Source organism: Amycolatopsis sp. WAC 04197 (genome assembly GCF_003947475.1).
In the GTDB taxonomy this organism is placed as follows: Bacteria; Actinomycetota; Actinomycetes; order Mycobacteriales; family Pseudonocardiaceae; genus Amycolatopsis; species Amycolatopsis japonica.
Genome location: NZ_QHJK01000005.1, coordinates 56,593 through 113,428, shown reverse-complemented (window position 1 = coordinate 113,428; position 56,836 = coordinate 56,593). Strand labels below are relative to the sequence as shown.

The following is a 56,836-nucleotide window of genomic DNA, read 5'->3' as shown; positions in this document are numbered from 1 at the left end:
AGGGTGACGACGTTGTAGACGTAGCCCCAGCGGCCGTGGGGGAGCAGTTCGGCCTCGGCCGAGCCGGGCGAGGAGGTGATCCACGCGCCGTGCGCGAACGCCGCGATGCGGGCGTCGCGTTCGGCCAGCCACAGCAGCGGGAGATCCTTGTCGAGCGCGCGTTCCAGCGCCGGGGCGAGCAGTTGCGCGGCGTTCGGGCGGTGCCGGGTGGCGACCTGGCCGATGTAGTCGTGGGTCGACACGGCCATCGCGAGCACGGTGTCGAAGTCGTCGCGCCGGGCCCGGCGGACGGCGACACCCTCGGCGGCCGGGGCGTCCCGATGGCCGCCGGTACGCACCGCGAGCGCGGACATCGGCACCAGCCCGTGGTCGAGGAAGGCGCGGATCGCCTCGGCGTCGCGGCTCGGCCAGTTGACCACGCATGACGAGTCCTCGCCGGGGGATTCGGCGTCCATCCACGTCCGCCACGCGCGCAGGAGCACGTCCATGCCCTCGGTGCCGGTGTCCCCGATGAACGGGAACAGCTGGCGCACGTCGGCGGCCGACCACAGCAGGGGGACGTCGTCCGGCCCGTGCAGCTGACGTTGCACCACCCCGGTGACCTGGACGCCGGCCGCGGTGGCCGCGTCCACGCGTTCGCCGACGACCGGGGCCGGTGCCGCCTCGGGCAGGAACCCGTCGATCGACGCGAACCGGGCGCGGTGCGCGTCGAACAAGGTCTTCTCGATTTCCATCCCGTCCCCAGGGTCGGCCGCGCCGGGATCCGCTACCGAAGGGCCGCGGCCGGGGCGGCCGCCCACGTCGTCCACAGAGGACGATAACCCTGCCGGTGCCAGAACACCGGGGACAGCGGATTCGCCGGATTGTACGAGACGAAGGTACCGCGCAGCGACGGCGAGAACAGCTCGTCGTGCACGACGGCGGTCAGCGCGCGCCCGATCCCGCGTCCCCGCGCGGCCGCGGTGACCGCGAGCGTTCCGACGTAGCCCCATTCGCCCGGCGGCAGGCGTCCGGCGAGCGCGTCTCCGGGGATCGGGGAGCGCTTTCCGCCGGTCACCATCCCGACCGTGAGACCTTCCTCCTCGGCGATCCAGACCCGGCCGCCGAACTGCAGGCCGCGCCGGACCTCTTCGGCGAGCAGGGCTTGGGCGCCGGGCCGGACGACACCGTGGCCGACGAGCGAGGTGTAGCGAAGTTCTTCGAACCGAAGCCCGACGATCTCCTCCAGATCGCCCCGCGTCGACGCGCGGATGGTCACGCCGGGTACGGAATGAGCTTCCCCTGCCGCGGGCGCGCGGACGGCCAGCGCCAGTTGCGGCGCGAGCCCGTGGTCGAGCAGGGCCCGTGAGACCGCGACGTCACGGCTGGGCCAGGTGACCGTGCACGACGAATCCGGTTCGGCGTCGGCGAGCGCGATTCGCTCGCGCCAGGCGGAAAGCAACGCGCTCATGCCCGCGACGGCGTCGAGGGGAAGGACGGCGGAGAGGATCTGCAGATGCGCGGGGCTCCAGAGCCGTTGCCAGGAACCCGCCGCGAACCGCACGTGCGTGATCGTCCCGCTGGCGCCGCCTGCTTCGAGGGGTTCGCCCGGAGGGAGCGGGGGAGGCGGCGGAAGCAACGGGTCGAGCGCGGCGAACCGCGCCCGCTGCCGTTCCGCCGCCGGGGTCATCCCCGCTGGGTGCAGAAGATCGCGGTGCCGGGGAAGAGCTTGCCGCGCAACGGGCTCCACTGTCCCCAGGTGCGGGTGTGCCCTTCCGGCCAAGCGGGCTCGATGAGATCAGTGAGCGCGAAGCCGGCGTCGGAGAGCGCGCGGACGTAGTCGCCGAGGGTGCGGTGGTACTCGACGTACGTCGCGACGCCCTCTTCGTCGACCTCGACGTAAGGCGTGCGGTCGAAATACGGCTGGGTGACCGTGAGGCCCTGCGGGCCGGGGTCGTCGGGGAAGATCCAGCGCATCGGATGGGTCACCGAGAACACCCAGCGGGCACCCGGCCGGAGCACTCGGTGGACTTCGGCGAAGACGACGTCCACCGACGCCACGAACGGCACCGCGCCGAAGGCCGAGCACGCCGCGTCGAAACTCGCGTCGGCGAACGGGAGCGACTCGGCCGTCGCCTGCACGAGCGGGACGGGCGTGCCGGTCCGCTCATTGCCTTCCCGCGCGTGCCGCAGCATGCCCGCCGACAGATCGGTCGCCACCGCCTCGGCGCCCTGCGCGGCGAGCCAGCGCGAGCAGGCCGCCTGCCCGCAGCCGACTTCGAGAATCCGCTTGCCGTCGACTTCACCCAGAAGCGCGACGTCGGCCTCGCGGACGCCTTCCGGGCACCAGACGAAGTCCGCGTCGCCGAGGAACCCGCCGTGGGTCGCCTGATAGTCGTCGGCGTCGGCGTCCCACCACGCCAGGTTCGCGGCGGTCGCTTCCGGCGCCGAGACCGCCCGGTAGGCGACCCCCGCGGTGCCGAGCCGCTCCTCGGCCTGTGCGTGCCGATCGGGCTCGGTGACGGACTGCTGGCTCAAACCGATATCCTTTCCCCAGGTCAGGGCTTCGCGGCACAGCCTATCCGCCCGCCGTGATCGTGGGGGCGACCCTGATTGTGCCGTGTACAGGGGGCCGCGTAGGATATCTGTTAGCGCAGTGGGTTCGCGCTACTCTTTCCCCCGGTTCGCTCAGCGTCCGGGTCAGGGGGTCGCGTACCGGATGCGGTGATGCTCGCGGTCGTTCCCTGTGGACGTTTGCTTATGCGGTCGCCTCATGTCGGAAGCCCATGGTGCCCTAACTGCAAACCCACTACTTCCCATCCACCGGAGCAACCCGCCTAATGACGACCGACACCGCCACCGCCCCGACCGCCCCCACCGGGCCCCAGCAAGTCGCTATCAACGACATCGGGTCGGAGGAAGACTTCCTCGCTGCGATCGACAAGACGATCAAGTACTTCAACGATGGCGACATCGTCGAAGGAACCATCGTCAAGGTCGACCGTGACGAGGTCCTGCTCGACATCGGCTACAAGACCGAGGGTGTCATCCCCTCGCGCGAGCTCTCCATCAAGCACGATGTCGACCCGGCTGAGGTTGTCACCGTCGGCGATGAGGTCGAAGCCCTGGTTCTCCAGAAGGAGGACAAGGAAGGCCGTCTGATCCTGTCCAAGAAGCGTGCGCAGTACGAGCGCGCCTGGGGCACGATCGAGGAGCTCAAGGAGAAGGACGAGCCCGTCAAGGGCACCGTCATCGAGGTCGTCAAGGGCGGCCTCATCCTGGACATCGGCCTCCGCGGCTTCCTGCCCGCGTCGCTGGTCGAGATGCGCCGCGTGCGCGACCTGCAGCCGTACGTCGGCCGCGAGCTCGAGGCGAAGATCATCGAGCTGGACAAGAACCGCAACAACGTGGTCCTGTCCCGCCGCGCCTACCTGGAGCAGACCCAGTCCGAGGTGCGCAGCGAGTTCCTCAACGCGCTCGCCAAGGGCCAGGTCCGCAAGGGTGTCGTGTCGTCCATCGTCAACTTCGGTGCCTTCGTGGACCTGGGTGGCGTCGACGGCCTGGTGCACGTCTCCGAGCTGTCCTGGAAGCACATCGACCACCCGTCCGAGGTCGTCGAGGTCGGCCAGGAGGTCACGGTCGAGGTTCTGGACGTCGACATGGACCGCGAGCGCGTCTCGCTGTCGCTGAAGGCGACCCAGGAAGACCCGTGGCGTCAGTTCGCCCGCACCCACGCGATCGGCCAGATCGTGCCGGGCAAGGTCACCAAGCTCGTCCCGTTCGGTGCGTTCGTGCGCGTCGAGGAGGGCATCGAGGGCCTGGTGCACATCTCCGAGCTGGCCGAGCGCCACGTGGAGATCCCGGAGCAGGTCGTCCAGGTCAACGGCGACGTGATGGTCAAGGTCATCGACATCGACCTCGAGCGTCGTCGCATCTCGCTGTCGCTGAAGCAGGCGAACGAGGGCGTCACGCCGGAGACCGAGTTCGACCCGACCCAGTACGGCATGGCCGCCGAGTACGACGCCGAGGGCAACTACATCTACCCCGAAGGCTTCGACCCGGACACCCAGGAGTGGCAGGAAGGCTTCGACAAGCAGCGTGAGGAGTGGGAGCGTCAGTACGCCGAAGCTCACACCCGCTACGAGGCTCACATGAAGCAGGTCGTCAAGGCCGCCGAGGCCGACGCGGAAGCCGCGGCCGACGCCGCGACCGGTGTCACCTCCGGCGACTCGGGCGAGCAGAGCTACACCTCCGCTCCGGCCGAGGCCAAGAGCGGTGGCACGCTCGCCAGCGACGAGCAGCTCGCGGCTCTCCGCGAGAAGCTGTCGGGCGGCGCGTGATCCAGGCGCTCAGCCAGTAGCTGACAGACAGCGGCCCCGGTCCACACGGACCGGGGCCGCTTTCTTTTGCCCGCATTTCGTCCTCTGAATGCGATCCTTGCACGCGCAACTACCGCATCCAGAGGACTGAATGCGGTAGGGGGGAGAAGAAGCGTCAGGAAGTGGCGGGCCGGACGGCCGGCACCCAGATGCGTTCGAGCGCCGCGGCGCGAGCCTTGCGGCGGAGTCCGGCGAAGCTGTGCTTGGCCGGGACCAGGAGCGCGCTCAGCCAGGTACGCCGATATTCGGCGAGGGCCTCGGCCACGGGACGATGGAGGACACAGTGCACCAGGCCCGGCGTACCGAGCCGGTGCCTTCCGACGTGCTTGCCGTCTGCCATCTTTCCTCCGTGTGGGCGACCTTCGCCGCGCACGGTACGCAATGAAGCCCCTGATGCGGCGTAACCGCCCGGCGTGTCACCCGTAAAGGTTGAGTCTCGCGTCACTATCAACTTGCCTTTTACACCCTTCTGTGCCGGATGTGCCTCTCTCGTCACCCTGTGCGAAGTCTGGACAGGTTAGTAAACGAGACGGTATCGTTTACAAACATGAGCGAACCTCTTGTCATCGTGGGCGCTGGCCCGACCGGCCTCGCGCTCGCCGTTCACCTGTTCATGCATGACGTCGACGTCCGGCTGGTGGACGCCGCCCCCGGGCCGGTCACCACGTCCCGCGCCCTCGGCCTGCAGCCCCGTGGCGTCGAAGTGCTGGAACGGATCGGCGCGCTGGGCGATCTGCGCAGCCGGTCCCGGTCGCTGCTCAACATGTACTACAACGACGGCCCGCGCACGGTGCTGAAACTGCAGGTCGGCAAGGCCGCCGCGATGCTGCCGAAACCCACGTTGCTGATCTCTCAGGCCGAGGTCGAAGGCGCGTTGCGGGCGCGGCTCGCCGAGGTGGGCGGCAAGGTCGAATGGGGCACCAAGGTGACCGGCGCCCGGCAGCGCGCGGACGGGGTGACCGTCGCCGTGGACACCGACGAGCGCGAGATCGAAGCCTCGTGGCTCATCGGCTGCGACGGCGCGCACAGCGCGGTCCGCCGGATCGCCGGTATCGGCTTCTCCGGGCGGAAACTGATCGAGCGGCTGCTGATGGCCGATGTACGCGCGAACTGGCCGTTCGACCACGACGGCAGTGTCACCTGGATGGACACCGGGCGGATGTTGTCGGTGACCGCGTTGCCGGACAACGCCTGGCGGGTGTTCACCGAGCCGCTTCCCGGCCTGCCGGAAGGACTCTCGACCGAGCAGATCGGCGAGGAGGTGCTGAGCGAATTCTGCCGCCGGAGCGGGCTGTCGCGGGACACCGTCACCGAGGTGCGGTGGAGTTCGGAGTTCCGCATCCACCGCAGACTCGCGGACCGGTACCGGCAAGGCAGGCTTCTGCTCGCGGGCGACGCGGCGCATATCCAGAGCCCGACCGGCGGGCAGGGGCAGAACACCGGACTGGGGGACGCCGAGAACCTGGCCTGGAAGCTCACCCTGGTCGCTCGCGGTCTGGCTGGGGAGGAACTGATCGACACCTACGAGGGCGAGCGGCGGCCCCTCGCCCGCAAGGTGCTGGCCGCGACCAGCGGCGCGGTGGACATCATGCTGCCCGACCGGCCGTGGAAACGACTGGTGCGCGACCGGCTGGTGATGCCGGCGATCCGGTCGACCGCGGTGCAGCGCCGGCTGTGGCTGGTCGCGTCCCAGCTGGACACCACCTACCGAGGCGGGCCGCTGGCGCCGGGCGCGAGCCGGTGGGCCCGCAAACCCCGGCCGGGGGACCGGGTGCCGGACCTGAGGTGCCGACGGACGGACGGCGTCGAGACGACGTTGCACGCGGCGATATCCGGGCGCTGGACGGTCGTGGCAGGCGACGCCGGACAGGCAGCCCGGCACACCGAGGCGGTCGCCGGGCAACTCGGTGCCGATCTGGTCGGCACCTTGGTGTGCAAGGGATCGCGCGACGTGCTGCTGGTCAGGCCGGACGGGCACCTGGCTTGGCGCGGGCTTCCGGCACCGGACAAGATGGCCGCGTGGCTGAACGACATGCGGTGGACAGGGTAGGCGGGCGCCCCCGTGATCCGGGCAACGACGTGGCGATCTTGGACGCCGCGCTGGATCTGCTGATCGAGGACGGGTTCGGCGGCGCCAGCATCGAGGCGATCGCCAAACGGGCCGGTGTCGCGAAGATGACCGTGTACCGGCGGTGGAAGTCCAAGGAGGACTTGTTCCTGGCGGCACTGGAGCACGCGCGTCCACCCGAGGGCGCGAACGCGGAGTCGATCGGCGAACTCGTCGTCACGGTCGCGCGCTTGTTGAGCCAGAACAGGTTCCGGATGTTGATGGCCAGGGTCGTCGGCGCGTCGGTGGATCATCCGAACCTGGTCGGCGCCTACGTCGAGCGGTACCTCCGGCCGCGGTTGTCCGGTCTCGCCGAGCTCGCCAGGGACGCGGTCGGGAAGGGCGAGTTCCCCGAGGGCACCGATCCGGCCGTGATCGAGGACGTGTTCGCCGGGGCGATCGGATTCGTGCTGCTGCGCGGGGAAGTGGCCGAAGCCGAGATCGCCGGCAGGCTGCGGGGCATGTTGCGGCACCTCGGCCGCCGGGAGGACCTTCATCTAGGCTGATCGACATGCTGCGTGTGGGCCTGACCGGCGGGATCGGCGCCGGAAAATCGACGGTGGCGAACCGGCTTTCCGAGCACGGCGCCGTCCTCATCGACTCCGACAAGATCGCCAGGGAGGTCGTCGAACCGGGGACGCCGGGGCTCGCCGAACTCGTGGAGGCGTTCGGGGAAGACATCCTGGGCTCCGACGGTGCGCTCGATCGGCCCGCCCTCGCCGCGAAGGCGTTCGCCGACGAGGACTCGCGCAAGCGGCTGAACTCGATCGTTCATCCGAGGGTCGGCGCCAGGACGGCCGAGCTGATGGCGGCCGCCGCGCCGGACGCGATCATCGTCCACGACATCCCGCTGCTGGTCGAAGGCGGGCTGGCGCCGATGTACCACCTCGTCGTCATGGTCGACGCGCCGGAGGAGGTCCGGGTCCGCCGCCTGGTCGAGGCACGGGGCATGGCCGAACCGGACGCGCGCGCCAGGATCAAGGCGCAGGCCACGACCGATCAGCGCCGGGCGGTGGCCGACGTGTGGTTCGACAACAGCGGAGCGCCCGACATCGTGCTCGCCGAAGTCGACGCACTGTGGGCGGATCGGCTGACCCCGTTCGAGGCGAACGTGCGGCTCCGCAAGCCGCGGGCGCCGATGTCGCCGAAGATCTCGCCGTACGACGAGACGTGGCCCGTGCAGGCCGAGCGGGCGCTCGCGCGGATCCGCGTGGTGGCGGGCGACAACGCCGTGCGGATCGATCACATCGGCTCGACGTCCGTCCCGGGGCTGCCCGCCAAGGACATCCTCGACCTCCAGCTGACCGTGTCCACTTTGGACAAGGCCGACGAGCTGGCCCAGGCACTTTCCGACGCGGGGTTCCCGCGCGCGGAAGGGGAGTGGTACGACGACGCGCACGGTGAAGAGGGCACCTGGCCCAAGCGGTTCCACTTCGGCGGCGATCCCCGGCGCCCGGTCAACCTGCACGTCCGCTCGCAGGAGACCCCTGCCTGGCGGCTCGCGCTGCTGTTCCCGGAATGGCTGCGGCAGAACCCCGGCGAACGCGACGCCTATGCGGCCGTCAAGAACGCCATGGCCGCGAAGCACGCAGGCGACGGGACCGTCGAGCAGTACACCGACGAGAAGCAGGTCTGGGTCGACGCCGCCTTCACCCGCGCCGACGCCTGGGCGAAGTCGACCGGCTGGACCCCGTAGGCGCCGGCTCGATCAGACCCGGAATTCCCGTAGCGCGGGCCAAGCCTCGGCCCAGGTTGCGGTGTGACCGGTGACCAGCCAGATCGGCATCCCGCGGCTCACGTTGCGCACACCGGTCGCGTTGTCCACGCGCGAGACGATCCTGGCGTCGGTGAAGGACCGGAGCAGCCGCGCCGGATCCGGCCCGACGAACAGGACGCTGTCCGCGGTCTCGGGTGGATGCCCGAAGTACCAGAACCCGCGGCTCGGGCTGTACACGGCGGGCAGCCCGTAGTCGGCGCCGTACCGGTCCAGCGCTCCGGCCTGCCAATAGCCTGCCGTGACGAGGGTGGTGCGCTCCCGCTGTTCCGGCGGGAGCCGGTGATAGGCGTCGGCGACCGAACGGGCGAGGTCCGGCCAGCCGATCTCCTCCAGCGCGTACGCCGGGCGCGGTACGTCACGCCCTTCCGCGAGCCAGGCGGACGGCCACACCGGCAGCGCGTACGGGAGGGTGTACAACGCGGAAAGCAGGAACACCGGCCAGGTCGGGATCCAGCGAAACCACAGTGACGGCTTCAACTGTCCGAAGTGGACGGCGGCACCCGCCCACAGGACGCCGAACATGCCCGCCGCGTAGTAGTACCTGCCGTTGGACAGGATGAACAGCGCGATCACGCCGACGGCCGTCCAGCCGAGGAACAGGTAGGGGCGCAGCCTGGACGAGAACAGCAGGACCCAGAGTCCGTAAAGGACGCCGACGACGCCGATGCCGAGCCCGGCCCCGGTGAGCAGGGCGGGCAGGAACCCGGCACGCCCGCTCCAGCCGCCGGTGGTCTCGTGCGCGATGACGTCGCCCATCTCCAGCTGCGGCCAGCCGTTCGCGGCCTGCCACCAGAGCGTCGGCACCATCGACAGCGCGGCGATCCCCGCGCCTGCCCAGAGTTTGGGCCTGCGCAAGAGATCCCGCGGCCCGAAGAGCAGGATCGCGATCCCGGCGGCGACCCAGAACGTCGCGATGAGGAGCTTGACGTTCAGCGCGACGGCGGTCGCCGCGCCCAGCCACAGCAGCAGGTTGTCGTCACGCGTCCGCATCCACCGGACGAGCAGCCACGCGATGAGCGTCCACAGCGCTGGGTCGATCGTCGACGTCGCCAGGTAGTGCCCGCTGCCGAGGAACTGCCCGCAGATCGCGTACGCGGCGGCGGCACGGGTCTGCGCCCGGCGGTCCCCGCCCATCTCGTAGGCGATGAGCCCGGTGAACACGACACCGGCGGCCGTCGCGAGGACGGCGGGCAGGCGGAAGACGAAGACGTTGCCCGGCGCGAGCGTGTCCATCGCCAGCGCCAGGAAGGGCAGCACCGGCGGCTGATCCGCGTAACCCCAGGCCAGCCGCTTGCCCGCGGAGAGGAAGTACAGTTCGTCGCCGAAGTAGCCGTAGCGCCACGCCGTCGCCAGCAGGACCGCCGCGGCCGCGGCGGCGAGCAGCGCCACCGGGAGCCGGGCGAACGCCGCACTGGACACGGTCGGTGTTTCGGCCGCGTGGGCGGCTTCCATCCATTCCTCGCAGATCTTTCGGGTGCCGGTCCTCTCGCACCTTACGTGCCGACGGCGTGGCGCGTCGGGCGTGAGAGGACCGCTGGAGCATCAGAACCCCCAGTCCGTGAGTTTCGGCCATACCGTGTCCCAGGTCCCGTTCCGGCCGGTGGCCAACCAGATCTTCATGCCCTGACTCGTGTTCGTGATCCCAGCCCGGTTGTCGAGCACACCGACCTCACGGATCCGCGTGAAGTACGGCACAAGCCCCGAAGGGTCGTTCCCGACGAACAGGACGTCCCGTGCCGATTCCGGCGGTCTCGGCAGCGTGGCGTAGCCGCGGTTGGGACTCGACGGCGACGGGAGCCCGAGCTCCGGTCCGTAATGGTCGATCGCGCTCGCCTGCCAGTACTTCGCCGCCACGATCCCGGTTCGGGCCGGATCGGGCGCCGTCCGGTACGCCCTCGCCACCGACTCCGTGATCTCCCGCCAGCCGATCTCCTCGACGGCGAACACCGGACGGGCCCACTCCGGGGCACTCGCCAGCTCCGCCCTCGGGAGGATCGGGAGCGATTGCGGGATGGCGATCAGCGCGGCGACGACGTACACCGGCCACGTGGCCAGCCAACGCCAGTACTTCGACGCCTGCCCCGCTTCGATCTCCACCGCCGCGGCCGCGAACAGCGGGGCGAACATCCCCGCCGCGTAGTAGTAGCGCCCGTTCGCCAGCAGGAAGAGGGCGAGGACGCCGAGCGCGGTCCAGCCGAGGAAACGGTACGGCCGCAGCCGTTCGGACCGCAGCAGCCGCCACAGGCCGTAGCCGAGCATGATCATCCCCACCGGAACCCCGGCGCTGAGCACCAGCGTCGGGATGAACGTGGCCCGCCCACCCCAGCCCGCCGAGACCTCTTGGGAGATCGCCGCGCCCATGGTCAGTTGCGGCCATCCGTTCGCCGCCTGCCAGACGAGCGTCGGCGCGATCATCGCGGCGGCGATCAACGCGCCGAACCAAAGCGCCGGACGGCGGACGAGGTATCGGGGGTCGAACATCGCCGCGGCGACCAGTGCGACGGCCCAGAAGCCCCCGATGAGGAACTTCGTGTTCAGCGCGAATCCGGTGACCACCCCGCTCCAGAGCAGAAGCCGGTCTTCGCGGGTCCGCGTCCACCGGACGAGCAGCCACAGCAGGAGTGTCCACAGGAACGGGTCGATCGTGCTGGTCGCCAGGTAATGCCCGCTGCCCAGCATCTGGAGGGACACCGCGAAGGTCACCGCCGCGATCGTCTGCGCTTTGCGGCCACCGCCCAGTTCCCTGGCGATGAGCGCGGTCAGCACGACACCGGCGACCATCGCCAGCATCGCCGGGATCCGCAGGACGAATGGCGAATCGGCGCCGAATCCGTCCATCAGCCGGGCCAGCAGCGGCAACAACGGCGGCTGGTCGGCATACCCCCAGTCCAGATGCCGACCGGCCGCCAAGAAGTACAACTCGTCGCCGAAATAGCCGTAGCGACCGGCCGTCGCCGCGAGAACCGCCCCCATCGCCCCGGCGACCGCCAGCACCGGTGCCCTCGCGAACGGCGCGACTTCCGCGTGTTCTCGGAGCCCCTCGGTCTTGATGACCACGGGTATCCGCCCCCCTCTCGATCGGTTACTCCGTGATCGAGAGTTCCGCAAAGGCGCCCTTCCGGGTATCCATCAGCCGGTCGGAATCCGCCTCGCCCAAGGGATGAGTGAAGATCAATCGAACGATGGATGCCGGCCGCTCAGTGCCGCCGCCAGCCGAGGGTGATGTCCTTTGTGGACAGCCATCCGCGCAGGTCGTGGCCGTGGGTGGCCAGTCCGTCGACGGTCGCGTGGCTGACATCGAGCGCGCGTTCGCCGTCGGCGGGGGAGAGCAGCCCGGCGGTGACCGCGGCGAGGAGTTCGTCGGTGTCGATCACCTGGACGGACTTCTTGTCCCGCAGCACGAGATCGAGATAGAGGTCGGTGGCCACCCAGACGCCGCCCTCGCGGCGGATGTCGACGACGTCGAGGTAGAAGTCCTGATCGCGTTCGTGACCGGGGTTGAACCAGAAATCGGTGATCCGCAGGCCGAGATCCGGCAACAGCCAGGACTCGAGGTAGTGGAACTGCGCCCGCCCCGGCGTCGGCCGCGCCATGTAGAGGCCGAAGGGCTCTTCGCGGTATTCGTCGACGTCCCTCACGACGCCCTTGGGGTCGGTGTTGGTCTTCGCGGCGGGGTCGAAGTACTCGACCTTCGGCGGATGCAGCGCGGTCATGCGCCCATCTTGGAAGGAGCCGACGCCCGCGAACACCGCCCAACCGGGTGGACGATCACCGGTTTCGCGGTTCCGGGGGAGTGGAGCCGCCTGGCCGGATAAGGTGCGCTGGTTCCGCCATAAGGGTGAGTGGGAGTCGACGTATGTTCGGGATCATCAGGCCGTGCCGTCACCGGCTTTCCGCAGGTCTGCACGCGGACTGGCTCGCCCATCTCTGCGGTCTTTGCCTGGCGCTGCGCGACGAACACGGACAACTCGCCCGAATGGTGACGAACTACGACGGCCTGATCATCTCGGCGCTCGTCGAAGCGCAGTCACCCCGTGCGGAGGGGCGGCGCGACGCCGGCCCTTGCCCGCTTCGGGCGATGAAGGGGACATCGGTCGCGAAAGGCGGCGGTGCTCAGCTCGCGGCCGCTGTCTCCTTGGTGCTGGCGTCGGCCAAGATCAGTGACCACGTCGAGGACCGCGACGGCGCCTTCGCGCGGCGTTCCGTCGCTCTCGCCGCGAGGCGGGTCGCGACGCGCTGGGCGGACCAGGGGAGCCGCACGGGCAGCCGGATCGGCTTCGACACGGCGGTCTTGACCGAGGCCGTCGACCGGCAGGGCGAGATCGAACGTGCCCTCCACCTGGGTGATTCGGCCGTCCTCGCGACCGAACCGGCCGAACTGGCGACCGCGGCCGCGTTCGCGCACACCGCGGTCATCGCGGGCCGCCCGGAGAACGCCGCGCCGCTGGCCGAGGCCGGACGCCTGTTCGGCAGGGCCGCTCACCTGCTCGACGCCGTCGAAGACCTCGCCGAAGACGAGGCCGCCGGCGCGTGGAACCCGCTGACCGCCACCGGCACCGACCTCGCCGAAGCACGACGGTTGTGCGACGACGCCGTGCTCGGTGTCGAACTCGCCCTTCGCGAAGTGAAGTTCGACCAGCCGAAGCTGGTTCACGCCCTGCTGGTGCACGAACTGCGGCAGGCGGTGCGACGGTCCTTCGGGCACAACCTCACCGGTCACGGGCACGGCCCCCAGCAGCCGCCGCCGGGCTGGATCGGCCCCGGACCCCGGCCGCAACAGCATCCCCACCAGCCGTATCAGCAGCAGCCCTATCCCCAGCCGCCTTATCCCCAGCAGCCCTATCCGCAGGGTGGGCACCAGGCGCCGCCACCGAGGCCGGTTCCGCCGCAGGGCGCACCCGGTGGCGGAGGGCCGCCGCAGGAGCCGCCGAAGAAGAAGCGGAAGCACGGCGACGGGCCTGTCGATGGCCAGGGTGGTTGCTGCTGGACGCCGAAGTTCCGGGTGCCCGCCCAGCCGAGGGGGTTCTTCCTCGGTTGCACGGTGGCCACCTACATGTGCTGTTCGTGCCAGTTCTGCTGCCGGGACCCGTTCCCCGGGGCGTGGAGCGGGAAGCCGCACGAGGCAGTGTGCAACAACTGCGACGGTTGTGACTGCTGTAACTGTTGTGACTGTTCCTGCTGATCCCGACCAGGCGAAACGGAAACTGTCGGACCCTGCGCCTACTCTGGTTCCCGTGGCTTTCGCATCCGAACACCCCGTGCTCGCCCAGTCGGACTTCCGCCCCGTCACGGACATCCCCCGGACGGGCGGCCGGTTCGAGGTGGTCAGCGAGTACAAGCCCGCCGGTGACCAGCCGGCGGCCATCGACGAGCTCGAACGCCGGATCAACGCGGGCGAGAAGGACGTCGTGCTGCTCGGTGCCACGGGTACCGGCAAGTCGGCGACGACGGCTTGGCTGATCGAGCGCGTCCAGCGCCCGACGCTGGTGATGGCGCCGAACAAGACGCTCGCCGCGCAGCTGGCGAACGAGCTGAGGGAGCTGTTCCCGAACAACGCGGTCGAATACTTCGTCAGTTACTACGACTACTACCAGCCCGAGGCGTACATCGCGCAGACGGACACCTACATCGAGAAGGACTCGTCGATCAACGACGACGTCGAGCGGCTGCGGCACTCGGCGACGATGAACCTGCTGTCCCGGCGCGACGTCATCGTGGTCGCGAGTGTCTCGTGCATCTACGGCCTCGGCACGCCGCAGTCGTACCTGGACCGGTCGACGAAGCTGAAGGTCGGCGAGCAGCTCGATCGTGACGTCTTCCTCCGCGCGCTGGTGGACGTGCAGTACACCCGCAACGACATCGCCTTCGCGCGCGGCACCTTCCGCGCCCGCGGCGACACGGTCGAGATCATCCCGGCGTACGAAGAGCTGGCGATCCGCGTCGAGTTCTTCGGCGACGAGATCGAGAAGCTCTACTACCTGCACCCGCTCACCGGCGACATCGTGAAAGAGGTCGACGAGGTCCGCATCTTCCCGGCCACGCACTACGTCGCGGGCCCGGAGCGGATGGAGAAGGCCATCCGCGGTATCGAGGCCGAGCTGGAGGAGCGGCTGGCCGAGCTGGAGAAGCAGGGCAAGCTGCTCGAGGCGCAGCGGCTGCGGATGCGCACCGCGTACGACATCGAGATGATGCGCCAGGTCGGGTTCTGCTCCGGTATCGAGAACTACTCGCGGCATATCGACGGCCGTTCGGCGGGCTCCGCGCCCGCCACGCTCATCGACTACTTCCCGGACGACTTCCTGCTGGTCATCGACGAGTCGCACCAGACCGTCCCGCAGATCGGCGGCATGTTCGAAGGCGACATGTCGCGGAAGCGGAACCTGGTCGACTTCGGGTTCCGGCTGCCCAGCGCGGTCGACAACCGGCCGTTGACCTGGGAGGAGTTCAGCGACCGGATCGGGCAGACGGTGTACCTGTCGGCGACGCCGGGGCCGTACGAGATGGGGCAGGCGGGCGGCGAGTTCGTCGAGCAGGTCATCCGGCCCACCGGCCTGGTCGACCCGAAGGTCGTCGTGAAGCCGACCGAGGGCCAGATCGACGACCTGGTGCACGAGATCCGCGAGCGGGCCGAGAAGGACGAGCGCGTCCTGGTCACCACGCTGACCAAGAAGATGGCCGAGGACCTCACCGACTATCTGCTGGAGCTGGGCATCCGGGTGCGGTACCTGCACTCCGAGGTGGACACACTGCGCCGGGTCGAGCTGCTGCGGCAGCTGCGTGCGGGCGATTTCGACGTACTGGTCGGCATCAACCTGCTCCGTGAGGGTCTCGACCTGCCCGAGGTTTCGCTGGTCGCGATCCTCGACGCGGACAAGGAGGGCTTCCTCCGCAGTGGCACGTCGCTGATCCAGACGATCGGCCGCGCGGCGCGAAACGTGTCGGGCGAGGTGCACATGTACGCCGACAAGATCACCGACTCGATGCAGCACGCCATCGACGAGACCGATCGCCGCCGCGCCAAGCAGGTCGCGTACAACGAGGAGCGGGGCGTCGATCCGCAGCCGCTGCGGAAGAAGATCGCCGACATCCTGGACCGCGTCTACAGCGAGGCCGAGGACACGGAGTCGGTCGCCGTCGGTGGTTCGGGCCGGAACTCCTCGCGGGGCAAGAAGCCCGAGCAGGGCGACCGCGTCCGCAGCTCCGGGATGCTCGCGGACAAGGACGTCGCCGGGATGCCGCGCGCCGAACTGGCCGACCTCATCCAGCAGATGACCGACCAGATGATGCAGGCCGCGCGCGACCTGCAGTTCGAGCTGGCGGCCCGGCTGCGGGACGAAGTCTCGGACCTCAAGAAGGAGCTCCGGGGCATGGACGCGGCCGGCATCAAGTAACCCCGCGTTTCGTCCTCTGAACGCGATCCTTGCGTGTGCAAGTACCGCATTCAGAGGACGAAACGCGTGGCGGGGTCAGAGGCGACGGCGTTCGAGCATGGTCAGGTCGGCGTCGAAGTCCGGGAAACCGGCGGGCACCGAACGTGTGCTGACACCCGGTGAGACCGGGGGCAGACCGGCCCATCGCCGCACGGTGTTCGTCGCTTCGGCGGCCTGCTCCGGGGGAAGCTGCGCGATCCGGGCGCCGTGGTTGCCGCCCGGCACCGTGTAGCTGTAGGAGTCCTTCGTGCCGAAGCCGAGCTTGAACGGCTCGGCACCCCACGGGTCGTTGCCGCCGTAGACGAACATCAGCCGCTTCCCGCGCGACTTCACCCAGAAGTCGATGTCCGGCATCGCGAGATGGTCGAACCGCGGGATGTCGACCGACTTCGGCACGAACGTCCGTGACACGTTGGAGCCCGGATAGCGGAGCAGATCCCGGAGATAGCCTTCGTAGGACTCGGGCGCGCCGAGCTGGTAGGCGGCCTGGAAGTAGTACGGGACGTAGACCTCGAGGTTCTGGTCGGAGTAGGTGTTGAGGCTCTCGACGCGTTCGAACCAGGCGTAGACCTCGGACGCCGGGGCGCCCGCCTTCGGGATCGTCGCGCAGTCCGACTGCCGCTGGTACTGCCAGAAGGCGAAGTACGAGTCGATCACCGAGATCTCCAGCGACACGTCGGCCGAGCCGACGGTCTTGAACGTGTAGCCGTTCTTGGCCGCGTCGGCGGCGGCGAGCGCCGCGAACTCGGAACGCCGGGTCAGCACGTCACGCTGGATCGCCTTCAGGGCCGAACGGCAGGCCGGATCGTTGCCGACGTTCGCCAGGAACCGGTTGTAGCGGTCGTGCTCGTTGATGACGTCGTTGGGCGCGACGTACGGGATCGTCGCGTCGACGTCGTCCGGGAAAAACCTACGGAAGTAGGTCGCCGTCATACCGCCCTTGCTGCCGCCGGTCGCGAGCCACTTGCCCGGGTAGAGCCGCTTGAACGCCTCGACGGCGCGGTGCTGATCGGCGGCGGCCTGCCAGATCGTCAGCTGCTTGCCCCAGTTCGGCTGGTCCGGTCGAGACGGGGTGAAGAAGCGGTATTCCATCGACAGCTGGTTGCCGTCGACGATCTGTGTCGGCTCCGAGCGGTTGGGCGATTGCGACACGTTGTACCCGCTCGTGTACACCACGGTCGGCGAGCGGAATTCCTTGTGCAGCAACGTGAAACGCTGCTGAAAGGTGCCGCCCTCCGGCCTGCGGTGATCGACGGGCTGGGTGTAGGTGAGTTTGAAGAACCGGTAGCCGGTCGGCGCCGGATTCTCCGAGACGACGGTCAGCCCGGGGATCCGCCCGAGCGCCTCCTTGATGTCTTCGGGTGCCGCCTGCGCGGCCGGGGTCAGCCCGGCCAGTGCGAGAACGGTGATCGCCAGAACCGACCACGCGGCCGTGAGCTTCCGCATCCATGCCCTCCCCATCGGGACCTGTTGAGCGGTCGGATACTCACAGAGTCACCGCCGGTGGGCAATCGCCTATCCGGTCGAGCCGCGCAGCACCCGGTCGACATAGGCCTTGATGGCCGCGCGGGCTTCGGGGGAGCTCCACAGTTCGAGGACGTGGGCGTCGTCGCCGGTGCGGTGTTCGGCGATCCGCTCGTGGAACGGCCGGTGCAGCTGCGCCTTCGTGTGCGCGTACGCGGCCGCCGGGATCTCGGCGAGTTTCCGGGCGACCTCCACCGCCCGCTCGACGACGTCCCCGGGCGCGGTCACCTCGTTCACCAGGCCGAGCCGGAGCGCGTCCGCCGGAAGATGGGTCTCACCGAGGAACGCGAGCTCGGCCAGGACGTCCGCGCCGAACCCGGACCGCAGGATCTCCAACGCCGCCAACGGGAACGGCACGCCGACGAGCAGTTCGGTGATCCCGATCCGGCCGGGGCCGTCGGCGAGGACACGGCGGTCGCAGGCGGCGGCGAGTACCGCCCCGCCGGCGATCGCGTGTCCGTTGACGGCCGCGACCACCGGACCGGGGAAACCGAACACCGAGAGGAACGCGTCCGACAGCGCGGGCAGGAAGTCCTCGAGATAACCCGTGCCGCCGTCGTGCACCCGCCGCAGGTCGACACCCGCGGAGAAGATGCCGCCGGTGCCGGTCAGCACGACCCCTCGATAGCCGCCGAGCTGCACGTCTTCGAGCCGGAGGGTCAGTTCCTGGCAGAACTCCGTGTCGAGGGTGTTCGCCTTGCCGTGCTGCAGGGTGACGACGGCGATCCCGCCTTCGTCGTCCACGCGGATCGAGGAGGTGGCCATGGGCCGACCGTACCGGAGCCCGCGGGGATCTACAGTGGACCGCTCAATCCTTGAGGCGCACGGTGACCGTCGGGCTGAAGGACCGTTTGCGGTTCCAGCCGGTCTCGGCGCCGATGCTCAGCTGGATGGCGCGGTCGGCGGGCGCCCAGTAGCCGGTGCGGACGAAGTAGGCGTCCATCGAGCACAGCCTGCTGCACGACTTGCGGTTGCAGATGGTCTCCCAGCCCCACTGCCTGCCGCTCTCCTCGACGCCGTTGCGCCGGACGAACAGATGCGGATTGCCGATCTCGCGGCAGTAGGCGCTGCCTTCGGAGATGTAGAGGACCCCGTCGATCTTGTAGAACCGATTGTTGTCGAGAAGCGTCACCTGGCCCGAGACGGCGAATCCGACCCGGCCGCCCTTGCCGGCGTTCATGGTCCAATCGAGAGAGAATTCTTGGACCGGAGTCTCGACTGACTGGGTCATGGTGACGTCCCCGCTTTCTTCTCGCGTCGGCACCTTCGCACTGAAGATAAGGATTTCCCGGAGGTCCGGCGAAGGTGAATGGGAACTTTTCACCCAATGAGTCGATGATCGGAAAACCGATGTTCTCATGCGCATGAAACACCGGTTACCGGCGCTAATGGGTGAAGGTCGCCACGGCCAGTGAAAACCGGGGCCCACCAGGGAAGAGGATTTCGTCTTCCCGGTGGACCCCGGTCGTTTGTTCAGTGCGAAAACGCTCTCAGCTGGTGATGTCCTTCGTCGCGAACCGGCGGCCGGCGAGAAGGAAGAACACCGTGCCGTACAACGCCGCCGACAACATGCCGTTGGCCATGTTCGTCCAGTCGATGTCGGTCGAGATCAGATCCATCCACGAGAACGCGAAATGCGTCGGCAGATAGTCCCGCAGCCCTTCGAGCGCGGTGATCTGGTCGAGGATCTGCGAGACGATCGCGACGATCACCGCACCGCCGACGGCACCCAGCGGGGCGTCGGTGGCGACCGAGAGCAGCATCGCCAGCCCGGCCACCCATGCCAGCTGCAGGATGATGTAGATCGTCGCCAGCCCCATCGCGACGAGGCTGTCGCCGAACGACACCGCGTCCCCGGTCGGGCTGATCGCGTCGCCCGCGCCGTACCAGATGACGCCGACCACCAACGACACCAGCGGCAACAGGATCAGCGCGACCGCGGAGAGGATGCCGGAGACGATCGCCTTCTGCCGCAGTACCCGATGCCGGGGGACCGGCATCGCGAGCAGGTATTTCAGGCTCGACCACGACGCCTCGCTCGCGATCGTGTCGCCGTAGAACAACGCCACGATCATCGGCAGCAGGAACGTCCCGGACACGAACAGTGCGAGCACCACGAAGTTCGGCGCGCTCGCGGTGGCGAGGTCGACGAACCCGCCGCTGCGGCGGTTCGGGTTGGCCTGCCCGATCTCGAACGCGATCACCAGGATGAACGGCAGCAGCGCGACGAACCCCAGCATCAGCTGGGTCCGCCGCCGTTTGAGCTGCCGTTTCAGTTCGACGCCCAGCCGCAGCGTCCGGTCGGCGCGGTAGCCCGCCACCGCCCCGTCCGGGCCGACCTCGGTCGGTTCGTGCGACGCGACCTCGGTCAGCTCCAGCAGTGCCGCCGGATCGGTGTGCACGCCGTGATCCGCCCGGGTCGCCGGGCCGGAACCATTGGTCTTACTCACCCTTCGAGTCCTCTCCGACCAGCTGCAGGAACGCGTCTTCCAGCCGCCGCCGCGGCCCGGCCTGCTCGACCGCGACCCCGGCACGCACCAGGACGGCGACCGCCTCGGCGCGCGCGAGACCGTCGAGATCCGCGTGGACCAGTTCCCCGTCGACGTCGACGCCGGAAATGCCGCCGACCTTTCGCAGCGCTTCGGCCGCTTCGGCGGGCTTGTCGACGCGGAACGTCGCCTCGCCGCTGGACGCGGCCAGTTCGCCGACCTCACCCGAGGCGACCAGCATGCCGCGGTGCATCACGACCACGTGCGTACAGGTCTGCTCGACCTCGGCCAGCAGGTGGCTCGAAACCACCACGGTGCGCCCGGTCGCCGCGTAGCGCTGGAGCACCTCGCGCATCTGGTGGATCTGTGGCGGGTCGAGCCCGTTGGTCGGTTCGTCGAGCACCATGAGCTCCGGCAGGCCGAGCATCGCCTGGGCGATCGCGAGCCGCTGCCGCATGCCCTGGCTGTAGGTGCGGACCCGCCGGTTCACCGCGTCGCCGAGCCCGGCGATCTCCAGTGCTTCGGCGAAATGCGCCTTGTCCTCCGGGCGGCCCGTGCTCGCCCAGTACAGCTCCAGGTTCTCCTTGCCGGACAAGTGCGGAAGGAAGCCCGAACCCTCCACAAAGGACCCGATCCGGGACAGCACCGGCGCGCCGGGCGCGATCAGATGGCCGAACACACGGATGGTGCCCGCGGTCGGCGTGATGAGCCCCATCAGCATGCGCAGGGTCGTCGTCTTGCCCGCGCCGTTCGGCCCGAGCAGGCCGAGCACCTGGCCGGGTTCGACCCGGAACGACAGATCCTTGACCGCGACGAACCCACCCGCGTAGGCCTTTCGCAGGCCTTCGATCACCAGCGGCGTCTTCGCCAGGCTCTCGTCGACGTCGTGCGCGCGACGGCGGCGGAACGCGGCGATCACCGTGATCGCGATACCGGCGAGCAGTGTCCCGGCGATCCCGAGCAGCTGCGCGGTGGGCGCGCCCGCACCGACGGAGTTGCCGTGGACGACCGGGACGGCGAGCCGTCCACCGTCGGCCAGTCCGATGCGGAACACCGCGGGTTCGACCGGTGTCGCGAACGCCTGGTCCGTCGTGCCGACGACCAGCCGGAGCGTGTGCCCGGCCTCCAGTGGCCGCACGATGCCCGGCAGGGTCACCGTCACCTCGACCGGGCTGCCGTCGGCGGGCAGGCCGGAGACGCGGAACGGTGCGACGGCGTTGGCCGGAAGCGTGCGGACACCTTCCGAGTTGACGTCGTAGAGCTTCGCGAACAGGACCGCTTCCTTCTGCGGCGCGGCGGCGGACGGATCCGCGGAGACCTGCAGCCGGACCGTCGAGGAACCGGCCGCGATCGTCTGCGCGTCGAGCGGCGGCGTCGCGAACTGCGCGGCCTGCCCCGGCGGGTCCAGGCTGAACAGTCCGGAAAGCCGCGACGAACCGGCCACCGCGCCGTTCAATCCGGGGATCCCGCTCACCGCGGCGGGATTGCCGCCCGCGGGCCGGACGACGGGCTGCGCCGGACCGGCCAAAGTGAACTGCCGTCGCTCGGTGGGGTCGCCGGTCGCTCCCGGGTACGCCGGGGCGCTGACGGTCCGGACCGAAGGGGCGCCGTTGGCTCGCAGCGTGCCCTGGATGTCATAACTGAACCCGGTGCCGGGATCGGATCCCTGCCCGGTGAGGGAGAACTTGAGGAAGTCCGCGATCTGCGCGCGCAGCTTCTGCCCGGGCTTCCCGCCGTCGTGGCCGCCGGTGTACCAGATCGTGCGGACCTTGCCGCCCGCGGCGGAGATCTGCCGGGCGGTCGCGTCGGACTGGTCCAAGCCGAACAGAGTGTCGCTTTCGCCCTGCACGAGCAGCGTCGGCACGGTGATCTTGTCCGTCACGGACGCGGGGGAGACCCGGCGGAGCAGGTCGACGGTCTTCTGGCTCGCCTTTCCGGTGGTGGCGAGTTCGGTGTAGGCCTGGCAGACGTCGGCGGTGAACCGTCCACAAGGGTCGGCGGGGCCGGACGGCGGGCGCTGTCCGTTCGGGCCACCGAGCGGCAGCGACTGCGCCGCGGCCCCTGCCGCGCCCGTTCCCTGTGCCGCACCGGATTCGCTCGTCTCGTCACCGGCTTCAGGCGCGTCGTTGGCGGGGGAGCCGGTCTGCGCGGCGCCGGAACCGGCCGAGAAGAAGATGCCTGCCCAGGACTTCTTGAAGACGCCGTCCGCGGTGAACGCGCCGGCGGCCGGGGTCGTGGCGTTCGGCGCGGCCGGGGCGGCGGCGTTCGGGAAGAGACCCTGGGCGAGGTCGTTGTAGGTGATCACCGGCGCGATCGCGTCGACCCGCTTGTCCGTCCCGGCGAGCAGGAGGGAAAGCGCGCCGCCGTACGAAGCGCCGGAGACGGCCACCTTCGGGTCGCCGTTCTCGCTGAGGACCTCGGGCCGCGCGGCCAGGGTGTCGATCAGCTTCCGGGCGTCGGCGACCTCGCGGTCGGGGTCGTTCAGCGCGATCTTCCCGGTGCTGCGGCCGAAACCGCGCGCGGACCAGGTCAGCACGACGAAGCCCTTGTCGGCGAGTTCGCGGGCTTCGGTGGCGACGCTGTTCTTGTCACCGCCGAAACCGTGGGCGAGCAGCACGGCCGGAGCCGGGGTCCGCTCGGGCAAATACGTGGTCGTGTCGATCTTGACGACCTCGGACGAGCCGGGGGTTTCGGGCAGATCGAGGGTCGCGTCCTGGGTTTCGACAGCGGACGGGGCGGGCTCGCTGTTCGTCCACACGACGGCCGCGGCGGCCAGGACCACCACGACCGCGGCGAGCGCGGTGAGTTTCGCGCCTCGCGTGCGAGGGAGCGGGATTCGGGGCACGGAATGACCGTATTTCACCGAACCTGAGAGTCGCTCTTCCGGCACACACGGACCACACAAGTGAGCGGAGTGTGACGGGAGTTACGCCATCATCTTGGTGACAAGGGCAACCTTAACTGGCGTCATGCGTACAGACAGGTCAAACTGGACCAGCTGTGAGGGGAGTATTCCTTCGCGGCGGTGTCGTCAGCACGGTGGCCTTCGCGGGCCCCCGGCACCGTCGGCCGGTTTCGCACCGGCGGAAGAGACCTCCGGTTAGTTGCTGCTGTGCACTATCCGGAGGGTTGGTTACATGTCTGTTCCCCTGTGGCTATGGATCGCCACGGTCGGCGGTCTGCTCGCGTTGATCGCGCTCGACCTGGTCATCGTCGATCGCAAGCCACATGAGGTCACCACCGGCGAAGCCGCCAGGTGGGTCGTCTTCTACGTCGCGGTGGCCGTCGCCTTCGGCATCGGCGTCTGGGTCTTCGCCGGACACGACCCCGGGGTCCAGTTCTTCACCGGGTACATCACCGAGTACTCGCTGAGCGTGGACAACCTGTTCATCTTCATGATCATCATGACGTCGTTCAAGGTGCCCGCGATCCACCAGCACCGCGTGCTGCTGATCGGCATCCTGCTCGCGCTCGCCATGCGCAGCGTGTTCATCGCCGTGGGCGCCGCGCTGATCGCGCAGTTCGTCTGGGTCTTCTTCCTCTTCGGTGCCGTCCTCATCTGGACCGCGATCAGCATGGTCCGCAACAAGGACGAAGAAGAGGAGTACGAGGAGAACGCCCTCACCCGCTGGGTGCGCAAGCTCTTCCCGGTCACCGAGGAGTGGCACGGCCACAAGTCCTTCGTGAAGAAGGACGGCAAGCGCTGGATCACCCCGATGTTCCTGGTGATCGTCGCCATCGGCAGCGCGGACCTGCTGTTCGCCGTCGACTCGATCCCCGCCATCTTCGGTATCACGCAGGAGGCCTTCCTGGTCTTCACCGCCAACGCGTTCGCGCTGATGGGCCTGCGCCAGCTGTACTTCCTGCTCGGTGGCCTGGTGACCAAGCTGGTGTACCTGTCCTACGGCCTCGCGGTGATCCTCGCCTTCATCGGCGCCAAGCTGTTCCTGCACGCGCTGCACGAGTACCACGTCGTCCCGGACTGGCTGGACATCAACAACTGGGTCTCCCTGGGTGTCATCGTCGTGGTCCTGACCGTGACGACGCTGGCCAGCCTCGCGAAGGCGAAGAAGTTGGAAGCCGCTGAGCAGGAGTCTTCAATCAGTAGTTAGAGCTGCTAAGGATCGGGTACCGTCGGGGCCGTGCGTCCCGTTGACATCGAAGCCCTGACGGTCCCCGGCATCCTCGCGCTGCACGGCGACCTGCTGCTCACCGCGGTGAGCAGGCCTGATCTGAAGACGAACAGCTACCGCTCCGGCCTGCGCAGGGTCGACCTGGGCGGTGGCGGGGAAGGACCCTGGACCCACGGGGCCAAGGACTCCGCCCCCGCCGTCTCGCCGGACGGCCGGTGGGTCGCGTTCCTCCGCGCGGGAGAGGGCTCCGGGCGTGTGGCCAAGCCGCAGGTGCACGTGATGCCCGCGGCCGGCGGCGACGCGAAGCGGATCACCGATCTCCCCCTCGGCGCGGGCGCGCCGGTCTGGGCGCCGGACTCCCGCCGCGTCGCCTTCGTCGCCCGAGTGCCGGAAGCCGGCCGCTACGGCACCGAGAACGCGGACGGCGAAACGCCGGAGCCGGGTGAAGAAGCGCCGCGGCACATCAAGAACCTCTTCTACCGCGTCGACGACGCCGGATTCCTCAACGACCGTCCACAACGTCTGTTCGTCGTGGACACCGCGGCCGCGCTGGACGAGGAAGCACCCGCCGAGCTCACGCCGCTGACCGACGACCGGGCCGACGTCGACCATCCTTCGTGGACGGACGACGGCGAGCACGTCCTGTTCACCGCCCCGCGTGACTGGGCCGCCGAGGACACCGTCCGCTCGGACGTCTACGCCGTACCCGCGGGCGGTGGCGAACCCCGGCTGCTGGTCCGGTCACTGGGCACGGCGGACCGCCCGGTCGTCGCGCCGGACGGTTCGATCCTCTTCTACGGCACCGAGTTCTCCGGCCAGGAGGAGATCGCCCGCAACACCGGGCTCTGGCAGGCGCCCTGGCCCTCCGGTGCCGAGCCGTCGGCCCCGCGGCGGCTGACCGACGTCGAGACGGTGGACTGCGACAACGCGGCGAGCGCTCCGGTCGTCGTCGGCGACGAGGTCCTCGTCGTGGTCCGCACCCGCGGCGCCGCCGAACTGCGCGCCGTGCCCCTCGACGCCGAACTGGCCGAGCTGAAGTCGTTGCGGCACCTGGCGGGCGAGCGCACCGTGGTGAAGTCCTTCGCCGTCGACGGCGACCGGATCGTCGCGGTGATCGGCACGCCCGAGAGTTCCGGCGACGTCGTCCTGCTGTCGGACGGGGAGCCGCGTGTGCTCACCGACTACTCGAAGGCGTTGCGGGACACCGGGATCCTGCCGCTGGAGGAGCTGGACACGACCGCCCCCGACGGCTATCCGGTCCACGGCTGGATCGTCCGGCCCGAGGGCGACGGGCCGCATCCGGTGGTCCTGATGGTCCACGGTGGACCGTTCGCGCCGTACGAATGGAAGGTCTTCGACGAGGCGCAGGTGCTCGCCGCCGCGGGCTACGCCGTCGTACTGGGGAACCCGCGCGGTTCCGCCGGCTACGGCGAAAGCCACGGACGGAGCATCGTCCACGGTTTCGGCACCGTGGACGCGGACGATCTGCTGGCCTTGCTGGACGAAGCGCTCAAATTGCCCAATCTGGACAGTGATCGCGTCGGCGTCATGGGCGGCTCGTATGGCGGCTTCATGACCAGCTGGCTCGCCGCACACCACGGCGGCCGGTTCCGCGCCGCGTGGAGCGAGCGCGCGGTCAACGCCTGGGACTCGTTCGTCGGCAGTTCCGACATCGGCTGGTTCTTCGCCGGCGGTTACGTCGGTGACGACCCCGAGGAGCAGCGCAAGCGCAGCCCGTTGACCTACGCGGGGAAGATCGACATCCCGTTCATGGTCGTGCACTCCGAGCAGGACTGGCGCTGCCCGCTGGAGCAGGCGCAGCGGATGTACGTGGCCTTGCGGCAGAACGGCGTCGCGGCCGAGTTCCTGCTGTTCCCCGGCGAGGGACACGAACTCACGCGGTCGGGTCTGCCCCGGCACCGGGTGCAGCGGTTCGACGCCGTGCTTGAGTGGTGGGGCCGCCACCTCTGATCTCTCGGGTCACCGGATGCCATGAAAGGTCCTTTCCTTGCAAATTTCGCAAGGAAAGGACCTTTCATGGCATCGGTCAGCTCAGCAGCGTGTAGTTCAGCTCTTCGCAGACCCGGCCCAGCGGGACGTCCAGCCCCGGATGGTCCAGGGGGAGCAGCACGTCGGGCGCGACCGGCAGCGAGTTCCCGGCGGGCGGGTCCCACAGCGCGAGCGCGGGGCCGCCGGAGTCCATGGACGACCGGTACCAGACGCCGTCGAGGTCGCCGAACGCGGCGCGGATGGCGCGGGCCCAGGCCTGGGTGATCTTCTTCGGGCCGCTGGAGATCTCCTGCGAGGCGCCGACGCGGGTCGGCCACAGGCCGGCGAGGTCGAGCAGCCGCAGCGTGCGGGTCGGCCGGACGACCACCAGCCGAGGGCCGCGGGATTTGCGGTCGACCGTCGACGTGGTCTGGAAGACCTCCGCGATGCTGGTGCGCACGGTGAGCCCGAAGTACAGGACGCCGTTGCCGGGGTCGGTGACCGGGCGACCGCCGCGACCGGGGGTCTGCGGGTCGAAGCGGCCGTGCGGGAGCGGGCCGCTGTAGCGGAACGAATTCCACTGCTGGGGGTGGTTGCCGTGCGCGGTGAAGATCCTGACCAGCCTGGTGCCGGGGTGCACCGTCACCACGTCGTTGGTGCGATGCAGCTCCTTGACCAGGACAGAGCGTGCGGGCGGCAGGGGGAGCCGGGCCATACCTCGGGAGTCGTCCGTCCTTGTCGGGTGATCTTGCTCGGTGGGGTCAGCCTACGGCCTACCCCCGACTGAAATTCCGTCGTCGGGCAAGGATCTCAGAACGGCGAGCCCAGCGTGGCCACCAGTCTCGCGACGTGCTCGGGATCGCCGCCGGAGAGAAGCCATTGACGCGGGGTGGCGGGATGCTCGTTGATCACCAGATCGGCCTGCGGGGTGCTCATGAACGCGGCGACGACGAGGGCGGGCTGGTCCTCGGGAACGGCACGCAGCACGACCTCCAGACCGGGCAGCACCCCGGAGCCGGCGAACTGCCAGGCGGGCAGCCGCCAGCCCTGGTCCTTCCAGCCGGTGAGCCTGCCCTCCTTCAGGCGGTGCCGGATACGGCTGTCGTCCACGCCCAGCGTTTTCGCCGCTTCCAGCACGCTGAGCGCCGAATCGGCGAGCACGGCGTGCGCGGCGACCGTCCGGGCACGGAAGTCCGGCTCGTCCTCGCCACGAGGGGAGAGGTCCAGGCCGACGTCGGTGAGTGCGGCCCGCTGGTCCGCCGAGAAGTAGTGCGACGGGTCGGGGTTCGGTGGGGTCAGCCTCCGCGCCGCGTCCTCGACGAGGTTCAGGAACTCGTTGGCGTCGACCTTCAGGCCCGCCTTGGCGAGAACGTTCTCGAGCGCTATCGACATAGCGCCCAGGGTAACGCGTCTGTGCGGGTTCGTGCGGTCTCATCTCGATTTCGTGGGTGAATTCACCAGAGATGAACACAGAGCGCACGGAATCCAACACGTGCAGTAGGGAATATCGCCATAGTGTGCCCGGAACGGGCGAGCTTGTCCAGGACTTCGGCTTGACAGGTCGTAAGCGGGAATTTACCGTCCGAAAGGTAAACGATTTCTTCCCACCGCTTCGGAGAACCCGGCTGGTGTGGGGCCGGCTTGGGGGAACAAGGGGGTGGGGCGTTCCTGGGCGGCCGGTGCGAACCGGTCGCCCAGGCACGTCGTGTACCCGGGTCAGTCGCGACGTGAGCTCCGGCGCACGATCAGCTTCGCCTGCAGTGTGGTCGTCGTGGCCTTGCGCGTGCTGTCGCCGATGCGGGCGAGCAGCAGTTCGGCGGCGACGCGGCCCACCTCGTTCGCGGGCTGCGCGACCACCGTCAGCGGGGGATCGATCAGCGTCGTCCACGGCGCGTCGTCGAACGACACGATCCCGATGTCCTGTCCCGATCGCAGACCGCGTGAGGCCAGTGCCTCCAGGACGCCGATCGCCATCGTGCTGTTGCCGATCAGCAGCGCGTCCGGCGGTTCGGGCTCGTCGAGCAGGCTGAGCGCGGCGAGCCTGCCGCCCTCGGCGCGGAACTCGGCCCGCCGGGTGAGCGCGTTCCCCTCGCCGACGGCGTCGGTGTAGCCGGCCAGCCGGTCCTCGGCCGTGCGCACCCCGGGCGGCCCGCTGACGCAGGCGACCCGCCGGTAGCCGCCGTCGAGCAGATGCCGGGTCGCGTCGCGGGCGGCGAGCCGGGTGTCGACCAGCACCTGGTCGCCGGTGTTCTCCAGCAGCGGCCGGTCGACGGCGACCACGGGTGTGCCGCGTTCGGTCAGCCGGTCGACGTTGGTGGCCCGGCCGGTGGGGGAGAGCACCACGCCGGCGACCCGCTCCTGGAGCGCGACGTCGATGTAGCGCCGCTCCTTCTCCTCGTTGTCGTCGGCGTTGCACAACACCACCGAGTAGCCCGCGGTCTGCGCGATGTCCTCCACGCCCCGGGCGATCGCGGTGAAGAAGGGGTTCTCCACGTCGGAGATGATGAGCGCGAGGACCGCGGTCTCCTGACGGCGCAGATTCCTCGCGAGACCGTTCGGGTGATAGCCCAATTCCGCGGCGGCGGCCTGCACCCGTGCCGCGAGTACCGGGTCCACAGTGGACTTCCCGTTCAGCGTCCTCGACACGGTCGCCGTCGAGACACCGGCCTTCGCCGCCACGTCGTTGATGGTGGCCACCGTGACCTCCCCTTCTGCAGGTGTATTGACACCTTCGCACGGGAAGAATAGCTTGACCGACAATCGTTACCATCCGCTGATCGCGCTACTCGCGTGCGGGAGTTCGGAGGGGTCGTGGGGGAACCGGGCCTGGTGCTCGGCGTCGACATCGGCACTTCGAGTTCCAAAGGTGTCCTCGTCGATTCCCGGGGCGCCGTGGTGGCGCGGGCTTCCCGGCCGCACGAGACCTCCAGGCCCCGTCCCGGCTGGTTCGAACACGACGCGGAAACCGTGTGGTGGCAAGACTTCCTCTCACTGGCGAGAGAGCTTTCGACGGGCGCGGAGGATCATCCCATCATCGGGGTGTCGGTCAGCGGGATCGGGCCGGTGCTGCTACCCGCCGACGCTTCCGGGAAACCGTTGCGCCCCGCGATCCTTTACGGCGTCGACACCCGCGCATTCGACGAAATCCGCGAATTGAACCGGGAATTCGGCGAAGAATCCATTGTGGAACGCGGCGGGAGCGCGCTCGGCTCGCAGGCCGTCGGGCCGAAATGGCGCTGGCTGGCCAAGAACGAGCCGGACGTGTTCGAACGGGCGAAGCTCTTCTTGATGGCGAGTTCGTTCCTCGTCCTGCGCCTGACCGGCGAGTACGTCCTCGACCATCATTCCGCGAGCCAATGCGATCCGATGTACGACCTGCGCGAGGCCCGCTGGGCGGCCGACCGGGTCGCCGCGATCGCCCCCGGCATCGACCTGCCCAGGCTCGCGTGGCCGACCGAGGTGGTCGGCTCGGTCACCGCCGAGGCGGCGGCGGAAACCGGCCTGCCGCAAGGGATCCCGGTGACGGCGGGCACGGTGGACGCCTGGGCCGAGGCGACCAGCGTCGGGGTCACCGCGCCCGGCGACACGATGCTCATGTACGGCACCACGATGTTCCTGGTCCAGATGCTCTCCGATCCGCGCCCCGGCCAGGGGTTGTGGACGACCCGCGGCGCTTTCCCCGGTACCTATTCGCTCGCGGCGGGGATGGCGACGTCCGGTGCGATCACCGACTGGCTGCGAGAGCTCTTCGGCGGCGAGTTCGGCGAACTGGCCGCGGCGGCGGGCGAGGTCCTGGCGGGCAGTCGCGGATTGCTGATGCTGCCGTACTTCGCGGGAGAACGGACACCGGTGCCGGATCCGGACGCGAGGGGCGTTATCGCCGGGCTCACCACTTCCCACGATCGTGCCGAGCTGTACCGCGCGGCGCTGGAAGGAACGGCGTACGGGGTGCGGCACAACCTGGAAGCCATGCGGGAGGCCGGTGGCGGCACGGGCCGCTTCGTCGCCGTCGGCGGTGGGACACAAGGCGGTGTGTGGACGCGGATCGTCAGCGACGTCGCTCGGATCGACCAGGAGATCCCCGCGGAGACCATCGGTGCCGCGTTCGGGAACGCCGTTCTCGCGTCCGTCGCCCTGGGCCGGGAACCGGATGTCGAAGCCTGGAACCCCGTCGCCGAAATCGTCCGTCCGGGCGCGGACGCCGATGTCTACGACGAGTTCTATCCGCATTACCGCGCGCTGTACGAGTCCACAGTGGACATCGCTCACTTCCTGGCGCGGAAGAACTCGCTCGCCTTCAGCCCGGAGAACTCCCGGCAATCCCGGCTCAAGTGAGCTTGGTCGGCGTAGCCCGCCGAGAACGCCAGCGAGGCGAGATCCGGGGCTGATCCCGCGAGACCGATGGCGCGCTGGAACCGGCTGACCCGCAGGTAGGTCGCCGGACCGTAGCCCACCGCGAGGGTGAACCGCCGCCGCAGCTGCCGCTCCCCGGTGGTGAACGGCGCCAACGCGGCGGACACCCTGGGCGGCCCGTCGTCCAGTCTGGCGATCAGCTCCGAGACCTCCCGGTCGGCCCGTCCGGCACGGCGCCGCGCGACGACGTCGGTCAGCGAAGCGGCGCCGGAGAGCACCTGCTCGGCCAGCAGTTCGCCTTCCTTGCCCCAGAGGTCGGCGAGGGGGACACGCTGATCACGCAACTCGTCGGCGCCGAGCCCCAGGACCTCGCCGGCCCTGCCCGGGACGAACCGGACGCCGCGTGCCCGTTCGCCGGTCTCCCAGGTCCAGGGCGCCGTGTCCGGCCCGGCGACGAAGACCTCGCCGCCGCATTCCACGAGGTCCACGCAGCAGTCGGGCACGATCCGCTTCGGCGCTCCGCCCGCTTCCTCCCACAGGCAGCGCACCACGTCGTCCAGGCCGGGCGCCGTCGTCTCCCGATACACGGTTTGTCATGATGCCCCGGGGCCACGACAGAATCAGGCCGCGTCCGACACGGGCTCGTCGATTGAGGCGGTGTCACTCAAAGTGAGCTATTCGGCTCACTGTGTTTACGCCGATCGCCCCATGACCAGGCACTCCCCACTCACTGGGACACCCAAAAGGGTGAATATCGGGTTTCTTCCCGATAACGGCTAACGCGGAGTCACCTTCGAGCGAGAAGTAGTCGACGCACTCGACGGAAGTGCGCTCGGACGAGAGAAGACCTCTCCATGGGTGTTCCCACCGCGACCCCTCCGGCATCGGCGCCGGAGCAGGGTGCCCCCGGCAGGCTGAAGCCGCTGGGGACCGTCGTGGTCGTGCTCGGGGTGGTGGCCGTCGCCGTCACTCTGACCAGTTACATGCTGCCGAAGGCTTCACGCCCGGTGCAGAGCCCGCCCGCGCCGCGGGTCGAGCAGGCCGCGGCCGCCGTGCGCACCGTGATCCACTCGGTCGTCTACGAACTTTCCGGTGCGAAGGGCGCCCAGAACGTCACCTATGTCGCGCAGGGTTCCGAACTCCTGCAGAAGACCGACGTGCTGACGCCGTGGAGTACCACCTTCGAGCGCGAGAGCCAGGAAGGCCGCGACGAGTTCTACAGCCTCTCCGCGCAGGGTTCGGGCAGCGGCGCGTTGCGGTGCCGGATCCTCGTCGACGGCGAGGTCGTCAGCGACCGCACCGCCCCTGCCCCTGGTGCACCGGTGACCTGCACGTCTTAAGGCAGGATCATCCGGGTGACGGATGGTGCGATCGAGTTCGGCCCGGTGCTCGCCGTGGTCCTGGCCGTGCTGGCGATCTTCGGCGCGGCGGTGGTGCAATTCGGGCGGCTGGGACAGGGCAAGGCGGTGCTGTTCGCGGCCGCGCGCGCCGTCGTCCAGCTCGCCGCCGTGTCGCTGGTGATCGTCGGGATCCTGAAATCGGGCTGGCTGACCGGCGGTTTCGTGCTGCTGATGTTCACCATCGCGGCGGTCACCTCCGCACGGAGGATCGGCGTGGCGAAGGATCTCGCGTGGGTCGCGCTCGCCATCGCGTCCGGGGTGGTCCCGGTGCTGACGCTCGTGCTCGCGACCGGGGTGGTCCCATGGCGGCCGATCGCCGTCGTGCCGATCGCCGGGATCGTCATCGGCGGCGCGATGTCCGCGACCTCGCAGGCGGCGAGGCGGGCTCTGGACGAACTCGTGTCCCGGCACGGCGAGTACGAAGCCGCGCTGGCACTGGGTTTCCTTCCCCGCCCGGCCGCGCTGGAGATCTGCCGCCCCTCGGCGGGGCACGCGCTGATCCCCGCGCTCGACCAGACCCGGACCGTCGGCCTGGTGACCCTGCCCGGCGCCTACGTCGGTGTCCTCCTCGGTGGCGCCGGGCCGGTGCAGGCCGGGGTGACGCAGGTGCTCGTGCTGATCGGGCTGCTGGCCGCCGAGGCGGTCGCGGTCCTGGTCGTCGTGCACCTGGTCGCGGCGGGCCGGATCAGCCGAAAGGCGACTGAAGATGCGACGTGTCGTTGAACCGCCGCACCATCCAGTTCTCGCCAGACACCACCAGATGGGAGATCGAGCCGTTGTCCGCGCCGAGGAAGGCGAACCGGTTCTTCGCACCGCTCGCCTGAGCGAAGACCTCGCCGATGACACCGCCGTGGGTGAACACGGCGATCCTGCGGTCCGGGTTGGCCGCCGCGAGCCTGCCGATGGCCGCCTTGATCCGCCCGCCGAACGACTCCATCGTCTCCGCGCCGGGGATGACGTCCCAGCGCTGTTCGCGCCACAGCTCTTCGACGATCGGATGACCTTCGTGGGTGTAGCGCCGGAAGAGGCCGTTCTCCCAGTCTCCGAGGTGGATCTCCCGCAGGTCCGGCTCGACCTCCGGGGTGAGCCCGAGCTTCGCCGCCAGCGGTGCCGCGGTCTGCGGCGTCCGGCGCAGCGTCGTCACGTACAGCGCGGAGATCCGCTCGTCCGCCAGGCGGCGGCCCACCCGCTCGGCGTGGTCCCTGCCCTCCGGCGCGAGATCCGGATCGGCCTGCCCGTCGACGAGTTCGAACGGGTTGTCGCCCTTCGCCGGGGCCGATTCACCGTGGCGGACAAGGAAGATCTCGGTCGCGCCCGGCGGAGGTGAGAACCGGTGCTGGCGGTATTCGACTTCCTGCTCAGGGGTACTCATACCCCGGACCCTACCCAGGTCGTGTCCGGTGAGTCTTGTTCGCAGTCTTCGCGCCCAGGCGGTCCCTGACGGCACGGGCGGATGCGGCCGAGTACGACCCGGTACGAGGCCGATCCGCCCGTACCATCAGGAACCACCTGGATCACGAAGCCCATCGAACAAGACTCACCGGACACGACCTTCAGCCGAGCTGTTTGTCCACGAAACACCAGCGCCACGTCTCGCCGGGCTCGTGGCTGCGCATCACCGGATGCAGGGTGTCGTGGAAATGTTCGGTCGCGTGTTTGCCCGGCGAGGAGTCGCAGCAGGCGACGTTCCCGCATTTGACGCATTCACGCAGGTGCACCCAGGTCATCCCGTTCTCGACGCAGACCGCGCACACGTCGGGGGAGCTGGGCTCGACCGGCGGCCAGTTCTTGGTCAGATGTTTGCAGGATCCCGCCGTCGCGGCGGGGGTGCGCAGTTCCCGATCGGAGTCCGGCACGGTCTCCTCCTCCCTGTCCAGCATGGATTCCTCGATGTCGAGGCGTTCGAGGATCCGGCGCAGGACGTCATCATCGGCCATTCCGGAGTCGCGCGCCTCCAGGAACTTCTCGCGTTCGACTTCGAGCAGCCTCAGCCGCAGCCGCCGGTACGCGTCGCTCGGTGTTTCGGTCAGCGCGCTCTGCCTGCCGAGTTCCTCCCACGCCGAGTCCGAGCGGTGCTGGAGCCGGCTGCGCAGCCGCTCGACGATGTCTTCCGGATCCTCGGGGGTCCGGATCTTCTCCAGCTCTTCGAGCGCGGCCCTCGTCATGTCGTGGAGCACGGCCGCCTCCTGCAGCGCGTCCTCGGCCGGATCGGGCGGCGGCAGTTTCAGCCGGCGGACCAGCACCGGCAGCGTCGTCCCGTGCAGCAGCAGTGTTCCCGCCACCACCACGAACGCGACCAGCACCAGCACGGCCCGCTGCGGGGTGTCCGCCGGCAGCACGAACGCCGCCGCGAGCGTGACGACGCCGCGCATCCCCGCCCAGGCGATCACGGCCGAGTACCGCCACGGCCAAGCGTGTCGGCGGAACACCCGGCGCGCCAGGCCGATCCCCGCCATCCAGACGATCCGGGTGACGATCGTCGCGGCCAGCGTGGCGGCGCAGATCAGGATCAGTTCCAGCGCGGTCAGCCCGCTGTCGCCGACCTCGGTCATGATCCGGCGGACCTGCAGCCCGATCAGCAGGAAGACGATGTTCTCCAGCAGGAACTGGATGGTCTGCCAGTTCAGCCTGCTGGCCAGCCGCGAGCGGCCGGAAAGCATGCTCGGTGCCTTGTGCCCGAGGATCAGCCCAGCGACGACCACGGAGATCACGCCGGAACCATGGATCGCCTCGGCGGCCAGATAGGCGACGAACGGCACCACCAGCGAAAGCGCGGTGTCGGTGACCGGATCCTCGAGCCGGGTACGGATCAGCGCGGCGAGCGCGCCGACAGCGAACCCGATCACCAGGCCGCCGCCCGCGGCCAGGAGGAAATCGCCGCCGACCTGCAGCAGGCTGACCGAACCCGCGATGGCTGCGATGGCGGTCCGCAACGCGACCAGCGCGGCCGCGTCGTTGAACAGGCTTTCGCCCTCCAGCAGCCGGGTCAGCTTGCGCGGCATCCCGACCTTGCGGGCGACGGCGGTGGCCGCGACCGCGTCCGGCGGCGCGACCACCGCGCCGATCGCGAGCCCGGCGGCCAGCGGCAGACCGGGGATCACCAGCCACGCCACGACCCCGACCGCGGCCGTGGTGAAGATGACGAGCCCCACCGACAACAGCAGGATCGGCCCGCGGTTGCGGCGGAAGTCGATGAGCGACGTGCGGATCGCGGTGGCGTACAGCAGCGGGGGCAGCAACCCCAGCAGCACGACCTCCGGGTCCAGTTCGTACTCCGGGACGCCCGGCACGTACGAGGCGACGACCCCGACCGCGATCAGGCACAGCGGCGCCGACCAGTCGAGTTTCCGCGCCGCGGCGGTGACCAGGAGGACGGCCACCACCAGTGCCACGAGTTCTACCGCGATCTCCACGCCGCTCATCATCACCCGGGAGGCTCAGGGCGCGCGCACCGAGGCCCGGCTACCGCTCTTCGAAACGCACCAGATTGCCCGCCGGATCGCGGAAAGAGCAGTCGAAGGCGCCGTAGGACTGCCGGACCGGTTCCTGGACGACGTCGGCACCCGTCGCCTGGATACGGTCGAAGGTGTCGATCAGGTCGGGGGTGGACAGCACGATGATCCCGTGGACGCCCTTGGCCATCAGTTCGGCGATCGTCGCGCGCTCCTCGTCGGTGAGCTCCTGATCGGCCGCGAGCGGCCGGAGCACGAGCGACGTCCCCGGCTGCCCCGGCGGGCCGACCGTGGCCTGGAGCGGGCCCTCGTCCCGCACTTCGAAGCCCAGGATGTCGCGATAGAAGGAAACCGAAGCCCCGAGATCGTCCGCGGGTAGGTAAGACGCCTGAATCGAGAGGGTCATACGACTCAAGGTAGGTCGGCGCGCGGCGGCGTCGCTTCTCGATTCCTGATCGGTCGCATGACCTGTTTGACGACGCAGCCGGGCATGCCCCGGCCGTCTTCCGCGGCCTGCTTGCGGTACGCGCTCGGCGAGATGCCGACCAGTTCGGAGAACCGCGTGCTGAACGTGCCCAGCGACGAGAAACCGACGTCGAAGCAGACCTCGGTGACCGACATGTCCCCGCGCCGCAACAGCATCATGGCCCGCTCGATCCGGCGGGTCATCAGATAGCTGTAGGGCGATTCGCCGTACGCGGCCCGGAACTCGCGGCTCAGATGCCCGGCGGAGACGTGCACGCCGCGCGCCAGGGCTTCGACGTCCAGTGGCTGCGCGTAGTCGCGATCGATCCGGTCGCGGACGCGGCGCAGCATCGCGAGATCCCGCAGGCGCGGGTCGGGTTTGCCGGTCACCCGGAAAGCGTAACCCACGCCAGACGCCGAAAGGCCCCCTTCACCGGGCGGCGAAGGGGGCCTTCTCAGGCGACTCCCGGACTAGAGGGTGATCTTGTCGACGTTGGGACCGCCGTTCGCCGTGGTGGCGACGGCCTTGATCTTGTTGACTCCAGCCGCCAACGTCACCTTGACGGTTCTCGTCGTCCAGTTCGGCCAGGCCCCGGTGCCGCCGAAGCCGACGCCGGACGCGCTGATCGAGCCGTTGACGGAGAAGTCGAGCGGCCGGTTCGCCGTCGTGCCGTTGGCGTACCGGACGACGACGTCGTAGGTGCCCGCGGCGGGCACGTTCACCGTCCACTCGACCGAGCTGCCCGCCACGTTGTCGTAGTTGACGAACCCGGTGCCGGTGAACCCGGCGTGGTTGGACTCCACCGCGCCCTGGTCGATCGTGGCGTCCTCCGCCTGGTAGTCGACCGGGTCGCTCGGGCCGGAGCCGTCGGCCGGAACGGTCTGCGTCCCGGTGTTCCAGCCCAAGACCCGCACCGAAGGCTTCGAGCCCTTGAGGTCGGCTGTGCGGTACTTCGCGGTCAGCGTGGTCGTTTCACCAGGCCAGAGGCTGACCGCGTTGTCGTTCCACTCCACCGGCAGCACCGGCTTGCCCGCGGCGTCCACGACCTTCGAGTCGACGTAGAACGCCGGGAGCTTGCCGCCCGAGGTGTTCTTCAGCGTCACGGTGGTCGTGGTGGTGCCGTCGGCACCGGCGACCGACTTCGCCGTCGCGCTGACGGCGGCCTGGCCGAGGTTCTTCAGCCCGGTCAGATCGGCGTAGCCCGACTGGGGTGTGTAGTACCAGTCGCTGCCGCCCCAGTTCAGCGTGTCGGCCTTGGTGGAGAGCCAGTACACGTTGCGGCTGACCTCCTTGCCGGACGAGTCGGTGAGGACGAGCTTCGCGAGGTAGGTGCTCGACAGCCCGCTCACCGCCGGGACGGTGACCGCGGTGGCCTTGGCGCCCAGCGCGCCGACCGACAGCCCGGTCTTGGTGTTGCTGTACTTCTCGGTGCCGTCGAGGTTGTACAGCTTCGTGGTCGCCGTCAGCCCGCTCACCGCGTTCGACGTCTGGTTGATCACCACGACCGAGCGATTGTCGTGCGAGTACTGGATGTGCAGCGGCTCGTTGGCCTTCTTCGCCCCGTAGTAGGCGCCGTTCTGGTCCATGTAGGCGTCGAACAGCTGCCAGTGCAGCGAGGTCCACGGGCTGTTGAGCATCCAGTAGATCAACCCGGTCGACGGGTTGGTCGAGTCGGTGTAGTTGCGCGAGTGCGACTCGAATTCGGCGCGGACGTTCTCGTACTGCGCGAGCTGCGCTTTCCGCACGAAGTCGTTCAGGTCGGCGGGTGCGCCGTAGCGCTTGGTGAGCGCGTTCCCGAACAGCTTCAGGTTCCCGAAGGTCTCCGAGGACGAGCGGTGGTACTGCGCGGCCGACGGATCCTTCCACATCGTTTCCAGCTCAGCGGGCGACATCATCCGCTTCAACGTGTCCATCGTCGGGATGTCGACGCCCGCGCTGGTCTCGGAGTTGAAGCTCCACGCGCCGCCGCGCTCCTTTTGCGACTTGTCGTACCAGTAGACGGGCGGGACGTAGTCGTACGGACCGTTCATCTTCATCCCCGAAGCACCCGTGATCGGGGACGGCCGCTTCGACGCGGACGGGATGACCGGCGGCAGGAAGTCGGCGGCCTTCATCGCGTCGAGGTAGCCCTGCTCGATCCGCTTGTCCGGCGCGAAGTCGGAGCCGATGTGGAACGAGATGACGCTCGGGTGGTCACGCAGGCGCTCGGCCTCGGAGAACATCGACGCCTTGGCGATCGGGTAGTCCGACTCGACCCACGGCTCGCCCTTCTCCTCGCCGTTGACCTGGCCTTCCCACTTGTCGCAGCATTCCCAGCCGGGCATGGTCAGCACGCCGAGGTCGTCGGCGAGGTCGAAGAACTCGTCCGGCTCGATGTGGCCTTCCAGCCGGACGGTGTTGAGCCCGAGGTTCAGGACGTACTTGAGCTTGTCGGCCGCCGCGGTCTCGTTCCAGCGCAGGAACAGGTCCGGCGTGTAGCCGCCACCGCGGATCAGCAGCGGTTTGCCGTTGACGCTGTACTGCCGCGCGCCGCTGGAGTTCAGCGGCGCCTTGACGTCGCGGACACCGAACTTCGACTTCGAGGCGTCCGACGGCGTGCCGCCGACATTCGCGGTGAGGTCGAGTTCGTATCGGTGCTGTCCGCCCATTCCGGCGGGCCACCACAGGTTGGGCTTGTCGAGACCGACGATGGGGAAGGTGACGGTCTTGCGTTCCTTCGCGGCCAGCGAGACGGTCTGGCTGACCGGCTTGCCCGCGACCGTGCCGGCGACGGTGGTCTGCACCGCGCCCGCCGAGTCGTTGCGGACGTCGGCCTTCACCGTGAGGTCGGCGTGGTCGAGCGACGAGTTCAGCTTCTGGACGACGTGGGCGCTGCGCAGCGCGACCGGGCCGCCGCGCCGGACGAGGACGTCGCGCACGATGCCCATGTTCTGGTCCGGCGGGGTCTGTGCCCAGTCGATCCAGCCCATCGAGAGGTCGTTGTTGGGGTCGTTGGGGTAGACCTTGAACGCGACACTGTTGACGCCCTGGCGCACGTGCTCGGTGATGTCCAGGTCGTGGCGGGTGTAGGCGCCGTTGACCTGGTCCTTCGTCGCGATCCGGGTGCCGTTGACCCAGACGTCGGCCTTGGAGAGCACGCCGCTGAAGTCGAGGTACGTGCGCTTCGAGGTGTCCTCGACGTTCAGATCCGTGCGGTACCACCACGGCACCGCGAACTGCGCGGTCGGGACGTTCTTCATGTTCGTCGAATAGAACGGGTCGGCGTACTTGCCGTTCTGCAGCAATCCGGCGTAGACCGTCGAACGCGACGACACCGGGTACCAGCCGGCGGTGGGGAAGCCCGGCTTCGACACCGCCGAATCATCGCTGACCTGCGCCGAAGACTGGATCACGAAGCCGGGGATCGGGGTGGCGTCGCCTGCAGCACCGACGGACAGCGGGGCGGTCACCTCCGCGCCGGTGGCGACGGGGGCGGTGGTCACCCCGCAGACCGCGGCGGCCAGCGCGGTGACGGTCATGGCCAGTAACGGGATCCGGGTTCTCTTCTGCCGAAAACTCACGAGCGCGCCTCCTCGGGCACACGGCGGCGGACCTGGGCGGAAATCGTTAAGAAAGTTCCCTAACAATGTTGGGGGAGATAGTAGCCGTCACTTCGCGCGGGGAACAGACCCTTGCACCGGACTCAGCCGACGGGCGCCACGTAGAGCCACTGCCCGTCGACGCGGACGAAGTGGCTGTTCTCGTGCATGCTGTCCGCCCGGCGATCCTGGCGGTAGTGGGCCCGGAACTCCACGGTGCCCTCGTTCTCCAGCAGTCCGCCGCCGGACTTGCCGAGGATCTCCAGGAACGTCCAGCGCTGCCCCGGGTCGAGTTCGAGATCGGCGGGCCGCGTCTTCGGGTGCCAGGTCTTCGTGAGGTACGCGGTGTTGCCGACGGCGAACGCGCTGAACCGCGACCGCATCAGGAGTTCGGCGGTCGGCGCGGTCGTGGCGCCCCGATGGAAGCGGCCGCAGCAAACGCCGTAGGGCTCGCCGAGACCGCAGGGACAACGGGAATCGTCGGTGATCACAGGCACGCCGCCGATTGTGTCATCGTGCCGTCGCGGAGCTTTCGAGGTCTCGGGCCTGCTTGAGCCACCCGGTGAAGAGGTCGGCGTCGATGTCGTCGACCGCGCGAAGCTTGACGTGCGCCATCTCCCGCGCGCTCGGCTCCAGCCTGCCGGACTCGTCGTCGACGTGCTGCCCCTTCCAGAGCGCGAAAGTGACGTACGACGAGTACGCCTTCACCAGGCAGACGAGGTTCTTGCCGACGGCTTCGCCGGCGCTCCAGGTCGGGGAGGCGTGGTACATCGCCTCGATGGAGCCCGGCAGGGCGGCGTTGACGATCGGCCGCAGCGCGACGGCGACTTCACGCAGGTTCTCGGGCAGAGCGGCGATGTAGTCGTCGACGTTCGCGAACTTGGCCATGACTGGATCCCTTCGGTCGGTGTGCTGCGCTCAGCAAACCGGCCGAAGGGTCAAGTTGTCAAGACAAAAAAATTAGTCGGTGGGTTTGAACTTCTGACCTCGTGTTTCCAGGGCTTCGCGGATGATGCGGAGCGCTTTGGGGCCGACGCCGTGCAGGCTCGCGAGCTCGGCTTCGGTGGCGCGGGTGAAGTGCTCCAGCCGGGTGTAGCCGGCGCCGGTGAAGGCGCGCGTCGCCGGTTTGCCGATGCCGGACGGCAGGTCGGTCTGTTCGTCCATGGGTCCTCTTCGATCAGTGGCCGGTCCTGGTCGCCTCCATTGTGGATCGCCGGTGGCGGGTCAAGGCGAGGGGAACTCGACGGCGACCTCGACCGCGGTCTCCAGCGTCGTTTCGCTCGGCCGCCCGGTCGCGGGGGCCGCTTCGGCGATCACGACGAGCCTCTTGGCCAGACGGGAGTCGTAGTTCTCGCCGGTGAAGCGGCTACCGGGTGGAGCTTCGCCGAAGAGGAGGACGTTGCCGGTGCCGTCCTTGTCGATGAGCCGCTTCAGGTCGCTCGCCTCGCCCGCCTTCGGCATCTTCACCCACGCGACGGAGACGTCGATGGTGTTGCCGGCGCCGTCGTCGAGGGTGACCAGCATGCGGTCGAGATCGACGCAAGGGTGGCGCAGGAAGAAACGCTGGACCTCGCCGAAGGAATGCGGTCCGCATTTGAGTTCCCGCTTGGCTTGCTTTTTGAGCCTGCGCCAGCCCAGTCGTTGCCAGGCTTCGGAATGGCGCCCCTTTTGCGCGGACTTCTTGCTGGAGCTTTTGCCTTTGAGGGCTTGGCTCGCGGCGGAATCGAGGGAGGTGGCGGTGCTTCCGCCGATGCCGATACTCGCACCGCCGACGGCCAATGCGCCTCCGGTGACCACGGCCGCCGCCGCGATGGCCGCACCTTTTTTCGGTTTGTCGTCACCGAACGGACGCGGTTTGCCGTTTATCGTTCTGACCATGTTCCGTCCCCTCCCAAGTCCGGACGGACGATCTTGCTCTGGGTGTCGCGGCAGCAACGAGGACTTTCGTGCGAATACGCCCGAATGGCGCAGTAGATCTTCGTGAACCCGCCGGTGATGAACAGTTCCAGCTCGGACGGCTTGTGTCGCGCGCATCTTGATAATGCTGCGTCAGTGAGTGAGCCAGGCTCGTGGGGCGCTCGCGTCGACTATGAAGGCGGCTACGGGAGCTGCGGGCATGCCGAGGGGCCCGTCGCCTGGGTGGCTGGCGGGCTCTTCGGGGTTCAGGCGTGATGCAGGGTGTTGCGTCGGGGTTTTCGGAGCGGGTCTCGGTATTGGGGTGGGATGAACTCCGGTAACCCATCAGCGGCCATGCGTACTTCCCAGTCACCGTGGTGAATCAGCCGATGATGGAAACCGCAGAGCAACACGAGGTTCCGGAGATCGGTGGGTCCTCCGTCTGCCCAGTGGTGAATGTGATGGGCATGGCAATTCTTCGGTTTCCGATGGCAGCCGGGGGAAGGCACAGCCTCCGTCGCGGATGTTGAGTGCTCGGCGTTGGCCTGGGGTGACGAACCGTCTCAGCCGTCCCATACCCAAGGGTTCACCCGAGGTGCCCATCACGACCGGCAGCATGAGGCAATCGCAGGCGGCGAGCCGGGCTTCCCGCGCGGTCATCGTCCCCACGAAGTCGAGACACGCGGTCCCGAGACCCGACTTCAGCTCCTCAAGCCCGACGGTGACATGCACCAAAGTCCGGTAGCCGCTGGTGCCGGGCTGGTCGGGGCAGGCGATGGCCAGGTCGAGGAGTTCGGCCCAGGCGTCGCCCAGGCGTTCGCACTTCATCCGCAGCTCCGCTTGGCCGAATTCGTCGACGGGGCGTGGCTGGGCGTGTGCTTCCAGTGCGGCGGCGGTGCGGGCGCCGGTCTCGTCGTCGAGGAGGCCGGTGAGTTTCCAGAACCCGTCTTTGCGGCGTTCCAGGGTGATTTCGCGGCGTGGTTCTTTGGGTTCGTTGCCGTCGGGGTTGAGCAAGCCCTGCAGGTTCGCCTCGGCCTTGGCGAGCTGCCGGGGACCGGCACTCGGAGCAAGCTCGGCGAGGATCTTCTCCGCACCCGCCCGATCCTCGGCCGAAATGTCGGCCGGGAGGTTTTTCAGGATCTCCAGGATCTGGTCGATCCGCTCATCCCCGACCAGTCCCTGAGCGGCGACCGCGGCGGTGGCGGGAGCAACGGGTGGAACTTCGGTGCCATCCAAAGCGCGGGTGGGGTTCAAGGCGATCGCGCGCTTCACCACCGCACTGGCCTCGCCGCGTGATAGCCCCGCGATCTCCGCATACCAGCTCGCCGTACTCCCATGCCCGTACAGATCTTTGGGGCCCCGAGACTCGATCTCCGCCAGGAACTGCCCCAGACAGGCGGTCGCGATCCGGATCACCTGCAACGTCTGCTGCACGCCATGGGCAAGCTCCAGCTTGCCGGCACGCCACAGTTCCTGCGGCAACTCGGGGAGGAAGGTCTCGGACACGACTCCATAATACCCGAAGAAATCGAACGCATGTTCGTAATTTTAAGCAACCAGCAAACCTGCACCAACAACACTGAAGAGTGAAACGGCCGCCGACCCCCAATCGCTCTGTGGAGGCAACCCTCGCATTTAATCGACTAAATGCGCCCAGCCTCAGGCGTCAACGCCCAGTATGAAGGCCGCGCAACCAAAAGACCCTCGCATTTAGTCGACTAAATGCGGGGCATCGAGCAAAGCGAGTAGCCGACCGAACGCGAACAGCAGTCGCCTAACATCCACACTATGACGACAAGCACCACGGAAACCGGCACCACGACCACAGTCGAACTGACCCGCTTCAAGGTCCCCGCCGACCGCGCGGACGAACTCCTCCAGGCCCGTCCCGCGATGATCGCCGACTTCCGGGCCGACAGGGAGGGCTTCCTCGACGCCCAGCTGATCCGGGTCGACGACGAGACCTGGCTCGACGTCGTGTGGTGGCGTTCCTCCGAGGACTTCGCGACGTCCAGGGAGAAGGGTGCCAACCTGCCCGGGATCAAAGCCTTCTTCGCGCCGATCGCCGAGCTGGTCTCAGCCGAGGAGGGTGTCACGGGCGACCACATTCCGGGACGGGAAATATCGCCGACGACAGTCCGTTGACCAGGGGGAACGAGCAAGGTCACGGAAGGGATCGGCGATGAGCACAAGCTTGGACACGTTCACGCGGGACTGGCAGAGCTGGAAGACCCAGCGCGAGCGCGATCTCGCCGATCCGCTCGGCTGGCTCGCCCTGGTCTCGCTCGACTGGCTGGAGGACAAGCCGCGCGCGTACGAGGGGCTGCCCGGGCTGTGGTGGCAGGACGCCGACGCCGCGTACCTCGACCCGCAGGGCGCGGACCTCTCGCACGACGGCGAACGCGTCACCGGTGTCCGTCGTTTCGAGCTGGTCAACAGCGGCGCGACCACCCGCATCGTCTCCGGTGACATCGAGATCGAGGTGGCGCGTCGTGGCGGGTATCTGATCCGGACGCACGACCCGAAGGCACCGGTGCTCAATGCTTTCCGCGGCGTCCCGGCGTACGAGCCCGACGCGGCCTGGGTGCTCTCCGGAACCTTCGAGCCCTTCGACGAACCGCGGCCGACGACGGTCGGAGCGGTCGTCGAAGGGCTCAGTCACGTCTACGTCTCCCCGGGCATCGTGCGTTTCGAGCACGACGGCGCGGAGCACACGCTCACCGCGTTCAACGGCAAGAAGGACGGCCTGCTCATCCTGTTCACCGACGCCACGAGCGGTGTCACGACTTACGCGGCGAACCGGTCGCTCGCGGTCCCCGAGCCCGCCGAGGACGGATCGGTCGTCCTCGACTTCACCCGAGCGACGAATCTGCCCTGCGCGTTCACGGATTTCGCCACGTGCCCGTTGCCGCCGGCGGGCAACGATCTGCCGTTCGCGGTGGAAGCGGGGGAGAAGCTGCCCTACGAACGCTCACACTGAACCGTCGCGAGCGACGTCATCGCCTCCTGTTCGCGCTGAGCCAGCTCGGACAGGACGGCGGACGCGTCGTCGAGCGGTCGGGCGTCGCCGGTTTCCCCTGCCTGTGTGCACAAGTGCGCGACTTTGGTCCACAGTGGAACGATCTCGCGATACTTCTCATACGCGCTGAGGAGACCGGCGTCGTCGACGAGGGTCGTGCACTCTTCGAGGAAGTCGCGGTAGATCCGGCGGAAGAGCGCGCCGCCGGTGCCCGCCCGTTCCATCAGGATGGCGGCCTGCGGCAGGTCGCGGGCCGGATCGTCGCTGCGGTCCAGCCATTTCCGCACCTGGACGGCGGCCTTGCCGATGCCGCGGTACCCGAGGTTCGCGATGGGCGGGTCGAGGAATTCCGCCGCGTTCGCCCGGACCGCGGCCCGGATCGCATCCGGAAGTGGCCTGACAGGCGCATCGGCGGCGATGGTGAACGAACGATTCTTCGCGGTCATCGGGCCCTTCTCCGCGCGAGCGCGTTCCAGGCTCTCCAAGGATGTCGACACCGATCCACCCTGCTGTGCCGTGTCGACGACGTAGGCTCTCTCGTCGTCATAGCCGTACAACGCGACGAAGTGCCCTCCAAAGTGGACCTTCGAAGTGAAGTACTCCAGGTGGTACGAGTCGAGTTGCAGGCCGACGGGCACCCCGGCGTCGATCTCTTCGGCCACGTTCCGCCACGCCGTGCGCACCGACGACGTTTCCTTGACCCGCAAGGCCAGTCCGAGCCGGTCGGTCAGCTTCCGGGTGATCTCGGCGGGTTTGGCACGCCCGCCGAGGAAGGGGAACGGCAGGTTCTTCCCGTCCCAGTAGATGAACCCCAGGCCTTCGCCGAGGCCGAACAGCATCGGCTCGGACAGTTCGATCCCGGCGTGCCGCAGGAGGACGTCGAGTGTGCTGGTCTCGCAGTGCTCCCCGCCCGTGGTCTTGATTCCGTCGAGGATCACGAGGCCACCGGCCAGGCGATCTCGGTGCGGTACGCCTCGGGCGCGACCGACGGTCCGGGCGCCACCAGGTACAACTCCTCGGCAGGCCCCGCGGGGACGCGGTCGCGTTCGGCGATCCAGCGGCCGAGTGATCGGTACGCGGTCTCGACGTCTTCGTAACGACCCTCGTGAATCGTCGCCACGAGCAGGCCGCCGGGAAGCTCGGCGGCGCCGATGTCGCCGTCGTCCCGAACCGGCCCGTCCACGGGTACGAACAGTTCGATCGTCAATTCGTCGGGATCCGCGGCGAGGTAACGGGTTCCGGGCGGGCCGGACGGCCTGACCCCCTGAGCGTCGAGCGCCGCGAACAGCCGTGCGTACGCGGGGCCGATCAGCTCGGCCAGGCCGTTCAGCGGAGTCCGGATCGCCAGGCGGGCGATCTGCTGCGGTGCGCGCACGCGTTCGTAGACGTGCAGCCACCGCGTCGGTTCGGCGAGCACGGAGTCGAGTTCGTCGCTGATCGCCGCGAGTTCCGCCGCCCGCGCCGCCACCCGGTCGTGATGCCGTTTGATCGCGGCCCGCACCTCGTGCGGGTCGCCCGCGTCCAGGATCCCGGCGATCTCGGCCAGTGGCACTTCCAGCTCCCGAAGCCGCCGGATCAAACCCGCGCGGGCGAACTGGTCGAGCGAATACCGGCGGTACCCGGTGGCGGGATCGATGACGGCGGGTACCAGCAGCCCGATCCGGTCGTAGTTCCGCAGCGCGCGGACCGACAGCCTGGTGGCGTGCGCGAACACGCCGATCGGCATCAAGGTCGTCATGGGACCAGCCTGAACCCTCTCCCGGGGAGAGGGTCAAGCCGGTACCTCACCCCAGTGACAGCCGATCGAGATCCGGGGCGGACGCGTGGTCGTTGCCCAGCTCGATCGTGTTCGCCCCCGCCTTCAGTTCGACCGGCAAAGACGTCGTGAGCTGGGTGTTGTTGCCGGCACCGTCGACCTTGACCTCGATCGGCGTGCCGCCGTTGACCGTGACGAAGTACGAGCGCGGCCCGTTGACGGTGAAGTCGAGGTAGAGGGTGTAGCGCCTGGTCTCGGGCACGGTGACGCCGTCGAAGCGCACGGACGAGCCCGGGTCGCCGCCGATGTTGCGCACCTTCTGACCACCGGAGCACACGCCGCAGTTCGTGACGCCCGCGTCGCCGACGTCGTTCGCCGAGTCCTCGGCCTCGCGCATGAAGACCCGGTCCGCCGGGCGTGGGCTCACCCGGACCGGTTTGCTCACCGATTTCGCTCGTCCGAGCAGGTCGAACGACGCGGTGACCGGGACGTCGGCCGCGGTGACGCCTTCGGGCGAGACGAGCGTCCATGAGGCTTGCAGTTCGTCGCCGACGCGCATGGACTCCGCCGTCGCCGGAGCGCCCCGCAAGGTCCAGCCCGCCGGGACGACCGGTGCCAGGGAGACCTTCCCGATCGCGTCGTCGGCGTCGAGCCGCAGCTTCGCGGTCACCTGCAAGGACTGTTGTCCTGGCGAGAGCCATTGGACGCCACCGGGTTCGACGGTCAGAGTCGTCTTCGGCGTGTAGGACGGCGGCGGCAGGGGAGCGATCGCGATCCGGTCGAGGCCAGGCCCCGAGCGTGCGTTGCTGAACACCTTGACCGTGTTGGCGCCGGCGTTCAGCGCGACGGGGATCGCCGTCGACGCCACGACTCCCGGCGTTCCGGCGCCGATCGCGGTCTCGACGGGGGCACCGCCGTTGACGCTCACCGCCACGGACGTCGCGGGCCCGCCCGTGGTGTCGAGCTGAAGCCGGTGGGTTCCGGCTTCAGCGGCCATCACCTCCGGATAGGTGACCGAGCTGCGCGGGCCGCCGCCGAGGCCGGTGACCTGGAACGTTCCGGAGCAGGACGAGCAGTGGCCGAGGTGGGCGCGGCCGTCGTGATCGTTGCGGAAGGCCTCGGCCTCCAGCGGAACCTGCACGCCCGATACCGAACTCGGGTAGCTGTACGCCACCTTGATCTCGTCGATGGCCAACTGCCGGTAGAACGGTTTCGCCTGCGGTCCCGACCAGGTGTTCAGCACCTCGAGTTTGATGAACCGGGTCTGCCGTTCGCCGAAGTCGATGAACTGCACGCCGCGGGCGCTCGGCATCGCGCCGGTGCGGACCGGCTCACCCCAGTTCCGCCCGTCGTCGCTGACGTAGAGGCGATAGTCTTGGATCCGGGCCGAGTCCTCCGGCCTGCCGAAAGATTCGCGCGCGTGGGTCGGCGACATCTCGCGCTGATTCACCGCGAGGTAGGCCGCGGTCCGCCGCCTGCCGAGGTCCAAGGTCACCGAGACCGGCTGCTTGCCGTCGGCGTCCCAGTAGTTCTCGAAGTTCCCGTCGACGAGGTTCGACGCCGGATGCCCGGCGCGCGAGGACGAAGCGGTCGCCTTGATCGTGCGGGAGTCGTGGAAGTACCGCTGCCCGGCCGTCTCCACCTTGAACACCGTGTCGTAGGTGTCCCAGTCCTTGATGTCCACAATGGTCAGATGACCGCCGGATTGACTGAACCGCAGCTGCTTCCCGGTGCGCACGTCGGACACCCTGGTCACTTTGTAACCGTTGTCGCGCAAGCGGAGCAGATCGGTGCGAGGCCGGGTGACGACGTGGAGGTACTGCGTTCCGGCACCGGGCTCGACGGTGATCACACCGTGCGCGCCGTCGTTCCAGAACCCGGGTTGCATCCCGCCGTACATGTACCCGCCGCCCTCTTTGCCCTGTAGGGAGGACTTGATCGGCGGTACCCAGCTCGCCATGAAGTTGTTGTACGCCTCTTGATGTGGCGGGAACTTCCCGTTCACCATCGGGGTTTCGGCCATCAGCGACTTCATCGACGAACCCGCGTTGGTGATGTAGCGCCCGGTGGACAGCCGGAAGTCGACGGCCTGATCCGTGCCGTCGTACCACCAGCCACCGTTGGTCGGCAGTTTGTAGTCGGCTTCGGTGAGCCTCGGCATCGGGGTGAACGCGGCCTGCGGATAGTCGTACGGCGGCGTGATGCCCGTCTTCTGTTCGTTGCTGACCGTGTCCATGATCGGGGTGTCCTCGTTGTTGTTGCTCAGCAACCAGGACGGGCGCTTCTCGCGGATCTGTTCGTAGAGCTTGTTCTTTTCCCAGTACTCGTTGTCGTTGTCGATCCAGAACCCGGCGAGGTCCGCGTAGCGGTCCATGACCTCGTGGAAGAGGTCGTAGCTGTACTCGCCGAAACCCGGGCGGGTGGTGAGGTCGACCTGTTTGCCCTTGTAGACGGAGTACGCGGCGGAATTCAGTGACTCGACACCCGTCTCCTTGTGCCACTGGGGATCGTCGGTCATGTAGAGGATCGTCCGGACGCCCTTCGCGTTGCCTGCCTTGACGAGTTCGCCGAGGAGGTCGCGACGGGTGGAGCAGCTGCCCGGGATCGCCGACGGCCATGGCCGCGCGTAGCCCAGCCTGCTGTGGAAGGTGGCCAGCACGATGTAGGAGGCGCCGAGTTTGCGGGCCTCGTCCACCCAGTAGTCGGCGCTCCAGCCGCCGTCGGTGACCGCGCGTTCCCAAGCGGCGCAGTCGGTCTGGCGTGGCGCGGTGAACATGCCCCAGTGGAGGAAGAGTCCGGCGGTGGCCTCGCGCAGCCACTTCTGGCGGGGATGATGCACTTCCGCGCTCGCCGCGGTCGTGGTGAGCAGGCTCGCCAGCAGGGCGAGGACCAGGGCGAGCCAGGCGGTGCGGTGAACTCTCATGACCATCCGCTCTCATCCAGGGCATGGTTACCGAGAGATCCGATGATTGCGCCAGAAAACGCGGTGGTCAAGCCCCGATGAGCGGAACATCGGTGAAGTCATCAGAGGTATTTCACGACCAGGGCCCTCTCGTCTGCAGTACGAGAGGGCCCTGTCGGGACTCAGATGTTGAAGCCCGGATGGGTCGCGAAGGCGTTGTCGATCACGAGGTTCCCGCGCTGGCGGGCTCGTTCACGCAACGCCGAGGTCGTGCGGGCGCCCTGGGCGTAGAACCACCACAGGTAGAGCGCGCCGTACATCCAGGCGCCCTCGTAACCCCAGGTGGAGTCGGCGCCGCTCTTGCCGGCGCCGAACACCGAACCCGCCGGGAAGTTCGCGTTGTGCGGCTTCCCGCCCTGATGGCGCGATTCGTGGATCAGCGTCTCGGCGCGGCCGGGAACGTCCTTGGAGTACCAGAAACCCAGGTACAACTCGATCCGGTCGTCGACGAACGCCCCTTTGAACGAGCGTGCGATGGCGCTGCCGTCGCCGCAAAGCGAGCGGAGGTCGTCGCAATTGTCGCGGACGTAGCGGCGTGCCCAGTTCAGCATCGCGCCGGAATAGGCGTCGTTCTGGTAGTCCTGTGCCGAATAGGTCAGGAGGTAGCACGCGTTGAACGTCCGGGCCAGCGGCTTGTCGGTGTTGCACGCGTCTTCCCAGCCGAAGCCGTCGTCCCAGTAGTCCTTGTTGCCCGCGAAACCGTAGGTGTTCCAGAAATAGTCGATGTAGGTCTGATTGCAGATCGAGGCACCGTAGAAATTGTCCCCGGTCACGTTCTTGTCAGGCACGGTGTAGCTGCAAGTGGCCATCGGAGATCACCTGTCTGTAGAAGGAATTTCGTTCTGGTTCAGGAGCGCGGCGGCTCGGGCGGTGGCACGTCGTCGGTCCGCGAGTCCTTCACGTACCGGCCGCCGACGGCCTGCGGGACACCGCGGACGTCGACCCGCCGGATGTTCAGCAGTCGCTCGTCCTCGGTACCGCTGAGCTCCTCGCGCACTCGCGCGGTGAGTTCGGTGTCCCCGGTCTCGGCGATGGCCTGGACCGCCGCGCGCCGCACCGTGAACACCTCGTGCCGGACCTGCCGCAGCAGCAGCTCCTTCGCCGCGCTGTCTCCGGCGGATGCCAAGCGCGCCAACGCTTCCACGGCGGTGGTGCGGATGATCACCTCTTCGCCGACCGTGCTGATCCCGTGTGCGGGGTCGTCGGAACGCTCCGGCGGGATCGGCTGGCGCAGCACGTTTTCGAGCGCCGGGACGGCGGCGGCGTGCCGGAGATCGGTGAGCAACTGGACCAGGCCCCACCGCTCGAGGTACTGCTCCTCGGACAGGGCGTCGTACTGCGCGCCGAGCGCCGGGACGACGTCGTCCGCCCGCTCGCGAAGCCGGTCGAGGCTTCGCTGGTAGTTGCGCTCGGCGTCCTCGCCGGACGCGGCCATGGTTTCGGCGGCCTGGGTGACCAGTTCGCCGATTTCGCTGTTCGAGAAGCTTCCCAGGCCCGAACTGCCAGGGCCCGCTTCGAGGTTGTCGCCACCCGGGCCCAAGGACGGGGTGTCGGGATTGCGTGGGGTCGGCATGAGGTTCTCCTTCGCAGCGGCGGTGATGCTGACGGAAGGAAGGAACGCGATCCCGGGTGGCAGATACCTGGATTTCCGAAAAATCGCCCGATGGGGCAGATCGGGATTTTCACCGCGGGAATCCGAAAAGGATTTTGCTCACCAAAAATGCGGCGGACGGCGAAAAGCCTTCACGGATTCCCGCTCGTGGTCAATGACGGACGTCGATGACGACGCGGTTCGGAGAGGTCAGTGTGAACACGGTGACCGCGGTCCTCGACCGGACACCGAGACCGATGGACAAGGTGCCTTCGTAGTCGCCGGTGACCGCGACCGCCATGACGTTGCGCAGATTCCGGGTCCTGAACTTCTGCGGACCGGGATAGGTGGGATTCCCGGCGTCGTCGTGCGCGGCGGCCGGGGTCGCGGTGACCGCGATGAAGAATTCCCCGGTGAGCCAGACGATCTCGCCCGAGCCGTCGGCGATCAACTCGTCGACGAGGTCGTAGCGGATGGCGGGTGCCGGGCCTGCGGTCAGGTCGAGCACGATCCGGTCGAACCCGGTGTTCTGGCCGGTGCGGATCCCCGTCATCGTGGGGATCGCCTGTGCCGCGACGGAAGCGGGCGCGGCCGCGGCGATGGCGCCGGTCAGCATGAGGGAGGTGGCGGCGAGCGCTCCGAGCGCGCGCCGGAGGTTGATGGCCATGGCGATGACCTCCTGCCGGAGAGCTGATTTCGAAAAGACGCCTGGATCGCCGGTGTGGTTGGTATTCTTGGCCTTATCGTTACTGATCGCCGTATAGTCGTCGAGCGATCTCGAAGTCGGCGGGGAAATGGTTTTTCACTCGCTCCGCGAGTAGGTTGAGATAACGGAGATCGCTTTTCGCGGAGGCGATGAGATGCGTGAATCTTCGATCGTCCTCTCGATAGCAGTCCTCCTGAGAATCGAAGACGCACTGCACGTCGGTGGTGCGCCCGCCCCAGCACAGCGCGCCGAGAAGGTATTGCTCGACAACGAGGTTGTAGTCCTCAAGTGGCGCGAGCCGTTGCCAGGCCGCCTGATTCTCGGCCGACTCCACCATGCGGACGGCGAGGTCGGCGTAGTGGCGGAGAAGGGGAACCGCCGTGCCGCCGACGATTCCGGTGCACAGCGCGGCTTCCCTGGTGTAGTCGCGGAATTCCTCCGGCAGGAAGCCGCCGGTGCTCCGGATCGCCGCGGCGACGGCCGACGGCCGGTAGTAGCCGGCATCGGAAGCCGGTGCGTGCTCGGGATTCTGCGCGACGATCTCCCCGTCGAGCCCGTCCGCGGGGAAACCCGGCCAGAGGAACACGTCGTTGTCGATGTGCAGGAACGGCTCGCGCTGCTCCCGGTACGCGTGCAACTTCCCGAGCGCCCACCAGGACGGGTCCTGCCCGGCGAGTCCGTTCAACGACAGGGAAACGTCGTCGAAGGGCAGCCGCAACCGGGTGACGAGCAGTTCGTATCCCCGGTCGTCGGTCACCAACGCGGTTGTGGGGAAGAGGCGGGACGCGAGGCGGAACGACAGGATCCAGGACAGCGCGTGGAAGAAGTCGCTGGGCCAATGCCTGCCGTGCCGGCGCCGGTACGGAGTACTCCAAAACGACCAGACCGCCCGGCGGATCGGGTGCGCGGCCTTGTCACCCGGACGGACCACGCGGACCGGTGGGGGACGCCAGCCGGGCTCGATGACCTCGCCGTATGCGGCGTTCCGGGGAATCCCGGGCGCGAGCAGACGGCCGCCGATGGCGACCGCTGTGCCGGAGTCGTATCCGTAGTACGGCATCGCGGAATGGTTCGGGCCGGGGTGGTCGAACGTTACGGCCGGCGACGGAAACCGCTGAGGTAGAGCACGGCGACCACGGTTGTCGTGCCGAGAGTCGTCACGACAAAGGATCCGGTGACCAGATAGAGGCCGCCCACGCCGGTAAGTGAAGCTTTGATCAGCTTCACGATTACGTCGTGCTCGTTGTCAGAGGCTTTCTTGACCATTTGTCGAACCCTCCGCATGTGGTGTACTAGTACACCGTAGGCGCGACGACCGGCGAAACCTTCGCCGGTTCTGATCTTTCACGGTCAGGAGGAGTTTCTTGTCGTCGAGGGTGGGCTCTCCGATCGTCGGCCGTTGTCCTGCCGCGTCGCGAATTGTCGATCATCGCCGTGATTCATGGAGGGCGTAGTGACAATCCAGCTGGAGGGCGAGTGTCTTGGCGGCACGAGTCCGGTCGCCGCGGTCGAGGCCGCGCTGCGCTGGCTCGCGGTCCGTAAGGACGGTCGACCGCTCAGATTCCTGCGTTACGCGATCGAAGACCCGGCGAGTGAGTCGGCCGCCGTCCTCGGTTGCCTGGTGCGGCCGACGGCGTCGATGGCCACGGCTGCCCCGGAAGTGCGGGCGCTCGCCGTCTGGGGATTGATCCTCGATGAGGTCGCGAGGATCGGGTCGGCCACCGAGTCTCGGCGCCGCAACACTTTGAGTGCCGCGTTCCGGATAGGGGAGCGTGAGTGGAAGTCGACCCTGGATGACCGCTTCGGTCAATTGAGGGACCTGCGCGGTGTCTTCGGGGATCCGCCGCCGACCACGACGACGCCGATGCACAAGGCCTGGCGGCGGGCGGTGAGCGACAAGCTCGCCCCTTGCGTGGCAACGAATCTCGCGATACTGGCGGTCGATGGCGAAGCCTGGCGGCCTTATGTGGAGATCGCTCGGGCCGCCTCGTCGGAGCCTCGATCATCCGGTAGCCGGACGCCCTCGGGCGGGGCGCAGCCTGTGTTCCTGGAACGCCTGCTGGTGGCCGTGGAAATGCGACGCCGGACGGCCCATCGCCGGCTGACGGTGAGAAACGTCGTCGCTCGCGAGGATGGAGTGGGTGGCTATATGGCGCGGGCTTTGACGGGGTGGACCGGGGATCTGGCGTCTATTCCCGTCAAAGCGATCTTCGGTTGCCATGTCGAGACTTCACCGGGTGTCCAGCCGGGAGATCCGATGATCGTGGACCTTCGCTTTCCGAGACCACTGCGCAAAGGGGAGCGGCACGAGTTCATCTCGCTCGCTTGCGAAGAGGACCCGGACGAAGAGCGGTATTGGATCAATGTCGACGTCGACCATCATGGGATCGCACCGGGCGTCGTCGATGGAGAGGGCAAGGTGACAGGTGGTCTGAGCATCAGCATCACGTTCGACGACTGCGTTCCGGAGGCTTGTTGGTGGTACGCGGAGCAGACCGACTACGAACGTCTGGTCCGGCCTCCTGTCGGTGATCGGCACCTGCTCGAGATTCGGCGAGGCGTCGTCGAGCACACGTTTCTGGAACCTTGTCACCCGCGGGAGGAATACGGCATCGCTTTCCGCTGGCCTCAGTCCTGAGCGAAGCGGGCCGCGAATCGACGAGGCCCGCTCCGGCCGCTGGTGGCTAATTGCCGGTGTTGCCGCCGCCGCTGCCCTTGCCGTCGTCGCCGTGGATCGTCATCGAAACCTCCTTGGTGCTTTGAGTACGCGGCGTAACTTATCGGCACTGTGGGTGACAGTTGAGGAAGGGGGCGCTCGGCGCGGAGAGCCACTCCCACTAGAGTGGCGGTGGCTTTTCCCTGGAGCGCCTACGGTTCAGGGAGCCGAACATGTCCGATGAAGAGGATTTACAGCCTCTGCTCAAGTACGCCCGGGAAGGCTGCGTCGGCCTCTCGGTCGTGGTTGTCGTGGCAGAGATGAAGGCCGGCCGGGGCGCGACCTTCACCGAGATGACCACGGCGCTGCTGTCCGTGGTCGGCAAGCTGATCGACCGCGGCGCGGTTCCCGGCGATCTGGTCGACGGGGAACCCTCCTTCGTGGCGTGGTCGGGGTCGAAGAGCGAGATTCTCGGGCGGCTGGCCTGCGAGATCAAGACGTTGGGAGAGATACCGGCGACCGGGGAAGTTTGCTGGATCCACGACCCTGCGCCGAGCCGAGGCCTGTAACAACGAGGCGGGTCGGCTCGACTGACTCACGAATTCGGGTGTCGCGGACGAGGGGTGAGCAGATGGAATGTGTGCGATGTGGTCTGACGGTCGGCCTCGGCTGTGCCTGTTCGGCAGAACGTCGCCCTCGTCGGAAATCGGCCAAGCCCGCGAGTTCACGACGCGAGGCTTCGTCCACGGTGTCTCTTCGCTCGTTCCGGGAACTACGTGACTTGTTCGGGCAAGGCAGGGTCGCTTGGAGTGATCTCGACGCTGCCGAACGTTCCGCGCTCACGGCGGAACAGCGTCGTCGACTGTTGGACCTCGAGAACGACGTGCTCCATCGCAGTGATCAAGACATCCACGGTTCTACCTCGGTGCCGACGCGATCCGGCGGCTTGCCGACCCTCGGCCGACGCGGCTGACATACGAAAATGGGGCGGCCTCTTGGGTGAGGCCGCCCCATTCCGTAGATGCTTTCAGGTCACCAGCCGCGTTCGCGCCACTCCGCCAGCTGCCCCCGCTGCTCACCCAGCGTCGAGTCGTCCCCGTGTCCCGGGTAGAACCACGTCTCGTCCGGCAGCTCGCCGAAGATCCGCGTCTCGACATCGTCCAGCAGCGACGTGAAGTCCGAAGGCGAACCCGTCTTCCCGACACCGCCGGGGAACAGCGAGTCGCCGGTGAAAAGGTGCGGGTGTCCGTTCGGGTCGCGGTACAGCAGCGCGATGGAGCCGGGCGTGTGGCCGCGGAGGTGGATCACCTCGAGGGTGATCTGCCCGACCTTGAGCGTGTCGCCGTGTTCGACGAGGAAGTCCGGCGGGATCGGCAGCGGCTCGGCGTCCAGCGGGTGGGCGGCGGTGTTCGCGCCGTTCGCGCCGGCGACGGCGCCGAGGGCCTGCCAGTGGTCCTGGTGCTGGTGGGTGGTCACGACGGTCCTCAGCGCGGGCCGGTCGGGGCCGTGGCCGATGAGGTCGGAGATCCGTTCCGGGTCGTTCGCGGCGTCGATCAGCAGCGCCTCGTTCTCGGCGCGGCAGACCAGCAGATACGCGTTGTTGTCCATCGGGCCGACCGACAGCTTCGTGATGGTGAGCGCGTCCAGGGTGCGACGGGCGGCGTCGCCGCCGGGGTCGACGTGCCCGGTGTAGGTCTCGACGATGTTCACACCGCACACGGTAGTCGTTCGCCTGCAATCGGTTCCACCCGCACAGGCGGCGCACAGGCGCACGACGTAGGCTCGCCTCGCCCCGCCATCCGAACCACAGGACGCTCGTGCCCGACGCCTCGCCGCGCGCCCCGCGCAAGATCAGCTGGGACGTCCTTCGCGTTGTCGCCGTCTTCGCGGTCATGCTCGGACACGTCACCCATCAGGGGGCGCTTCTGCATCCGGAACTGGTGGGTTACCCCTTTCGGGTAACGGCTCAGTTCGGTGCGGCCATCCTTCTGGTGATCTCCGCCTTCTTCGTGTGCGCGAGCCTGCGCAAAGGACGCCCTGGGCGGTGGCTGTGGAGCCGGGTCGCGCGGCTGGTGCCCGCGTACCTGGTGGCGGTCACCGTCACCTACGTCGTCGCCCGGTACGCGACGATCCGGTTCAGCGGCCTGCCGTTCCCGCCCGGCCTGTCCGGATTCCTGTTCGGCGTTCCGCAGGGCCCGCCGACCGACCCGTCGCCCTGGTACATCCCCACCGGCGCCGATCTGCTCGGCAACCTGGGCATGGTCCAGGAATGGGGCTGGCGTTACGAGCTCTTCTACTACCTCGACGGGGCCTACTGGACGCTGCCGGTGCAGCTCATCGCCTTCACCGCCGCGGCCCTGCTGTGGCCACGCCGGTGGCGTACGCACCGGCTCACGGTCGCGCTGCTCTGGGCGCTGATCCTGGTCCCGCTCTTCCTCCGGTTCGTCGTGTTCGACCCGGCTTCCACGCCGAAGCTCGTGGAGACCTTCTACTACGGCCTCGGCCTGCACCGTGTGCACGTCTTCGCCATCGGCATCGCGATCTGGCTGTGGGCGAAACGACGGCTGGCGCACTGGCATCTCGCGCTGTTCGTGCTCGCCGCCTGCGCCGCGCAGGACCTGCAGGTCTTCCCGTTCCACCAGGCCCTGCCGAACGATCCGGAGCGCTGGCCCTCGGCCATCGGGTTCGCGATCATGTTGCTGCTGGTGTGCCTGGCCGCGCGCGGGCCGGACTGGCGGTTCCCCGGGCTCGCCAGGATCGCCCCGGCTGTCACCTGGCTCGCGGGCATCTCGTATGGTCTTTATCTGGTGCACCAGGAACTCGGTTACATCCTGGCCCGTGCCCTGCTGAACGTCGGCGTCCCCGGCTGGCTGCGGCTCCCCATCGTGCTGGCCGCCGCCGTCCTCGGGGGCTGGGCGATCACCGCTGGCGTGGAACGGCCGGTCCACCGGTGGCTCACCGCTCGCCGGGATCGACGCGATAAGCCTGGAAAACCGCAGGTCAAGGACTCGGAACCAGTTTCTGTCGGTGGTGCCTCGTAGCATGGAAGCGGCCGCCCGTGCAGCTATCGACCGGGCCGGCGACCGCAGCTGAGAATGAAACCTGAAGGGACCCTGGCGTGGCTGATCGCCTCGTTGTTCGCGGCGCCCGCGAGCACAACCTCCGCGGTGTGGATCTCGACCTGCCCCGCGACA

51 protein-coding genes and 1 pseudogene (2 of these 52 running past the window's edge) are annotated in these 56,836 nt (G+C 68.4%); 17 read left to right on the top strand and 35 right to left on the bottom strand.

Annotation, left to right across the window (positions count from 1 at the left end):
* The 3 genes in view from DMC64_RS21090 to DMC64_RS21080 are tightly spaced (at most 32 nt apart) and all read right to left on the bottom strand, a layout consistent with a single transcriptional unit that may run on beyond the window.
* Window positions 1-734 carry the 5' portion of a GNAT family N-acetyltransferase gene (locus DMC64_RS21090; protein ID WP_125735112.1) on the bottom strand. It extends 196 nt beyond the left edge of the window, so the window shows 734 of its 930 coding nt (coding positions 1-734); it begins with the start codon at window positions 732-734; the stop codon falls past the left edge of the window.
* Window positions 735-766: 32 nt separating this feature from the next.
* On the bottom strand, window positions 767-1,669 hold the full coding sequence (locus tag DMC64_RS21085; RefSeq protein ID WP_125734915.1) for a GNAT family N-acetyltransferase: 903 nt from the start codon (window positions 1,667-1,669) through the stop codon (window positions 767-769).
* On the bottom strand, window positions 1,666-2,517 hold the full coding sequence (locus tag DMC64_RS21080) for a class I SAM-dependent methyltransferase (protein ID WP_037345491.1): 852 nt from the start codon (window positions 2,515-2,517) through the stop codon (window positions 1,666-1,668). Before DMC64_RS21080 ends, DMC64_RS21085 begins: the two co-directional genes overlap by 4 nt.
* Window positions 2,518-2,819: 302 nt before the next feature.
* Between DMC64_RS21080 and rpsA the strand changes: the two genes are divergently transcribed.
* Window positions 2,820-4,319: a 30S ribosomal protein S1 gene (rpsA, locus tag DMC64_RS21075; protein ID WP_037345493.1), complete on the top strand. Its 1,500-nt coding sequence runs from the start codon at window positions 2,820-2,822 to the stop codon at window positions 4,317-4,319.
* 154 nt (window positions 4,320-4,473) lie between these two features.
* Here the strand turns inward: rpsA and DMC64_RS21070 are convergent, their stop codons facing one another.
* On the bottom strand, window positions 4,474-4,698 hold the full coding sequence (locus DMC64_RS21070; RefSeq protein ID WP_037345494.1) for a hypothetical protein: 225 nt from the start codon (window positions 4,696-4,698) through the stop codon (window positions 4,474-4,476).
* A gap of 207 nt (window positions 4,699-4,905) precedes the next feature.
* Between DMC64_RS21070 and DMC64_RS21065 the strand changes: the two genes are divergently transcribed.
* From DMC64_RS21065 to coaE, 3 genes are read left to right on the top strand one after another with little or no spacing between them, the layout of a single operon-like run.
* A complete protein-coding gene (locus DMC64_RS21065; protein ID WP_125734914.1) occupies window positions 4,906-6,408 on the top strand; it encodes an FAD-dependent monooxygenase in 1,503 nt (500 codons plus the stop codon).
* Window positions 6,396-6,971: a TetR/AcrR family transcriptional regulator gene (locus DMC64_RS21060; protein ID WP_158634244.1), complete on the top strand. Its 576-nt coding sequence runs from the start codon at window positions 6,396-6,398 to the stop codon at window positions 6,969-6,971. Before DMC64_RS21065 ends, DMC64_RS21060 begins: the two co-directional genes overlap by 13 nt.
* A gap of 5 nt (window positions 6,972-6,976) precedes the next feature.
* Window positions 6,977-8,161, top strand: coding sequence for a dephospho-CoA kinase (coaE, locus tag DMC64_RS21055; protein WP_125734912.1), 1,185 nt, complete (start codon window positions 6,977-6,979; stop codon window positions 8,159-8,161).
* Between the two features lie 12 nt (window positions 8,162-8,173).
* Here the strand turns inward: coaE and DMC64_RS21050 are convergent, their stop codons facing one another.
* From DMC64_RS21050 to DMC64_RS21040, 3 genes are all read right to left on the bottom strand, one after another.
* A complete protein-coding gene (locus DMC64_RS21050; RefSeq protein ID WP_125734911.1) occupies window positions 8,174-9,694 on the bottom strand; it encodes a glycosyltransferase family 39 protein in 1,521 nt (506 codons plus the stop codon).
* 90 nt (window positions 9,695-9,784) lie between these two features.
* Window positions 9,785-11,299: a glycosyltransferase family 39 protein gene (locus DMC64_RS21045; protein WP_125734910.1), complete on the bottom strand. Its 1,515-nt coding sequence runs from the start codon at window positions 11,297-11,299 to the stop codon at window positions 9,785-9,787.
* A gap of 140 nt (window positions 11,300-11,439) precedes the next feature.
* On the bottom strand, window positions 11,440-11,955 hold the full coding sequence (locus tag DMC64_RS21040) for a DUF402 domain-containing protein (RefSeq protein WP_037345843.1): 516 nt from the start codon (window positions 11,953-11,955) through the stop codon (window positions 11,440-11,442).
* Between the two features lie 143 nt (window positions 11,956-12,098).
* Between DMC64_RS21040 and DMC64_RS21035 the strand changes: the two genes are divergently transcribed.
* Window positions 12,099-13,424: a DUF5685 family protein gene (locus DMC64_RS21035; protein ID WP_125734909.1), complete on the top strand. Its 1,326-nt coding sequence runs from the start codon at window positions 12,099-12,101 to the stop codon at window positions 13,422-13,424.
* A 52-nt stretch (window positions 13,425-13,476) separates the two neighbouring features.
* On the top strand, window positions 13,477-15,633 hold the full coding sequence (gene uvrB / locus DMC64_RS21030; protein WP_037345502.1) for an excinuclease ABC subunit UvrB: 2,157 nt from the start codon (window positions 13,477-13,479) through the stop codon (window positions 15,631-15,633).
* Window positions 15,634-15,708: 75 nt separating this feature from the next.
* Here the strand turns inward: uvrB and DMC64_RS21025 are convergent, their stop codons facing one another.
* The 5 genes from DMC64_RS21025 to DMC64_RS21005 form a co-directional block, all read right to left on the bottom strand.
* Window positions 15,709-17,118, bottom strand: a complete 1,410-nt coding sequence (locus tag DMC64_RS21025; protein ID WP_125734908.1) for a S28 family serine protease — start codon at window positions 17,116-17,118, stop codon at window positions 15,709-15,711.
* 69 nt (window positions 17,119-17,187) lie between these two features.
* Entirely contained in the window at window positions 17,188-17,961 is a 774-nt protein-coding gene (locus DMC64_RS21020; protein WP_125734907.1) for an enoyl-CoA hydratase/isomerase family protein, read from the bottom strand.
* Window positions 17,962-18,004: 43 nt separating this feature from the next.
* Complete coding sequence (locus DMC64_RS21015; RefSeq protein WP_125734906.1) at window positions 18,005-18,427, bottom strand: hypothetical protein; 423 nt, start codon at window positions 18,425-18,427, stop codon at window positions 18,005-18,007.
* Window positions 18,428-18,686: 259 nt separating this feature from the next.
* Window positions 18,687-19,646 (bottom strand): ABC transporter permease, encoded by a 960-nt coding sequence (locus tag DMC64_RS21010; RefSeq protein WP_052121043.1) that lies wholly within the window; start codon window positions 19,644-19,646, stop codon window positions 18,687-18,689.
* Entirely contained in the window at window positions 19,639-22,548 is a 2,910-nt protein-coding gene (locus DMC64_RS21005) for an alpha/beta fold hydrolase (RefSeq protein ID WP_199755047.1), read from the bottom strand. Before DMC64_RS21005 ends, DMC64_RS21010 begins: the two co-directional genes overlap by 8 nt.
* Before the next feature lie 274 nt (window positions 22,549-22,822).
* Here DMC64_RS21005 and DMC64_RS21000 point away from each other — a divergent pair, with 274 nt between their 5' ends.
* Together DMC64_RS21000 and DMC64_RS20995 are read left to right on the top strand one after the other, a co-directional pair.
* Entirely contained in the window at window positions 22,823-23,797 is a 975-nt protein-coding gene (locus tag DMC64_RS21000; RefSeq protein WP_037345515.1) for a TerC/Alx family metal homeostasis membrane protein, read from the top strand.
* A 30-nt stretch (window positions 23,798-23,827) separates the two neighbouring features.
* Entirely contained in the window at window positions 23,828-25,789 is a 1,962-nt protein-coding gene (locus DMC64_RS20995; protein ID WP_125734904.1) for a S9 family peptidase, read from the top strand.
* Window positions 25,790-25,865: 76 nt separating this feature from the next.
* Here the strand turns inward: DMC64_RS20995 and DMC64_RS20990 are convergent, their stop codons facing one another.
* The 3 genes from DMC64_RS20990 to DMC64_RS20980 form a co-directional block, all read right to left on the bottom strand.
* Window positions 25,866-26,522 carry an RES family NAD+ phosphorylase gene (locus tag DMC64_RS20990; RefSeq protein ID WP_007028108.1) on the bottom strand — a complete coding sequence of 219 codons (657 nt, stop codon included), beginning with the start codon at window positions 26,520-26,522 and terminating at the stop codon, window positions 25,866-25,868.
* A gap of 95 nt (window positions 26,523-26,617) precedes the next feature.
* Entirely contained in the window at window positions 26,618-27,199 is a 582-nt protein-coding gene (locus DMC64_RS20985; RefSeq protein WP_037345518.1) for a hypothetical protein, read from the bottom strand.
* Window positions 27,200-27,523: 324 nt separating this feature from the next.
* Window positions 27,524-28,504: a LacI family DNA-binding transcriptional regulator gene (locus tag DMC64_RS20980; protein WP_037345520.1), complete on the bottom strand. Its 981-nt coding sequence runs from the start codon at window positions 28,502-28,504 to the stop codon at window positions 27,524-27,526.
* A 114-nt stretch (window positions 28,505-28,618) separates the two neighbouring features.
* On the opposite strand from DMC64_RS20980, the gene DMC64_RS20975 reads away from it, so the two are divergent.
* Window positions 28,619-30,142, top strand: coding sequence for an FGGY-family carbohydrate kinase (locus tag DMC64_RS20975; RefSeq protein WP_125734903.1), 1,524 nt, complete (start codon window positions 28,619-28,621; stop codon window positions 30,140-30,142).
* On the opposite strand, the gene DMC64_RS20970 is transcribed toward DMC64_RS20975, so the two are convergent.
* Window positions 30,073-30,747, bottom strand: a complete 675-nt coding sequence (locus DMC64_RS20970; RefSeq protein WP_125734902.1) for a helix-turn-helix domain-containing protein — start codon at window positions 30,745-30,747, stop codon at window positions 30,073-30,075. The genes DMC64_RS20975 and DMC64_RS20970 overlap by 70 nt on opposite strands.
* A gap of 267 nt (window positions 30,748-31,014) precedes the next feature.
* Here DMC64_RS20970 and DMC64_RS20965 point away from each other — a divergent pair, with 267 nt between their 5' ends.
* On the top strand, window positions 31,015-31,500 hold the full coding sequence (locus tag DMC64_RS20965; RefSeq protein ID WP_125734901.1) for an MmpS family transport accessory protein: 486 nt from the start codon (window positions 31,015-31,017) through the stop codon (window positions 31,498-31,500).
* Window positions 31,501-31,515: 15 nt separating this feature from the next.
* Window positions 31,516-32,283 carry an ABC transporter permease gene (locus tag DMC64_RS20960; protein ID WP_125734900.1) on the top strand — a complete coding sequence of 256 codons (768 nt, stop codon included), beginning with the start codon at window positions 31,516-31,518 and terminating at the stop codon, window positions 32,281-32,283.
* Here DMC64_RS20960 and DMC64_RS20955 read toward each other — a convergent pair.
* The 10 genes and pseudogenes from DMC64_RS20955 to DMC64_RS20910 all read right to left on the bottom strand — a co-directional run bounded on the left by DMC64_RS20955 (window position 32,246) and on the right by DMC64_RS20910 (window position 42,458).
* Window positions 32,246-32,932, bottom strand: a complete 687-nt coding sequence (locus DMC64_RS20955) for a histidine phosphatase family protein (RefSeq protein WP_037345528.1) — start codon at window positions 32,930-32,932, stop codon at window positions 32,246-32,248. The genes DMC64_RS20960 and DMC64_RS20955 overlap by 38 nt on opposite strands.
* A gap of 181 nt (window positions 32,933-33,113) precedes the next feature.
* Complete coding sequence (locus tag DMC64_RS20950; RefSeq protein WP_081976002.1) at window positions 33,114-34,982, bottom strand: Na+/H+ antiporter; 1,869 nt, start codon at window positions 34,980-34,982, stop codon at window positions 33,114-33,116.
* A 40-nt stretch (window positions 34,983-35,022) separates the two neighbouring features.
* Window positions 35,023-35,418 carry a VOC family protein gene (locus tag DMC64_RS20945; protein WP_037345529.1) on the bottom strand — a complete coding sequence of 132 codons (396 nt, stop codon included), beginning with the start codon at window positions 35,416-35,418 and terminating at the stop codon, window positions 35,023-35,025.
* Between the two features lie 5 nt (window positions 35,419-35,423).
* Entirely contained in the window at window positions 35,424-35,828 is a 405-nt protein-coding gene (locus DMC64_RS20940; protein WP_198941864.1) for a helix-turn-helix transcriptional regulator, read from the bottom strand.
* 120 nt (window positions 35,829-35,948) lie between these two features.
* Window positions 35,949-39,038, bottom strand: coding sequence for a CBM35 domain-containing protein (locus tag DMC64_RS20935; RefSeq protein ID WP_199755046.1), 3,090 nt, complete (start codon window positions 39,036-39,038; stop codon window positions 35,949-35,951).
* A 122-nt stretch (window positions 39,039-39,160) separates the two neighbouring features.
* The gene (locus DMC64_RS20930; protein WP_125735109.1) at window positions 39,161-39,547 is read right to left on the bottom strand and encodes a YchJ family protein; all 387 of its coding nucleotides are present in this window, start codon (window positions 39,545-39,547) and stop codon (window positions 39,161-39,163) included.
* Between the two features lie 19 nt (window positions 39,548-39,566).
* On the bottom strand, window positions 39,567-39,944 hold the full coding sequence (locus tag DMC64_RS20925) for a DUF1801 domain-containing protein (protein ID WP_125734899.1): 378 nt from the start codon (window positions 39,942-39,944) through the stop codon (window positions 39,567-39,569).
* A 72-nt stretch (window positions 39,945-40,016) separates the two neighbouring features.
* Entirely contained in the window at window positions 40,017-40,220 is a 204-nt protein-coding gene (locus DMC64_RS20920; protein ID WP_125734898.1) for a DNA-binding protein, read from the bottom strand.
* Between the two features lie 60 nt (window positions 40,221-40,280).
* A complete protein-coding gene (locus tag DMC64_RS20915; protein WP_125734897.1) occupies window positions 40,281-40,934 on the bottom strand; it encodes a hypothetical protein in 654 nt (217 codons plus the stop codon).
* Window positions 40,935-41,218: 284 nt separating this feature from the next.
* Window positions 41,219-42,458: pseudogene (locus DMC64_RS20910) on the bottom strand (DUF222 domain-containing protein).
* A 282-nt stretch (window positions 42,459-42,740) separates the two neighbouring features.
* Here DMC64_RS20910 and DMC64_RS20905 point away from each other — a divergent pair.
* Together DMC64_RS20905 and DMC64_RS20900 are read left to right on the top strand one after the other, a co-directional pair.
* The gene (locus DMC64_RS20905; RefSeq protein ID WP_125734896.1) at window positions 42,741-43,097 is read left to right on the top strand and encodes an antibiotic biosynthesis monooxygenase; all 357 of its coding nucleotides are present in this window, start codon (window positions 42,741-42,743) and stop codon (window positions 43,095-43,097) included.
* 37 nt (window positions 43,098-43,134) lie between these two features.
* Window positions 43,135-43,932, top strand: a complete 798-nt coding sequence (locus DMC64_RS20900) for a DUF1684 domain-containing protein (protein WP_199755045.1) — start codon at window positions 43,135-43,137, stop codon at window positions 43,930-43,932.
* Here DMC64_RS20900 and DMC64_RS20895 read toward each other — a convergent pair.
* The 8 genes from DMC64_RS20895 to DMC64_RS42980 form a co-directional block, all read right to left on the bottom strand.
* The gene (locus tag DMC64_RS20895; RefSeq protein ID WP_125734895.1) at window positions 43,914-44,909 is read right to left on the bottom strand and encodes a BtrH N-terminal domain-containing protein; all 996 of its coding nucleotides are present in this window, start codon (window positions 44,907-44,909) and stop codon (window positions 43,914-43,916) included. The two genes, DMC64_RS20900 and DMC64_RS20895, sit on opposite strands and share 19 nt — an antisense overlap.
* A complete protein-coding gene (locus DMC64_RS20890) occupies window positions 44,906-45,709 on the bottom strand; it encodes a MerR family transcriptional regulator (RefSeq protein ID WP_125734894.1) in 804 nt (267 codons plus the stop codon). The genes DMC64_RS20895 and DMC64_RS20890 overlap by 4 nt, the downstream gene beginning before the upstream one ends.
* A gap of 46 nt (window positions 45,710-45,755) precedes the next feature.
* On the bottom strand, window positions 45,756-48,656 hold the full coding sequence (locus tag DMC64_RS20885) for an alpha-L-fucosidase (RefSeq protein ID WP_125734893.1): 2,901 nt from the start codon (window positions 48,654-48,656) through the stop codon (window positions 45,756-45,758).
* A 155-nt stretch (window positions 48,657-48,811) separates the two neighbouring features.
* A complete protein-coding gene (locus DMC64_RS20880) occupies window positions 48,812-49,498 on the bottom strand; it encodes a hypothetical protein (RefSeq protein WP_007028085.1) in 687 nt (228 codons plus the stop codon).
* A gap of 38 nt (window positions 49,499-49,536) precedes the next feature.
* A complete protein-coding gene (locus DMC64_RS20875; protein ID WP_037345557.1) occupies window positions 49,537-50,262 on the bottom strand; it encodes a HEAT repeat domain-containing protein in 726 nt (241 codons plus the stop codon).
* Window positions 50,263-50,452: 190 nt separating this feature from the next.
* Window positions 50,453-50,947 (bottom strand): hypothetical protein, encoded by a 495-nt coding sequence (locus tag DMC64_RS20870; protein ID WP_125734892.1) that lies wholly within the window; start codon window positions 50,945-50,947, stop codon window positions 50,453-50,455.
* Between the two features lie 79 nt (window positions 50,948-51,026).
* Window positions 51,027-52,046, bottom strand: coding sequence for a DUF6734 family protein (locus DMC64_RS20865; RefSeq protein WP_125734891.1), 1,020 nt, complete (start codon window positions 52,044-52,046; stop codon window positions 51,027-51,029).
* A gap of 32 nt (window positions 52,047-52,078) precedes the next feature.
* Complete coding sequence (locus tag DMC64_RS42980; RefSeq protein ID WP_199755044.1) at window positions 52,079-52,252, bottom strand: hypothetical protein; 174 nt, start codon at window positions 52,250-52,252, stop codon at window positions 52,079-52,081.
* 187 nt (window positions 52,253-52,439) lie between these two features.
* Here DMC64_RS42980 and DMC64_RS20860 point away from each other — a divergent pair, with 187 nt between their 5' ends.
* Both DMC64_RS20860 and DMC64_RS20855 read left to right on the top strand, forming a co-directional pair.
* Complete coding sequence (locus DMC64_RS20860) at window positions 52,440-53,624, top strand: hypothetical protein (RefSeq protein WP_233629746.1); 1,185 nt, start codon at window positions 52,440-52,442, stop codon at window positions 53,622-53,624.
* 251 nt (window positions 53,625-53,875) lie between these two features.
* Window positions 53,876-54,211, top strand: coding sequence for a hypothetical protein (locus tag DMC64_RS20855; RefSeq protein ID WP_125734889.1), 336 nt, complete (start codon window positions 53,876-53,878; stop codon window positions 54,209-54,211).
* 463 nt (window positions 54,212-54,674) lie between these two features.
* On the opposite strand, the gene DMC64_RS20850 is transcribed toward DMC64_RS20855, so the two are convergent.
* Complete coding sequence (locus tag DMC64_RS20850) at window positions 54,675-55,352, bottom strand: MBL fold metallo-hydrolase (protein ID WP_125688537.1); 678 nt, start codon at window positions 55,350-55,352, stop codon at window positions 54,675-54,677.
* Between the two features lie 107 nt (window positions 55,353-55,459).
* Between DMC64_RS20850 and DMC64_RS20845 the strand changes: the two genes are divergently transcribed.
* Together DMC64_RS20845 and uvrA are read left to right on the top strand one after the other, a co-directional pair.
* Entirely contained in the window at window positions 55,460-56,683 is a 1,224-nt protein-coding gene (locus DMC64_RS20845; protein ID WP_125734888.1) for an acyltransferase, read from the top strand.
* Window positions 56,684-56,760: 77 nt separating this feature from the next.
* Window positions 56,761-56,836 carry the 5' end (the start) of an excinuclease ABC subunit UvrA gene (gene uvrA / locus DMC64_RS20840; RefSeq protein WP_125682340.1) on the top strand. The gene runs 2,780 nt beyond the window's last position, so the window shows 76 of its 2,856 coding nt (coding positions 1-76); the start codon lies at window positions 56,761-56,763; its stop codon lies beyond the right edge, outside the window.

Bases quoted from the DNA above. Each gene is read 5' to 3' on its own strand.
- DMC64_RS20865 (WP_125734891.1), bottom strand. From the start codon at position 52,046: ATGCCGTACTACGGATACGACTCCGGCACAGCGGTCGCCATCGGCGGC.
- DMC64_RS21015 (WP_125734906.1), bottom strand. From the start codon at position 18,427: ATGACCCAGTCAGTCGAGACTCCGGTCCAAGAATTCTCTCTCGATTGG.
- DMC64_RS21085 (WP_125734915.1), bottom strand. From the start codon at position 1,669: ATGACCCCGGCGGCGGAACGGCAGCGGGCGCGGTTCGCCGCGCTCGAC.
- DMC64_RS20900 (WP_199755045.1), top strand. From the start codon at position 43,135: ATGAGCACAAGCTTGGACACGTTCACGCGGGACTGGCAGAGCTGGAAG.
- DMC64_RS20875 (WP_037345557.1), bottom strand. From the start codon at position 50,262: ATGCCGACCCCACGCAATCCCGACACCCCGTCCTTGGGCCCGGGTGGC.
- DMC64_RS20965 (WP_125734901.1), top strand. From the start codon at position 31,015: ATGGGTGTTCCCACCGCGACCCCTCCGGCATCGGCGCCGGAGCAGGGT.
- DMC64_RS20940 (WP_198941864.1), bottom strand. From the start codon at position 35,828: ATGCTGCGCCGCGTCCGCGACCGGATCGATCGCGACTACGCGCAGCCA.
- DMC64_RS20915 (WP_125734897.1), bottom strand. From the start codon at position 40,934: ATGGTCAGAACGATAAACGGCAAACCGCGTCCGTTCGGTGACGACAAA.
- DMC64_RS20950 (WP_081976002.1), bottom strand. From the start codon at position 34,982: ATGAGCGGCGTGGAGATCGCGGTAGAACTCGTGGCACTGGTGGTGGCC.
- DMC64_RS21035 (WP_125734909.1), top strand. From the start codon at position 12,099: ATGTTCGGGATCATCAGGCCGTGCCGTCACCGGCTTTCCGCAGGTCTG.
- rpsA (WP_037345493.1), top strand. From the start codon at position 2,820: ATGACGACCGACACCGCCACCGCCCCGACCGCCCCCACCGGGCCCCAG.
- DMC64_RS21040 (WP_037345843.1), bottom strand. From the start codon at position 11,955: ATGACCGCGCTGCATCCGCCGAAGGTCGAGTACTTCGACCCCGCCGCG.
- DMC64_RS20920 (WP_125734898.1), bottom strand. From the start codon at position 40,220: ATGGACGAACAGACCGACCTGCCGTCCGGCATCGGCAAACCGGCGACG.
- DMC64_RS20855 (WP_125734889.1), top strand. From the start codon at position 53,876: ATGTCCGATGAAGAGGATTTACAGCCTCTGCTCAAGTACGCCCGGGAA.
- DMC64_RS20925 (WP_125734899.1), bottom strand. From the start codon at position 39,944: ATGGCCAAGTTCGCGAACGTCGACGACTACATCGCCGCTCTGCCCGAG.
- DMC64_RS20990 (WP_007028108.1), bottom strand. From the start codon at position 26,522: ATGGCCCGGCTCCCCCTGCCGCCCGCACGCTCTGTCCTGGTCAAGGAG.
- DMC64_RS21050 (WP_125734911.1), bottom strand. From the start codon at position 9,694: ATGGAAGCCGCCCACGCGGCCGAAACACCGACCGTGTCCAGTGCGGCG.
- DMC64_RS21000 (WP_037345515.1), top strand. From the start codon at position 22,823: ATGTCTGTTCCCCTGTGGCTATGGATCGCCACGGTCGGCGGTCTGCTC.
- DMC64_RS20955 (WP_037345528.1), bottom strand. From the start codon at position 32,932: ATGAGTACCCCTGAGCAGGAAGTCGAATACCGCCAGCACCGGTTCTCA.
- DMC64_RS20945 (WP_037345529.1), bottom strand. From the start codon at position 35,418: ATGACCCTCTCGATTCAGGCGTCTTACCTACCCGCGGACGATCTCGGG.
- coaE (WP_125734912.1), top strand. From the start codon at position 6,977: ATGCTGCGTGTGGGCCTGACCGGCGGGATCGGCGCCGGAAAATCGACG.
- DMC64_RS20890 (WP_125734894.1), bottom strand. From the start codon at position 45,709: ATGACGACCTTGATGCCGATCGGCGTGTTCGCGCACGCCACCAGGCTG.
- DMC64_RS20885 (WP_125734893.1), bottom strand. From the start codon at position 48,656: ATGGTCATGAGAGTTCACCGCACCGCCTGGCTCGCCCTGGTCCTCGCC.
- DMC64_RS21020 (WP_125734907.1), bottom strand. From the start codon at position 17,961: ATGGCCACCTCCTCGATCCGCGTGGACGACGAAGGCGGGATCGCCGTC.
- DMC64_RS20985 (WP_037345518.1), bottom strand. From the start codon at position 27,199: ATGTCGATAGCGCTCGAGAACGTTCTCGCCAAGGCGGGCCTGAAGGTC.
- DMC64_RS20880 (WP_007028085.1), bottom strand. From the start codon at position 49,498: ATGGCCACTTGCAGCTACACCGTGCCTGACAAGAACGTGACCGGGGAC.
- DMC64_RS21025 (WP_125734908.1), bottom strand. From the start codon at position 17,118: ATGCGGAAGCTCACGGCCGCGTGGTCGGTTCTGGCGATCACCGTTCTC.
- DMC64_RS21070 (WP_037345494.1), bottom strand. From the start codon at position 4,698: ATGGCAGACGGCAAGCACGTCGGAAGGCACCGGCTCGGTACGCCGGGC.
- DMC64_RS42980 (WP_199755044.1), bottom strand. From the start codon at position 52,252: ATGGTCAAGAAAGCCTCTGACAACGAGCACGACGTAATCGTGAAGCTG.
- DMC64_RS21065 (WP_125734914.1), top strand. From the start codon at position 4,906: ATGAGCGAACCTCTTGTCATCGTGGGCGCTGGCCCGACCGGCCTCGCG.
- DMC64_RS20905 (WP_125734896.1), top strand. From the start codon at position 42,741: ATGACGACAAGCACCACGGAAACCGGCACCACGACCACAGTCGAACTG.
- DMC64_RS20870 (WP_125734892.1), bottom strand. From the start codon at position 50,947: ATGGCCATCAACCTCCGGCGCGCGCTCGGAGCGCTCGCCGCCACCTCC.